This window comes from Pseudonocardia sp. DxW (assembly GCF_058448985.1).
Genome location: NZ_JBZFLK010000005.1, coordinates 56,530 through 113,612 on the forward strand (window position 1 = coordinate 56,530; position 57,083 = coordinate 113,612).

Annotated in this window: 53 protein-coding genes (2 of these 53 only partly in view); 33 read left to right on the forward strand and 20 right to left on the reverse strand. The window is 75.8% G+C overall.

What is annotated here, in order from left to right; all coding sequences use genetic code 11:
- The 3 genes in view from ACVJO7_RS09220 to ACVJO7_RS09230 are tightly spaced (at most 58 nt apart) and all read left to right on the forward strand, a layout consistent with a single transcriptional unit that may run on beyond the window.
- Positions 1–424: the 3' portion of a helix-turn-helix domain-containing protein gene (locus tag ACVJO7_RS09220; protein WP_491672508.1), read on the forward strand. The gene continues 542 nt to the left of window position 1, outside the view; the window shows 424 of its 966 coding nt (coding positions 543–966); its start codon lies beyond the left edge, outside the window; the stop codon is at positions 422–424.
- Between the two features lie 57 nt (positions 425–481).
- Positions 482–1,363, forward strand: coding sequence for a PaaI family thioesterase (locus ACVJO7_RS09225; protein ID WP_491672509.1), 882 nt, complete (start codon positions 482–484; stop codon positions 1,361–1,363).
- A gap of 58 nt (positions 1,364–1,421) precedes the next feature.
- Positions 1,422–2,807, forward strand: a complete 1,386-nt coding sequence (locus ACVJO7_RS09230; RefSeq protein ID WP_491672510.1) for an FAD-dependent oxidoreductase — start codon at positions 1,422–1,424, stop codon at positions 2,805–2,807.
- Between the two features lie 3 nt (positions 2,808–2,810).
- Here the strand turns inward: ACVJO7_RS09230 and ACVJO7_RS09235 are convergent, their stop codons facing one another.
- The 3 genes from ACVJO7_RS09235 to ACVJO7_RS09245 all read right to left on the reverse strand — a co-directional run bounded on the left by ACVJO7_RS09235 (position 2,811) and on the right by ACVJO7_RS09245 (position 4,217).
- A complete protein-coding gene (locus tag ACVJO7_RS09235; protein WP_491672511.1) occupies positions 2,811–3,299 on the reverse strand; it encodes a glycosyl-4,4'-diaponeurosporenoate acyltransferase CrtO family protein in 489 nt (162 codons plus the stop codon).
- 65 nt (positions 3,300–3,364) lie between these two features.
- Entirely contained in the window at positions 3,365–3,673 is a 309-nt protein-coding gene (locus ACVJO7_RS09240) for a hypothetical protein (protein ID WP_344018734.1), read from the reverse strand.
- 265 nt (positions 3,674–3,938) lie between these two features.
- Complete coding sequence (locus ACVJO7_RS09245; RefSeq protein ID WP_358481931.1) at positions 3,939–4,217, reverse strand: Lrp/AsnC family transcriptional regulator; 279 nt, start codon at positions 4,215–4,217, stop codon at positions 3,939–3,941.
- 121 nt (positions 4,218–4,338) lie between these two features.
- On the opposite strand from ACVJO7_RS09245, the gene ACVJO7_RS09250 reads away from it, so the two are divergent.
- Both ACVJO7_RS09250 and ACVJO7_RS09255 read left to right on the forward strand, forming a co-directional pair.
- Entirely contained in the window at positions 4,339–7,158 is a 2,820-nt protein-coding gene (locus ACVJO7_RS09250; protein WP_491672512.1) for an AAA family ATPase, read from the forward strand.
- Positions 7,159–7,211: 53 nt separating this feature from the next.
- Positions 7,212–8,069 (forward strand): alpha/beta fold hydrolase, encoded by an 858-nt coding sequence (locus ACVJO7_RS09255; RefSeq protein ID WP_491672513.1) that lies wholly within the window; start codon positions 7,212–7,214, stop codon positions 8,067–8,069.
- Positions 8,070–8,104: 35 nt separating this feature from the next.
- Here the strand turns inward: ACVJO7_RS09255 and trpD are convergent, their stop codons facing one another.
- Together trpD and ACVJO7_RS09265 are read right to left on the reverse strand one after the other, a co-directional pair.
- A complete protein-coding gene (gene trpD / locus ACVJO7_RS09260) occupies positions 8,105–9,148 on the reverse strand; it encodes an anthranilate phosphoribosyltransferase (protein ID WP_491672514.1) in 1,044 nt (347 codons plus the stop codon).
- 13 nt (positions 9,149–9,161) lie between these two features.
- Positions 9,162–9,557, reverse strand: a complete 396-nt coding sequence (locus ACVJO7_RS09265) for a response regulator transcription factor (protein WP_344019328.1) — start codon at positions 9,555–9,557, stop codon at positions 9,162–9,164.
- A gap of 278 nt (positions 9,558–9,835) precedes the next feature.
- On the opposite strand from ACVJO7_RS09265, the gene ctaE reads away from it, so the two are divergent.
- The 4 genes from ctaE to qcrB are packed head-to-tail and all read left to right on the forward strand — an operon-like array spanning position 9,836 to position 14,239.
- A complete protein-coding gene (gene ctaE, locus ACVJO7_RS09270; RefSeq protein WP_491672515.1) occupies positions 9,836–10,447 on the forward strand; it encodes an aa3-type cytochrome oxidase subunit III in 612 nt (203 codons plus the stop codon).
- Positions 10,448–10,503: 56 nt separating this feature from the next.
- Positions 10,504–11,394: a cytochrome bc1 complex diheme cytochrome c subunit gene (gene qcrC, locus ACVJO7_RS09275; protein ID WP_491672516.1), complete on the forward strand. Its 891-nt coding sequence runs from the start codon at positions 10,504–10,506 to the stop codon at positions 11,392–11,394.
- Positions 11,391–12,527 (forward strand): cytochrome bc1 complex Rieske iron-sulfur subunit, encoded by a 1,137-nt coding sequence (qcrA, locus tag ACVJO7_RS09280; protein WP_491672517.1) that lies wholly within the window; start codon positions 11,391–11,393, stop codon positions 12,525–12,527. Before qcrC ends, qcrA begins: the two co-directional genes overlap by 4 nt.
- Positions 12,524–14,239, forward strand: a complete 1,716-nt coding sequence (gene qcrB / locus ACVJO7_RS09285; RefSeq protein WP_491672518.1) for a cytochrome bc1 complex cytochrome b subunit — start codon at positions 12,524–12,526, stop codon at positions 14,237–14,239. Before qcrA ends, qcrB begins: the two co-directional genes overlap by 4 nt.
- 120 nt (positions 14,240–14,359) lie before the next feature.
- Here the strand turns inward: qcrB and ACVJO7_RS09290 are convergent, their stop codons facing one another.
- Positions 14,360–16,087, reverse strand: coding sequence for a DEDD exonuclease domain-containing protein (locus tag ACVJO7_RS09290; protein ID WP_491672519.1), 1,728 nt, complete (start codon positions 16,085–16,087; stop codon positions 14,360–14,362).
- A gap of 243 nt (positions 16,088–16,330) precedes the next feature.
- Between ACVJO7_RS09290 and ACVJO7_RS09295 the strand changes: the two genes are divergently transcribed.
- On the forward strand, positions 16,331–17,890 hold the full coding sequence (locus tag ACVJO7_RS09295) for an NYN domain-containing protein (RefSeq protein WP_491672520.1): 1,560 nt from the start codon (positions 16,331–16,333) through the stop codon (positions 17,888–17,890).
- Between the two features lie 45 nt (positions 17,891–17,935).
- Here the strand turns inward: ACVJO7_RS09295 and ACVJO7_RS09300 are convergent, their stop codons facing one another.
- Positions 17,936–18,283: a hypothetical protein gene (locus ACVJO7_RS09300; protein WP_344018758.1), complete on the reverse strand. Its 348-nt coding sequence runs from the start codon at positions 18,281–18,283 to the stop codon at positions 17,936–17,938.
- Positions 18,284–18,769: 486 nt separating this feature from the next.
- Between ACVJO7_RS09300 and ACVJO7_RS09305 the strand changes: the two genes are divergently transcribed.
- Entirely contained in the window at positions 18,770–19,939 is a 1,170-nt protein-coding gene (locus ACVJO7_RS09305; RefSeq protein WP_491672521.1) for a glycosyltransferase family 4 protein, read from the forward strand.
- On the opposite strand, the gene ACVJO7_RS09310 is transcribed toward ACVJO7_RS09305, so the two are convergent.
- The gene (locus tag ACVJO7_RS09310) at positions 19,909–21,753 is read right to left on the reverse strand and encodes an AMP-dependent synthetase/ligase (RefSeq protein WP_491672522.1); all 1,845 of its coding nucleotides are present in this window, start codon (positions 21,751–21,753) and stop codon (positions 19,909–19,911) included. The genes ACVJO7_RS09305 and ACVJO7_RS09310 overlap by 31 nt on opposite strands.
- Positions 21,754–21,958: 205 nt before the next feature.
- On the opposite strand from ACVJO7_RS09310, the gene ACVJO7_RS09315 reads away from it, so the two are divergent.
- The 6 genes from ACVJO7_RS09315 to ACVJO7_RS09340 all read left to right on the forward strand — a co-directional run bounded on the left by ACVJO7_RS09315 (position 21,959) and on the right by ACVJO7_RS09340 (position 26,424).
- On the forward strand, positions 21,959–22,387 hold the full coding sequence (locus ACVJO7_RS09315; RefSeq protein ID WP_491672523.1) for a polyketide cyclase / dehydrase and lipid transport: 429 nt from the start codon (positions 21,959–21,961) through the stop codon (positions 22,385–22,387).
- On the forward strand, positions 22,388–23,182 hold the full coding sequence (locus ACVJO7_RS09320) for a metallophosphoesterase family protein (protein WP_344018767.1): 795 nt from the start codon (positions 22,388–22,390) through the stop codon (positions 23,180–23,182).
- A 20-nt stretch (positions 23,183–23,202) separates the two neighbouring features.
- Positions 23,203–23,640 carry an SRPBCC family protein gene (locus tag ACVJO7_RS09325; RefSeq protein WP_344018769.1) on the forward strand — a complete coding sequence of 146 codons (438 nt, stop codon included), beginning with the start codon at positions 23,203–23,205 and terminating at the stop codon, positions 23,638–23,640.
- Positions 23,641–23,711: 71 nt separating this feature from the next.
- On the forward strand, positions 23,712–24,959 hold the full coding sequence (locus ACVJO7_RS09330; RefSeq protein ID WP_491672524.1) for an ArsA family ATPase: 1,248 nt from the start codon (positions 23,712–23,714) through the stop codon (positions 24,957–24,959).
- Complete coding sequence (locus ACVJO7_RS09335) at positions 24,956–25,453, forward strand: hypothetical protein (RefSeq protein WP_491672525.1); 498 nt, start codon at positions 24,956–24,958, stop codon at positions 25,451–25,453. The genes ACVJO7_RS09330 and ACVJO7_RS09335 overlap by 4 nt, the downstream gene beginning before the upstream one ends.
- A complete protein-coding gene (locus ACVJO7_RS09340) occupies positions 25,450–26,424 on the forward strand; it encodes an ROK family protein (RefSeq protein ID WP_491672526.1) in 975 nt (324 codons plus the stop codon). The genes ACVJO7_RS09335 and ACVJO7_RS09340 overlap by 4 nt, the downstream gene beginning before the upstream one ends.
- Here the strand turns inward: ACVJO7_RS09340 and ACVJO7_RS09345 are convergent.
- Positions 26,421–26,858, reverse strand: a complete 438-nt coding sequence (locus ACVJO7_RS09345; protein WP_491672527.1) for a DUF308 domain-containing protein — start codon at positions 26,856–26,858, stop codon at positions 26,421–26,423. The genes ACVJO7_RS09340 and ACVJO7_RS09345 overlap by 4 nt on opposite strands.
- Before the next feature lie 168 nt (positions 26,859–27,026).
- On the opposite strand from ACVJO7_RS09345, the gene ACVJO7_RS09350 reads away from it, so the two are divergent.
- The 4 genes from ACVJO7_RS09350 to ACVJO7_RS09365 are packed head-to-tail and all read left to right on the forward strand — an operon-like array spanning position 27,027 to position 30,529.
- On the forward strand, positions 27,027–27,782 hold the full coding sequence (locus ACVJO7_RS09350; RefSeq protein ID WP_491672528.1) for a lysophospholipid acyltransferase family protein: 756 nt from the start codon (positions 27,027–27,029) through the stop codon (positions 27,780–27,782).
- Between the two features lie 24 nt (positions 27,783–27,806).
- The gene (locus ACVJO7_RS09355; RefSeq protein ID WP_344018783.1) at positions 27,807–28,325 is read left to right on the forward strand and encodes a polyadenylate-specific 3'-exoribonuclease AS; all 519 of its coding nucleotides are present in this window, start codon (positions 27,807–27,809) and stop codon (positions 28,323–28,325) included.
- Positions 28,326–28,335: 10 nt separating this feature from the next.
- Positions 28,336–29,739 (forward strand): class II 3-deoxy-7-phosphoheptulonate synthase, encoded by a 1,404-nt coding sequence (locus tag ACVJO7_RS09360; RefSeq protein WP_344018786.1) that lies wholly within the window; start codon positions 28,336–28,338, stop codon positions 29,737–29,739.
- Positions 29,740–29,788: 49 nt separating this feature from the next.
- Positions 29,789–30,529: a GIDE domain-containing protein gene (locus tag ACVJO7_RS09365; protein WP_491672529.1), complete on the forward strand. Its 741-nt coding sequence runs from the start codon at positions 29,789–29,791 to the stop codon at positions 30,527–30,529.
- Positions 30,530–30,547: 18 nt separating this feature from the next.
- Here ACVJO7_RS09365 and pknB read toward each other — a convergent pair whose 3' ends face one another.
- Positions 30,548–32,407 (reverse strand): Stk1 family PASTA domain-containing Ser/Thr kinase, encoded by a 1,860-nt coding sequence (pknB, locus tag ACVJO7_RS09370; RefSeq protein WP_491672530.1) that lies wholly within the window; start codon positions 32,405–32,407, stop codon positions 30,548–30,550.
- 158 nt (positions 32,408–32,565) lie between these two features.
- On the opposite strand from pknB, the gene ACVJO7_RS09375 reads away from it, so the two are divergent.
- Positions 32,566–32,919 carry an Rv2175c family DNA-binding protein gene (locus ACVJO7_RS09375; RefSeq protein WP_344018791.1) on the forward strand — a complete coding sequence of 118 codons (354 nt, stop codon included), beginning with the start codon at positions 32,566–32,568 and terminating at the stop codon, positions 32,917–32,919.
- Here the strand turns inward: ACVJO7_RS09375 and ACVJO7_RS09380 are convergent.
- The 4 genes from ACVJO7_RS09380 to ACVJO7_RS09395 are packed head-to-tail and all read right to left on the reverse strand — an operon-like array spanning position 32,888 to position 38,191.
- Positions 32,888–33,910 carry a phytoene/squalene synthase family protein gene (locus tag ACVJO7_RS09380; protein WP_491672531.1) on the reverse strand — a complete coding sequence of 341 codons (1,023 nt, stop codon included), beginning with the start codon at positions 33,908–33,910 and terminating at the stop codon, positions 32,888–32,890. The genes ACVJO7_RS09375 and ACVJO7_RS09380 overlap by 32 nt on opposite strands.
- Positions 33,891–35,498: a polyprenol phosphomannose-dependent alpha 1,6 mannosyltransferase MptB gene (mptB, locus tag ACVJO7_RS09385; RefSeq protein WP_344018793.1), complete on the reverse strand. Its 1,608-nt coding sequence runs from the start codon at positions 35,496–35,498 to the stop codon at positions 33,891–33,893. The genes ACVJO7_RS09380 and mptB overlap by 20 nt, the downstream gene beginning before the upstream one ends.
- Positions 35,499–35,525: 27 nt before the next feature.
- The gene (crtI, locus tag ACVJO7_RS09390; RefSeq protein ID WP_491672702.1) at positions 35,526–37,085 is read right to left on the reverse strand and encodes a phytoene desaturase family protein; all 1,560 of its coding nucleotides are present in this window, start codon (positions 37,083–37,085) and stop codon (positions 35,526–35,528) included.
- A 5-nt stretch (positions 37,086–37,090) separates the two neighbouring features.
- Positions 37,091–38,191, reverse strand: coding sequence for a polyprenyl synthetase family protein (locus tag ACVJO7_RS09395; RefSeq protein ID WP_491672703.1), 1,101 nt, complete (start codon positions 38,189–38,191; stop codon positions 37,091–37,093).
- Positions 38,192–38,371: 180 nt separating this feature from the next.
- Here ACVJO7_RS09395 and ACVJO7_RS09400 point away from each other — a divergent pair, with 180 nt between their 5' ends.
- Positions 38,372–39,310 carry a methylenetetrahydrofolate reductase gene (locus ACVJO7_RS09400; protein ID WP_491672532.1) on the forward strand — a complete coding sequence of 313 codons (939 nt, stop codon included), beginning with the start codon at positions 38,372–38,374 and terminating at the stop codon, positions 39,308–39,310.
- A gap of 122 nt (positions 39,311–39,432) precedes the next feature.
- Here ACVJO7_RS09400 and ACVJO7_RS09405 read toward each other — a convergent pair whose 3' ends face one another.
- Complete coding sequence (locus ACVJO7_RS09405; RefSeq protein WP_344018797.1) at positions 39,433–40,098, reverse strand: LppM family (lipo)protein; 666 nt, start codon at positions 40,096–40,098, stop codon at positions 39,433–39,435.
- Positions 40,099–40,136: 38 nt separating this feature from the next.
- Complete coding sequence (locus ACVJO7_RS09410; RefSeq protein WP_358481895.1) at positions 40,137–40,760, reverse strand: GNAT family N-acetyltransferase; 624 nt, start codon at positions 40,758–40,760, stop codon at positions 40,137–40,139.
- Between the two features lie 348 nt (positions 40,761–41,108).
- Between ACVJO7_RS09410 and ACVJO7_RS09415 the strand changes: the two genes are divergently transcribed.
- On the forward strand, positions 41,109–41,408 hold the full coding sequence (locus tag ACVJO7_RS09415) for a hypothetical protein (protein ID WP_344018803.1): 300 nt from the start codon (positions 41,109–41,111) through the stop codon (positions 41,406–41,408).
- A 35-nt stretch (positions 41,409–41,443) separates the two neighbouring features.
- Positions 41,444–42,283, forward strand: coding sequence for an SAV_6107 family HEPN domain-containing protein (locus ACVJO7_RS09420; RefSeq protein WP_491672533.1), 840 nt, complete (start codon positions 41,444–41,446; stop codon positions 42,281–42,283).
- A gap of 136 nt (positions 42,284–42,419) precedes the next feature.
- On the opposite strand, the gene ACVJO7_RS09425 is transcribed toward ACVJO7_RS09420, so the two are convergent.
- Positions 42,420–43,259: a ParA family protein gene (locus tag ACVJO7_RS09425; protein ID WP_344018807.1), complete on the reverse strand. Its 840-nt coding sequence runs from the start codon at positions 43,257–43,259 to the stop codon at positions 42,420–42,422.
- 119 nt (positions 43,260–43,378) lie between these two features.
- Here ACVJO7_RS09425 and ACVJO7_RS09430 point away from each other — a divergent pair, with 119 nt between their 5' ends.
- Together ACVJO7_RS09430 and ACVJO7_RS09435 are read left to right on the forward strand one after the other, a co-directional pair.
- A complete protein-coding gene (locus ACVJO7_RS09430) occupies positions 43,379–44,137 on the forward strand; it encodes a class I SAM-dependent methyltransferase (protein ID WP_344018810.1) in 759 nt (252 codons plus the stop codon).
- 330 nt (positions 44,138–44,467) lie between these two features.
- Positions 44,468–44,875 (forward strand): SCO2097 family morphological protein, encoded by a 408-nt coding sequence (locus ACVJO7_RS09435; protein WP_344018813.1) that lies wholly within the window; start codon positions 44,468–44,470, stop codon positions 44,873–44,875.
- A 225-nt stretch (positions 44,876–45,100) separates the two neighbouring features.
- Here ACVJO7_RS09435 and ACVJO7_RS09440 read toward each other — a convergent pair whose 3' ends face one another.
- Genes ACVJO7_RS09440 through ACVJO7_RS09450 form a run of 3 tightly spaced genes read right to left on the reverse strand, consistent with a single transcriptional unit; the run spans position 45,101 to position 49,819 of the window.
- Positions 45,101–47,401: a transglutaminase TgpA family protein gene (locus ACVJO7_RS09440; protein WP_491672534.1), complete on the reverse strand. Its 2,301-nt coding sequence runs from the start codon at positions 47,399–47,401 to the stop codon at positions 45,101–45,103.
- Positions 47,398–48,807: a DUF58 domain-containing protein gene (locus ACVJO7_RS09445; protein ID WP_491672535.1), complete on the reverse strand. Its 1,410-nt coding sequence runs from the start codon at positions 48,805–48,807 to the stop codon at positions 47,398–47,400. The genes ACVJO7_RS09440 and ACVJO7_RS09445 overlap by 4 nt, the downstream gene beginning before the upstream one ends.
- A 1-nt stretch (position 48,808) precedes the next feature.
- Positions 48,809–49,819: an AAA family ATPase gene (locus tag ACVJO7_RS09450; RefSeq protein WP_491672536.1), complete on the reverse strand. Its 1,011-nt coding sequence runs from the start codon at positions 49,817–49,819 to the stop codon at positions 48,809–48,811.
- A gap of 605 nt (positions 49,820–50,424) precedes the next feature.
- Here ACVJO7_RS09450 and mraZ point away from each other — a divergent pair.
- The 6 genes from mraZ to ACVJO7_RS09480 all read left to right on the forward strand — a co-directional run.
- A complete protein-coding gene (gene mraZ, locus ACVJO7_RS09455) occupies positions 50,425–50,856 on the forward strand; it encodes a division/cell wall cluster transcriptional repressor MraZ (protein ID WP_344019334.1) in 432 nt (143 codons plus the stop codon).
- A 393-nt stretch (positions 50,857–51,249) separates the two neighbouring features.
- Positions 51,250–52,230 (forward strand): 16S rRNA (cytosine(1402)-N(4))-methyltransferase RsmH, encoded by a 981-nt coding sequence (gene rsmH / locus ACVJO7_RS09460; RefSeq protein WP_491672704.1) that lies wholly within the window; start codon positions 51,250–51,252, stop codon positions 52,228–52,230.
- A gap of 55 nt (positions 52,231–52,285) precedes the next feature.
- A complete protein-coding gene (gene ftsL / locus ACVJO7_RS09465) occupies positions 52,286–52,990 on the forward strand; it encodes a cell division protein FtsL (protein ID WP_491672537.1) in 705 nt (234 codons plus the stop codon).
- Positions 52,990–54,834, forward strand: coding sequence for a peptidoglycan D,D-transpeptidase FtsI family protein (locus ACVJO7_RS09470; RefSeq protein ID WP_491672538.1), 1,845 nt, complete (start codon positions 52,990–52,992; stop codon positions 54,832–54,834). Before ftsL ends, ACVJO7_RS09470 begins: the two co-directional genes overlap by 1 nt.
- A gap of 330 nt (positions 54,835–55,164) precedes the next feature.
- The gene (locus ACVJO7_RS09475; protein WP_491672705.1) at positions 55,165–56,775 is read left to right on the forward strand and encodes a UDP-N-acetylmuramoyl-L-alanyl-D-glutamate--2,6-diaminopimelate ligase; all 1,611 of its coding nucleotides are present in this window, start codon (positions 55,165–55,167) and stop codon (positions 56,773–56,775) included.
- 55 nt (positions 56,776–56,830) lie between these two features.
- Positions 56,831–57,083, forward strand: partial view of a UDP-N-acetylmuramoyl-tripeptide--D-alanyl-D-alanine ligase gene (locus tag ACVJO7_RS09480; RefSeq protein ID WP_491672539.1) — the start only. Its footprint extends 1,196 nt past the window's final position; the window shows 253 of its 1,449 coding nt (coding positions 1–253); the start codon lies at positions 56,831–56,833; its stop codon lies beyond the right edge, outside the window.

Below are 57,083 nucleotides of genomic sequence, written 5' to 3' on the forward strand. Positions count from 1 at the left end.
CATCGCCCGCCGGATGGTCGTCCCGCCGCAGCGCGAGGGCGGCCAGCGCCAGTTCGTCGAGCTGCCGGTGCCCGAGTGCACCGCGGACTCGCTCGCCCCGCTGCTCGCCTGGCTGCTCGAGCACCTCCACGCCGAGCACACCGTCGCCGCGCTCGCCCGGCGGGCGGCGATGTCCGAGCGGACCTTCGCCCGCCGCTTCGTCGAGGAGACCGGCACCACCCCGCACCGGTGGATCTCCGCGCAGCGGGTGCTGCACGCGCGCACCCTGCTGGAGGAGACCGAGCTCGGGATGGACGCGGTCGCCGCCCGCGCCGGATTCGGCACCGCGGCCCTGCTGCGGCACCACTTCCGGCGGGCGCTGGGCGTCTCACCCGCGGACTACCGGAGCACCTTCCGCTGCAACCGGGCCGTCGAGCCCGCGTGACCGACCGCACAGCCCTTCGCGGGCCTGCGAAACGTGTCCGTATCGCACGATGACGGGATGACCGGACCGGCACCGACGACCACCACCACCCGGGAGCGGATGCGCCGCGCCCCGGTCGAGACCGGCCTGGGGATGGCGCCCGATCCGGCGTCCACCCGGGAGGACGTACGGCTGCGGATCCCGCTGCACGACGGCGTCCTGGACGCCACCGGGCGGGTGCTGCCGCTGCTCCCGGCGCTGCTCGCCGACTCCGGCATCGGCTACCTGGTGTTCTCCACCGGGAAGCTGGCCGCCGGCGCGCCCACCGTGGACCTGCGGCTCGATCTCGCCGGGACGCCCGCACCGCAGGCGGCCTGGCTCACCGCCGAGCTGAGCCTGCTGCACCTCGACGACGAGATCGGCGTCGGCCGCGCCGAGATGCGCGACGACACCGGGGTCCTGGTCGCGCACGCCGTCGTCAGCATGGCGGTCACCGCCGTCCCGGACCGGCCCGGCGGCCTCGCCCGGCCCGGCGGCGCGATCGATCCCGCCGCCGGCGGGGCCCGGGACGGCGGATCCGGTCCCGGCACCGACTTCCGGTCCGCCATCCCGCCGTTCGACCCGCAGCGGCTGCGGCCCGAGCGGCTCGAGTTCGACGGCGCCGACGCGGTGCTCACCCCCGGCCCGTCCACGGTGAACCTCAACGGCACCACGCACGGCGCCGTGCTGAGCGGCTTCGCCGCCGCCGCGCAGGCCGCCCACCTCGGCGACCCCGCGGCCCGCCCGCTGTCGCTGGCCGTCGAGTTCCTCCGCCCGGCGCACGTCGACGTCGCACTGCGGGCGCGCACCACGACCGTCCGCGACGGCAGGCGGTTCTGGGCGATGCGCACCGAGCTGCTGCTGCCCGACGGCCGCGTCGCGGTCCGCGCGACCGGATCCGGACTGCGTCCCGCTGCGTGATCGCCCGGACGGGGGGCGGCTGTTAGCGTCGTCACCAACCGCTCACGGAGGTGCGATCGTGACGTCCGCGCAGGTGCCCACCCCCCGCCCGTACCGGGTCGCGGTGATCGGCTCCGGTCCGTCCGGGCTGTACACGGCCGAGGCCCTGCTGGAGGGGGATCCGGGCGTCCACGTCGACATCATCGACCGGCTGCCCGCGCCGTACGGCCTGGTCCGCTACGGCGTCGCACCGGACCACCTGAAGATGAAGTCGGTGATCCGCGCGCTGGTCACCACCTTCGACGACGCCGACCGGGTCCGCTTCCTCGGCAACGTGCACGTGGGGGAGGGCGGCATCCCCGGCGAGGCGCTGCGCGAGCACTACCACGCCGTCGTGCACGCCACCGGCAGCGCGGTGGACCGCGATCTCGGCGTCCCGGGGGAGGAGCTGACCGGGTCGGTCGGGTCCGGCGCGTTCGTGTCCTGGTACTGCGGTCACCCGGACGCGAGCGGCCCCGGCCCGGCGCTGGACCGGCCCGGCGCGGTGGTGGTCGGCGCCGGGAACGTCGCGATCGACGTCGCCCGGGTGCTCGCCCGCCCGGCCGAGGACCTGGCCGCCACCGACGCGCACGACGCGGTGCTCGACGCGCTGCGCGCCGGTTCGGTCACCGACGTGCACGTGCTCGTCCGGCGCGGCCCGCAGCACGTCCGGTTCACCCCGGCCGAGCTGCGCGCCCTCGCCACGCTCGACGACGTCGAGATCCGGGTGCACGACGACGGCGTGCTCGCCGCGGGCGTCCCGGAACCGGCCGAGCGGCGGATGCGCCAGGTCGTCGAGACCCTGACCGAGTGGGCGGCCGAGCCGCCCGGGCGGGGCGGCCGCCGGCGGCTGCACCTGCGTTTCCTGCGCTCCCCGGTGCGGCTGCTCGGCACCGGCGGCCGGGTCACCGGCGTCGAGGTCGAGCGCAACGAGATCACCGCGGACGACCGGATCCGCGGCACCGGGGAGACCGCGGTGCTCGCCGCGGGGCTGGTGGTGCGCGCGATCGGCTACCGCGGCGAGCGGATCGCCGGCCTGCCGTTCGACGCGGCGACCGGCACCGTGCCGCACGAGGCGGGCCGGGCCGTGCTCGGCGGGGAGCCGCTGCGCGGCAGCTACGTGGCGGGCTGGATCAAGCGCGGCCCGACCGGCGTGATCGGCACGAACAAGGCCGACGGCGCGGAGACCGCGGCGTCGGTGCTGGCGGACCTGCCCGATCTCGGCACGCCGCCCCGGCCGGGTGGCGACGCGGTGCTGGACCGGCTGCGCGACCACGGGATCGAGCCGGTGCTGTGGGACGACTGGCTGCGCCTGGACGCCGCCGAGATCGAGCTGGGTGCCCGGCGCGGCGGCACCGAGCGGGTGAAGATCGCCGACCGGGCACTGATGCTCGACGCGGCCCGGGGGACCGGCGCCCGGTCCTGAGCGTCAGCCGGTGCGCGGGAGCAGCGGCTGGAGCCGCAGGCGCAGCGACCGCTGCAGCAGCGCCGGCCAGGCGTGCACGGCCAGGCCGCCGAGCAGGAGCCACAGCGCGCCCCAGCCGTACCCGGCGGCCGCGGCGGCGACGGTGAGCCCGGCGTGCACCGCGAACCCCGCGGTGTGCGCGACGAGGCTCTCCCGGACGGCCCGGTCGAGGGCGGGGAGGGCGGCCCGGGTCCCGTCGTAGGAGCGCATCCGGGCGACGACGCGGTTCCAGCGGATCCGGTCGAGCAGCCGGTCGAACCGTGCGACGCCGAGCCTGCGGTGCCAGATCCGCTCCGCAGGCGGCACCCGGAACCGGCCGTCGGGGGTGCGCCGGGTGAGCGGCTCGCCCACCAGCGCGCCGAGCAGCAGGGTCCAGGTGGCGGCGACCACGGCGAACACCGGATGGCCGGGCCCGATCGCGATCCAGAACCCGCCGAGCACCGCCGCGACCACGACGGAGCCGCCGACCGCGAGCAGGTCCCGGGCGGTCGCCGAGGGGCCGCCGGGCGGTGCGGCGCTCAGTACGGGTCGACCGCCAGGACGCCGGGGATCGCGAGCATCCGGCTCTCGAACTCGTCGGCCTCGGCGGGCGTCATCGACATGGTGCAGGTGACCGAGCTGTAGGCGACGCCCTCGCGGACGTCGACCGAGAACTCCCGCAGCGGGCGGCCGCAGGTCTGCAGCGCGGTCGCGAGCTGCATGACGCCGTCCATCCCGTCGCCGGTGACGACGGTGTGCCGGCGGGGCATCCGGGCCGCGATGTCCGCGGGGCCACCGGAGGCGGCGGGGAAGCTGAAGGTGGTGGGGCGGTCGGCGGTGATGCTCATGATGGGAGGGCTCCGTGCGTTGCGCGAGTGAGGCTCAGAACGCGAGCCAGGTCTCGACCGTCGTGACAGTGGACGGGAGGGGTGCGCCTGGATGGGGCGCGGCGCGTCGGCGGCCTGGATCAGCCGACGCGCAGTGCTACTGCCGCGGTAAGTCGTGCTGCGGGCAGCGCTGCGGCCGGAGCAAGGATGTGCTCGACGGGGCGCATGACGATCACAGTAGCAAGCGGGTGCGGCCTGCGCCACACCGGCCCGGTGCCGCGGACGGTCAGTCCAGTCCGATCGCGAACGCGGCGTCGGTGTCGGCCCTGGAGTACGAGCGGAACGCGATGTGCGTGTCGGTGCCGATCACCCCGTCGACCCGGCCCAGCTTGCCGGCGATGATGTCGGCGAGCTGCTCGTGCTCGCGGACCTTGACGATCGCGATGAGATCGACGTCCCCGGCGCACGAGTACACCTCGGCGACCCCGTCCAGGTCCGCGATCGCCTGGGCGGTCTCCGGGATCCGGTCGGCAGCGGTGTGCACCAGGACGATCGCGGTGATCACGGGGACTCCCCCTCGGGTCGGGACCGGTGGTCGCGTCCAGGCTAGACGGTGCGGTGCCCGGCGCCGAGGCGACGGCCGTCCGGCCTGGTGCGCCGGTGCCTGCGCGCCCCATACTGCCCCGGTGCAACGGCCGGGCGGCACGGCGTCGTTCATCGGCCGGGAGGCCGAGCTGGCGGCCCTCACCCGGCAGGCGATCGGCGGTGCCGGCGGGCTGACGCTGCTGACCGGCGAGGCCGGATCGGGCAAGACCCGGCTGCTGTCCGAGCTCGGCGACCGGGCGGCTGCGGCCGGGGCGCGGGTGCTCCGCGGCCGGGCGGTCCCCGGCGGCGGCGCCTTCCGGCCGCTGGCCGAGGCGCTGGTGCGCGCCGCGCCGCCCGCACTCGCGGCGGACCGGCGCCTGGCGGCCTTCCGGTCGGTGCTCGCCTGGGTGCTGCCGTCGTGGCCGGCCGGGACGGCGCCGTCGACGCATCTCGTCGATCCGGCCCTGGTGCTGGGCGAGGCGGTCCTGGAGCTGCTCGACGTCGTCCGCGACGGTGGCCGGTGCCTGGTCCTGCTCGACGACCTGCACTGGGCGGACGAGGACACCCTCGCGTTGCTGCAGTACGTCGCGCCGTCGCTGCCCGGCTCCGGGGTGCGGGTCGTCGGCGCCGCCCGCAGCGACGAGCAACGACCGGACGGCCTCACCCGGCTGCTGAACGGCCGGGAGGCCGCCCACGTCGCCGTCCCCCCGATGGGGCGCGCCGAGCTGGCCGGGCTGGCGCGGATGTGCGCGGGCGGGGAGCTGGCCCCGGAGCTCGAGACCTACCTGGTGGACGCGGCGGGCGGGCTGCCGCTGCTCCTCGAGGAGCTCGTCGCGCACCTGCTGGGCAGCGGGGCGCCGGGCGACGGCCCCGGTGGACGGCCCGCCGTGCGGGACCTCGCCGGCACCGTCCCGCCCGGGTTCGCGGAGATCGTGCAGCACCGGACCGCCCTGCTGACCGACGGGCACCGGGAGGTGATCGTCGTCGCGGCGCTGCTCGGGCAGGACGTCCGCTGGGAGCTCCTGCCCGCCGCGACCGGGACCGGGCGTTCGCTCGTCGCCGCCGCGATCCGGGCCGGGGCCGATGGCGGGCTGCTGGCCCTCGATCCGGCCGGGACACCGCGGTGGCGGCACGCGCTCACCCGCGACGCCGTGCTCGCCCGGCTGTCCGCGCCGGAACGGGCCGATCTCGCCGCGACGGTCGCCGACCGGCTGGCCGGCGCCGGGACCGCCGAGCACGAACCCGCCCTGCTCGCCGACCTGCACGCCCGCGCGGGTCGCCCGCACCGCGCCGCCGCGCTGCTGCGCAGGCAGGCCGCCGACCACGTCCGCGCCGGTGCCCTCGCGGCCGGGATCGACGTCCTCGAACGCGCCGTCGTGCTGGCCGCGGGCGATCCCGCCCTGGCCGTCGCGGTCCGGGTCGACCACGTCCGGGCGCTCGCGCTCACCGCCCGGGTCGGCGACGCGCTGGCCGGCGGTGACCAGGAGCTGCGCCGGGCCACCGGGACCGGCCGGTCGGACCTCGCGGCGGCGCTCGCCGACGCCTGCCTCGCCGCGGAGCGGTTCGACGACGCCGAGCGCTACCTGCACGAGATCGCCGACCCGGCCGGTCCGCGCGCCCTCGGCCTGGCGGCGCAGCTCGCACTGGGCCGCGGCGATCCCGGCGCGGCGGCCGGGCTGGCCGACCGCGCCGCCGCCGCGGCCGGGCGGGCCGGCCGGCCGGACCTGCTCTGCACGGCGCTCGAGATCGCGGGTCGCGCCCGGCGCCGCTCCGACCCGCGCCGGGCGGGGGAGGCGCTGCGGGCCGCGCTGCGGACCGCCGAGCAGCACGGGCTCGTCCCGCAGCGGATCCGCGCGCTGTCCGAGCTCGGCGTCGAGGAGCTGTTCGAGGCGGGCGACGGCGCGGCGCTGCGGGAGGCCGAGGCGCTCGCCGTCGAGGCGGGGATGCTCGGCACCGCACTCGGGCTGGAGCTGCAGCAGACGGCGCTGGCCGCGGGCACCGAGGGCATGGTCGGCGCGGCGGCCCGCGCCCGGCGGTGCGCCGACCGGGCGGCCCGGCTGCGCCTGGACGGGGTGCGCGGGCACGCGCTGATGTGGGTGGCCCGGGGCCGGGTCCTCGCGGGCCACCCGGACGAGGCGGGCCCGATCCTCGACGAGGCCCTGCGCTACTCGGTCAGCCCGGTGCACATCCACGCCACCCGCCACCACCTGGCCGGCCTCGACGCCTGGCTGGACGGCGACACGGAGCGCGCGGTCACCGGGCTGGGCCGCGCCGTCGGCGTCCTGCGCGGGGCGCCCGGGGCCAACGCCACCCCGATCTGGGGGGAGTGGGCGCTGCTGACGACGATCGCCGATCCCGCCGACGGCCGGGCCCGCGCGGAGCTCCGGCGCTCCGACGTCGGCGTGCAGGTGATCAACCGGGCGGCCCTGCGGCTGGCCGACGCCGTCGCCGCGCACCACGGCGCAGACGCCGCCGGGGCCGCCCGGCTGCTGTCGCAGGGCCGCGACCTGCTGGTGCGCAGCCCGTTCCACCGGGCCCTGTTCGACTCCTTCCTCTGCACGGCGGACGGCCTCGTCGACCCGATCGCGACCCTGAACGCCGCGCTCGCCTGGCTGGCCGGCACCGGCGAGGTCCGGATGGTCCGCCGGTGCCGGGTGCTGCTGCGTCGCGCCGGGGGAGCGGTGCCCCGGCCCGCCCGCGACAACGGACCGGTCCCGGTGCACCTGCGCGCCCGCGGGGTGACCGGGCGCGAGTTCGAGGTGCTCGGCCTGGTCGCCGAGGGCCTGGACAATCCCGGCATCGCGCGCCGCCTGCACCTGTCGCGGCGCACCGTCGAGACGCACGTCAGCAGGCTGCTCGCCAAGACCGGCGAACCGGGCCGCGGCTCCCTCCCGCACTGGCTCGCGCCCCGGCCCGACTAGATCCGTGAGGCTCCCGGATCCGCGCGGGTGCCCCGACCGCGATCGTCGTGGCCATGACCAGCACATCGAACACCGCGATCTCCGGCCTCGCCGACGTCGGCGACGGCGTCCGCATCCACTACGAGGAGCGCGGCAGCGGCGACACCGTCCTGCTGGTGCACGCCGGCCTCTACGGCGACTGGTTCGCCCCGCTGCTGCGCGAGCCCGCCCTCGACGGCCACCGGATCGTCCGCACCCACCGGTCCGGCTACGGGGCGAGCCCGCGGGTGGACCGGCACCTGACGATCGCCGACCACGCCCGGCACTGCGCCGCCGTGCTCGACCGGCTGGGCGCCGGCCGGTCCTGGATCGTCGGGCACTCCTCGGGCGGCGCCATCGCGCTGCAGACCGCGCTCGACCGGCCGGACCTGGTCGCCGGGCTGATCCTGCTCGAACCGGCACCCAGCCCGTCCGGTCCGGCCGGGGCCGAACTCGGTGAACGGGTCGTCGGGCCGGCGATGGCCGCGCTCGGCGCCGGCGGGCCCGGCGCCGCCGCGAGGATCTTCCTGGACGGCGTCTGCGGTGCGCACTGGGCGCCGCTGCCGGTGCAGCGCAACGGCGACGGCGCCGACGCGCAGCTGCTGGCGGACGCGACCTACTTCTTCGACGACGAGATCCGGGCCGCGATCGAGTGGCACCTCGATCCGGGCGCCGCCGCCGGCCTGGACCGGCCGGTCCTGATCGTGCACGGGGCCCGCAGCCCGGAGCGCACCGGCGCCTACGCCGAGACCGCCGCCCTGCTGCAGGGGATGCTCCCGGACGCGCGCTGCGTCGAGCTCGCCGGTCTCGGTCACGCGATGCCGCTGGAGGACCCGGCCGCGGTCGCCGAGCTCGTCCGCACGACGGTCCGGGGCGGCGCCGGGGCGCACTGACCGGCCGGCGCGGGGCCGCAGTGACCGGCCGGGCGTCAGCCCGCGGCGAGCTCGGTGGACAGCGCCGCCCAGCGGGCCAGCAGATCGGCCCCGGCCCCGGAGTCGATCGCCCGGGCGACCGTCTCCAGCGCGTCGCCGATCGCGGCGGTGAGGTCGTCCCCGATCCCGCGGTGCGCGGCCAGCGCACCCGCCGCGTTGAGCAGCACCGCGTCCCGCACCGGGCCGGTCTTCCCGGCCAGCAGGTCGCGCACCACGGCGGCGTTCACCTCGGGGGTCCCGCCGCGCAGGTCGTCGGCGGTGGCCGGGCGCACGCCGAGATCGGCCGGATCCAGCCGGGCCCGGCGGACCTCGCCGCCGTCGGCGATCCAGACCGAGCTGGACGTCGTGGTGGTCAGCTCGTCGAGGCCGTCGTCGCCGCGGACGACCAGTACCGACTTGCCGCGCCGGGCGAACACCTCGGCCATCGTCGGGGCGTGCACCGGATCGGCGCAGCCGATCAGCCCGGTCGCCGGCTGGGCCGGGTTGGACAGCGGCCCCAGCAGGTTCATCGCGGTCGGCACGCCCAGCTCGCGGCGGACCCCGCCGGCGAAGCGCATCGCCGGGTGGAACGCCTGCGCGAAGCAGAACCCGATGCCCAGCTCGGCGACGCACCGCTCGACGGCGGCCGGGGTCAGCTCGATCGCGACGCCGAGCGTCTCCAGCACGTCCGCCGTGCCGGACCGGGACGACGCGGCCCGCCCACCGTGCTTGACCACCGGCGCACCGGCGGCGGCGACGACGATCGCCGACATCGTCGAGATGTTCACCGTGTGCGCCTGGTCGCCGCCGGTGCCGACGACGTCGAGGGCGCGGCCGGGCACGTCCACCCGCAGTGCGTGCGCCAGCATCGCGTCGGCCATGCCGGAGATCTCGGCGGGGGTCTCGCCCTTCGCGCGCAGCGCCACGAGGAACCCCGCGAGCTGGGCCGGGGTCGCCTCGCCGGCGAACACCTGACCCATCGCCCAGGTGGCCTCCTCGGCGCTGACGTCCCGGCCGCTCACCAGCCGGCCGATCACGGAGGGCCAGGTGGGTGCGCTCACGCGATGTGTCCTTCTACTTCTGTGCGGTCAGGGTTCCGGCGCGGTGCTCGCGCAGGACCTGGGCGACGACCTCGGCGGACTCGATCGGGTCGAGCGGGTGCACCAGCACGGCGTCGGCCTCCGACCAGGTGGCCAGCCACCGGTCGTCGCGGCGCCGGACGGTCAGCACGATCGGGGGACAGTCGACGATCTCGTGCCGCAGCTGCTTGGCGACGCCCATCCCGCCGGTCGGCTGCGCCTCGCCGTCGAGGACCAGCAGGTCCGCCGCGCCGGCGTCGCAGGCCGCGAGCACCTCGGCGATGCCGCTCGCCTCGAGGTAGGTCACCCGGCCGACGTCCGGGGCGGGCCGGCGCCCGACCGCGTTGATGATGCCCTCGCGCACCTCGGGACGGTGGCTGTAGACCAGCACGGTGCTGGTGCCGCCCGCCGTTCCGCCGGTCGCGCCGCCGATCTCTGCCGCTGCTCCGCTCGCCACCCGTCGGATAGTAGACGGTGCGGGCGTTCCGGCCGGGCGGCCGGGCGCCGGGAACCCGGCGGGGGTCGTCGTTCGTTCCACCGTTGCGGCACCGGGCGCGACACTCCTGCCGCCCGGGCCGGCCGAGGATCTGCTGATCACGGGCACCGTTCGCCGATCGTGATGCGCGGATGGGTATCCCGACAAGCCGTAGAAGTTCGGCTCGGGTCATAATGCCCGGCGTGACGACAGCGGCACCCAACATCAGCGCGCGGATCCATTCGCTGAACCGCCCGAACCTGGTCAGTATCGGCACCATCGTCTGGCTCGCCAGCGAGCTGATGTTCTTCGCCGGGCTGTTCGCGATGTACTTCACCGCGCGGGCGCAGAACGACGGACCGTGGCCCCCACCCCCGACGGAGCTCGACGTCCCGTACGCGCTGACGATCACGATCGTCCTCGTCGCGTCGTCGTTCACCTGCCAGTTCGGTGTGTTCGCCGCCGAGCGCGGCGATGTGTTCGGGCTCCGCCGCTGGTACGTCGTGACCCTGCTGATGGGCACCTTCTTCGTCATCGGCCAGTCCTACGAGTACTACGTGCTGGTCACCCACCACGCGACGACGATCTCGTCCAGCGCCTACGGGTCGGTCTTCTTCATGGCGACCGGCTTCCACGGCCTGCACGTCATCGGCGGTCTGGTCGCGTTCGTCTACCTGATCATCCGGACCAAGCTGAGCAAGTTCACCCCGGCACAGGCCACCGCTGCGATCGTCGTGTCCTACTACTGGCACTTCGTCGACGTGGTGTGGATCGCGCTGTTCGCCGTCATCTACTTCATCCGCTAGCCGGCTGACCCCCTGACCGCACCCGCCACGACGTCGAGGTTGGAAGACCCCCAGCGATGACCGAGAATCCCGAGGGCGCTGACAGCGCAGCCCAGAACCCACCACCGGGCGGCCGGCCCGAGCAGAAGGCCGGACGCCGCTCCCGCCCGCACGGCAAGACCCACCGCAGGATCGCGGGTGCTCTGGCCATCGGCCTCAGCCTGGTCACCGTCGGCTTCCTCTACACCGCCCTGGCGCCCCAGCCGCAGGTCGCCGAGGCGCAGCCGGACGCCGCTCTGATCGCGCAGGGCGAGCAGCTCTACAACAACACCTGCATTACCTGCCACGGTGCGAACCTGCAGGGCGAGCAGGACCGCGGGCCGAGCCTGATCGGCGTCGGCGACGCGGCGGTGTACTTCCAGGTCTCGTCGGGCCGGATGCCGATGGCCCGGCAGGAGGCGCAGGCCGCCCGCAAGCACCCGCTGCCGATCTTCGACCCGGACACCGCCGAGGGCCGCGCGAACCTGGAGGCGCTGGGCGCCTACATCCAGGTCAACGGCGGCGGGCCGATCACGCCGGCCGAGCGGGGCGAGGCGCTGCGCGGGGACGACCCGGGCCGCGGCGGCACGCTCTACCGGCTGAACTGCGCGTCCTGCCACAACTTCACCGGTGTCGGCGGCGCGCTGTCGTCCGGCAAGTACGCCCCGGCGCTGGCCCCGGCCAGCGAGTCGCAGATCTACACGGCGATGCAGACCGGTCCGCAGAACATGCCGCGGTTCTCCGACCAGCAGCTCACGCCGGAGGAGAAGCGCGACATCATCGCGTACATCAAGGCGGTCAACGAGACCAACGACCCGGGTGGTTACTCGCTGCTGGGCCTCGGCCCGACGGCGGAGGGCATCTTCGTGTTCGTGTTCGTCATGTCCGGGCTGGTCGGTTTCGCGATCTGGTTGGGGGCGAAGAGTTGAGCAGCGAGGTCAGCACCGGAGCGGACAGGCGTCCGACCCGTGAGGAGCTCGACGAGATGTCGCCCGAGCAGTTGGCCCGGTTGGCCGGCGAGCTCGACGAGGTCGAGGTCGTGCACAACACGCCGGCGTTCCCGATCCCGGGGACGCGGGCGGAGAAGAGGGCCGAGCGGTCGGTCGCCCTGTGGTTCGTGATCTCGGCGCTGTCCGGGCTCGCGTTCGTGGTCGCCTTCATCTGGTGGCCGTGGGAGTACGTGAACGTCGGCGAGCCCGGCTACACGATCTACTCGATGTACACGCCGGTGATCGGAGTCACCTTCGGGTTCTCCATCCTGGCGCTGGGCATCGCGGTGATCCAGGCGGTCAAGCAGCTGTTCCCGCACGAGGTGTCGGTCCAGCAGCGGCACGACGGGCCGTCCGACGAGCTGGACCGCCGGACCGTGATCGCCCAGCTGACCGACGCCGGGAAGGGCACCACCCTCGGGCGGCGGAAGCTGATCATCCGCAGCGCCGGGCTGGCCGCCACGGTTGTCGGGATCGGCACCGGCGTGGTCGCGCTCGGCGGGATCATCCGGAATCCGTGGGCCGAGGGTGACGAGGCCCCGCTGTGGCACACCGGATGGCGCCCGGAGAACGGCGAGACCGTGTACCTGCGCACCGATACCGGTATCCTCAGCGAGATCGCACGCGTGCGGCCCGAGGACATGGAGCCCGGATCGATGATGACCGTCTTCCCGTACCGGGAGAGCGAGCGCGGGAACGAGGAGGAGCTGCTGCACGCTCAGCGCGCCTCGGACGCGCCGGTCATGCTGATCCGCCTCCGCCCCGGCACCGTGGTGAACGCGCGCCCCGGTCAGGAGGACTTCAACTACGGCGACTACTACGCCTGGTCGAAGGTGTGCACGCACGTCGGCTGCCCGACGTCGCTTTACCAGGCCCAGGACAACCGCATCCTGTGCCCCTGCCACCAGTCGCAGTTCCTGGCGACGGAGGACGCCGTGCCCGTCTTCGGGCCGGCCGCCCGCCCGCTGCCCCAGCTGCCGATCACGGTGAACGATGAGGGCTACTTCGTCGCGGTGAGCGACTTCGTCGAGCCCGTCGGACCTGCGTTCTGGGAGAGGCCGAAGACGACATGAGTTCGATCACCACACCGACGTCCTCCCCGGGAGGAGGGTCGTCCAAGGCCGCCGACGCGCTGGACCAGCTCGACCAGCGCTTCCACCCGGCCGCGGGGCTGCGCAAGCAGTTCAACAAGGTCTTCCCGACCCACTGGTCGTTCATGCTCGGTGAGGTCGCGCTCTACAGCTTCATCATCCTGCTGCTGTCGGGCACCTACCTGGCGCTGTTCTTCGATCCCTCGATGGAGGAGATCGTCTACAACGGCCCGTACGACCCGCTGCGCGGCGTGCACATGTCGCGCGCCTACGAGTCGGCGCTGGAGATCTCGTTCGAGGTCCGCGGCGGCCTGTTCATGCGCCAGGTGCACCACTGGGCGGCGTTGCTCTTCGTCGCCTCGATGATCATCCACATGTTCCGGGTGTTCTTCACCGGCGCGTTCCGCAAGCCGCGTGAGACGAACTGGATCATCGGCATCGTCCTGATCCTGCTGGGCACCTTCGAGGGCTTCACCGGCTACTCGCTGCCGGACGACCTGCTCTCCGGGGTCGGCCTGCGGATCGCCTCGGGCATCACGCTGACCGTGCCGGTCATGGGCACATGGGTGCACTGGGCGCTGTTCGGGGGTGAGTTCCCTGGCACGGAGATCATCCCAAGGCTCTACATCATCCACGTGCTCGTGCTGCCCGGGATCATCCTGGCGCTGATCGCGGTGCACCTCGGGCTCGTCTGGTACCAGAAGCACACCCAGTTCCCGGGGCCGGGCCGGACCGAGAAGAACGTCGTCGGCGTGCGGATCATGCCGCAGTTCGCGGCCAAGGGCGGCGCCTTCTTCGCCGTCACCGCCGGTGTGATCTGCCTGGTCAGCGGCCTGTTCCAGATCAACGGCATCTGGCATATCGGCCCGTACGACGCCTCGCACATCTCCGCGGGTTCGCAGCCGGACTTCTACATGTTGTGGTCCGAGGGGATGGCCCGGATCTTCCCGCCGTGGGAGTTCTACCTCTTCGACACGTACACGATCCCGGCCGCGTTCATCCCGACGGCGGGCTTCCTCCCGGTGCTGTTCCTGGTGGCGGCCGCCTATCCGGCGATCGAACGCAGGTTCACCGGGGACGACGCGATCCACAACCTGCTGCAGCGCCCGCGGGACGTCCCGGTCCGCACGGCGCTCGGTGCGATGGCGATCTCGTTCTACCTGTGGCTCGTGATGTGCGGGTTCAACGACTGGATCGCGCTGTTCTTCCACATCTCGCTGAACGCGACGACGTGGGCGGGCCGGCTAGGACTGCTGATCGTGCCGCCGATCGTGTACTGGGTGACCTACCGCTGGTGCCTGGGCCTGCAGAAGTCGGACCGGGCCGTGCTCGAGCACGGCATCGAGACCGGCATCATCAAGCGGCTCCCGCACGGCGAGTTCATCGAGGTGCACCAGCCGCTGGCCGGTGTCGACTCGCACGGGCACCCGATCGAGCTGGAGTACCAGGGCACCTCGGTCCCGAAGCGGATGAACCAGCTGGGCTCGGCGGGCGAGCCGGTCCCCGGTTCGCTGCTCTCGCCGGACCCGGTGGAGGAGACCAGGGCGCTCGCCCAGGCCCGGCACGAGGTGCACGAGCGCGAGCTCGCCGAGCGCGACGAGCGCGCGGCGGCCCGGCGGGAGCTGGAGTCCCGCCGGGAGGAGCTGTCCGGCCGGCCGGACGACGGCGGCCGCCCGCAGCAGCCGGGCGACTGACCCCCGCGCACGACACGCACGACAGGAAGGGCCCCGTCACCGGCGGGGCCCTTCCGCGTGTGATCACCGCGGTGGTGCACGGGACCGCGATCCGCGCGGCCCTGCGCACCACCGCGGCGATCATCGCGGTTCCTCGCCGGTGCGGTGCGCCGCGTCCCTGGCCTGCTCCGCCCAGGACCGCCACGGCCCGCCGCCGTGTGCGGGCTCGGCCCACGGCGGATCGCTGCGCACCAGGCGGGTGCCGCCGTCGGTGAGCCAGCGGTGCAGCAGCCGCACCTCCTCGGCGTGCGCGCCGCGCAGTGGCCCCGGCCCGGGCAGCACGGTCTGCGCGCTCCGCCGCAGCGACTCCACCTCCGGCATCGGCCGCACCCCGCGCGGTGCGTTCCCGGCGGCGGCCAGCCGGCCGTGCCGGACGACGGCGAGCTGCCAGCCGCCCGCACCGTCCGGCCGGGCACCCACCACCTCGTCCAGACGGGCCAGCGCCGCGAGGGTGCCCGCGCGGTCGATCCCGGAGGCCAGGTGGGCCAGCCGGTCCCGGGCGCGGGCCGCGGCCTCGTAGCGCCCCTCGGCGGCCCGGGACACGACATCGGCGGCCAGCGCCCGCAGCGGCGCGTCGTCCCGGCCGGTGACCAGGTCGTGCCAGGCGTCCACCGCGGGCCGGTACTCCTCGGCGGGCTGCAGGCCGGCGCACGGGGCGGCGCACCGGCCCAGCTCGTGCAGCGCGCACGGGGTGGCCGCGGGGTTGCGGGCCGGGATCCGGATCGTGCACCGGCGCAGCGGCACCGCGTCGAGCGCGGCGTCGAGCACGTCGGTCGCGCCGCGCCGCGAGGTGAAGGGGCCGAGCGCACCGGGCCGCGGCGTCGCGACGACCGAGAGCCGCGGGAACGCCTCCGCGGTCGGCGCCACCCACCAGACCCGGCCGGGGTTGCGGGAACGCCGGTTGTAGCGGGGGCGGTGCGCCGCGATCAGCCGCAGCTCCCGCACCGACGCCTCCAGCGCGTGCGCGCAGACGACGGTGTCGACCCGCTCGGCCTGGGCGACCATGTCGCGCACCCGGCGCCGCCGCTCCCCGGCGGTGAAGTACGAGCGGACCCGGCGGTGCAGGTCGCCGCTGGTGCCGACGTAGAGGACCTCGCCGCGACCGTCCCGGAACAGGTACACGCCGGGGGCGGCGGGGACGTCCTTCGCGAGGTGCCTGCGCCGGCGCTGGGCGGTGGTCGGGCGGTGCGGCGCGCGGTCGCGCACCAGCTGGAGCAGCTCCTCGATGCTCTGCACGCCGAGGTTGCCGATCCGCTCCAGCAGGTGGTGCAGCACCTCGACGGTGGCCCGCGCGTCGGTGAGGGCGCGGTGGTCGGGCGTGGTGGCGCAGCCGAAGTGCGCCGCGAGCGCGCCGAGCCGGACGCTCGGGCACTCGGAGTGCGGCAGCACGGCGCGGGCCAGCCGGGCGGTGCACAGCACCGGAGGCGACGGCCACGGGCGCTCCTGGCGTTGGCAGGCGGCCCGCAGGAACCCGGTGTCGAACGGCGCGTTGTGCGCGACCAGGACCGATCCGCGCAGGTGGTCGAGCACGCCGGGCAGCACCGCGCCCAGCGGTGGCGCCCCGGCGAGCATCGCGTCGGTGATCCCGGTGAGCCGGGACACGTCCGGCGGGACGGGAGTGCCCGGCGCCACCAGGGTGGACAGCTCGGCGAGCCGCTCGCCGCCGCGCACCGAGACCAGGCCGACCTCGGTGATCGCATCCGTGCGGTGGCTGCCACCGGTCGTCTCGAGATCGACGACGCAGAACGTGACGTCGCGCAGGGGGGTGCCCAGCTCGTCGAAGGTGAGCTGCGGGGAGCAGGTGGTCACGGCCGGACGGTAGCGCCGGGGTCCGACAGTATGTTCGAGTGCGCCGGTCCCGGTGGCCGCGCGGCAGTATGGTCGACCCCGCGCCGGCGGAGAAAAATCCGATCGGGACGGGCGGAAGCGGCTCCGGCTTGATGTTCCGCGACGATTCTGCGGGCCGGGGCGTCGGTCACCGATCGGGCACGGCCGGCCACCGGCCCGGCGCGGGCGGCGGCGACCCGACACGGTCGGAGATAGCCTTGACCGATGGCGCACAACGACGGAGAGCAACCGGGGCCTGCGGTCCGCGGCGCCCCGTCGGGCCCGGAGCCCGCCGGGGCCCCGTGCGCGGGCCCGGAGCCCCGCGACGCCGCGGCCGCGCCGGACGCTGCTGCCCCCGCGGACGCTGCTGCCCCCGCGGACGCCGAGGACTGGCCGCCGCTGACGGCGCCGCTGCGCTCCCGGCTCGCGGAGATCGCCGGCACCGCCCTCGCCGGGATGCCGGCGGCGGACGTGCCCGGCCCGCTGCGCCGGTTCGCCCGGTTCACCCCGGCGAAGCGGGCCCGGCTCGGCGGCCAGGCGCTGGTCGCCCACCTCGAACAGGATCCGGCGTTCCGGGCGGCCGTGGTCGCCTGGTGGGCCGAGAACCGGGCGGGCGAGCTGGAGCTCCCGCCGGCCGGCGCCCCGGACGACGGCACAGCCACCGGACCGGGCCCGGCGGGATCCGGTGCGGGCTCCGCTGCGGGCGCCGACGGGGACCACCCGCCGCTACCCGCCCCGGTCGACAAGCTGGACGCCGCGGCGGTCGCCCTGCTCACCGGTGATCCGCTGGCCGCCCGGCGGGTCGCCGAGGCCGAGCAGACCGGTGACCTGTCCTCGCTGCGGGCCGAGCGCGACGAGGCCATCGCGAAGGTGGAGAAGGTCACCGCCGAGCTGGAACGCGCGCAGGCCGAGCTGGCTGAGGAGCGCGAGCGGGTCAGGTCGGTGGTGACCGAGCACCAGGCCGAGTACCAGCAGATGCGCCGCCGGGTCAGTGAGCAGGGGGCCCGGCTGCGGGCGGCGCTGGACGCGCGGGCCGAGCTGGAGGCCGAGGTGGCGACGCTGCGCGCGGGCGCCGACGACCGGCTGGCCGCGGCGCGCGCGGACGCCGAGCGGGAACGGGAGCGGGCCGCCGCCGAGCGCAGGCGGGCGGACGCCGCGGCGCGCGAGGTCGCGGCGGCGCGGCAGGCGGCGCGCGAGGCCCGGCGCGGCGACGAGGTGCGCCTCGAGCTGCTGCTCGACACGGTCGGCGGCGCGATCGCCGGGCTCCGCCGCGAGCTCGACGTCGGGGCGGGCGGCCCGCGACCGGCCGATCTCGTCGCGGGCACGGCGGACACCGCCGCCGGCGCGACCGGCGGCCGGGCCGGGCTGCCGGTCGACGGTCTCGCGGCCCTGGACACGCTGCTCGCGATGCCCTCGGTGCACCTGATCGTCGACGGCTACAACGTGAGCAAGACCGGGTACCCGGACCTGCCGCTGGCCGACCAGCGCACCCGCCTGGTCGGGCAGCTCGGCGCGCTGGGCGCGCGGACCGGCGCCGAGATCACCGTGGTGTTCGACGGCGCCGCGGTCAGCGCGGCCCCGCTGCGCGGCGCCCGCGGCGTGCGGGTGCTGTTCAGCGAGGCCGGGGTGATCGCCGACGACGTGATCCGCGATCTGGTCGCCGCCGAGCCGCGGGGCAGGCCGCTGCTCGTCGCGACCTCCGACCAGGAGGTCGTCCGCTCGGTCCGGCGCCGCGGCGCGCACTCGGTGCCCTCCGCGGTGCTGCTGCGCCGGCTCGGCGGCTGACCGGCACGCCCCGCCGGCGACGGGCCCGGGCCGGTCGCGCCGGGCTCAGCCGACATCGCGCTGCCGGGGCGGCACCACCGGCATCGGCAGCATCGGGCGGGCCGGCTGCTGCGCCCGCCCGGCGCCGGCCTCCACCAGCCGCAGGTGCGGGATCAGCCCCTGCTCGGCCAGCACCTGCAGCGCGCGCCGCTCCGGCTCGGAGAACTCCAGCGGCCCGCTCGCCGGGCCGCCTGCGTGCTCGGCCCGGACCGGTGTGCCGGGCAGCTCGCCCGGCACGTCGACGGGCAGGTAGGGGATCGGGCGGTCGATCTCGGGCACATCCATGAGGACCCCGATCACACAGTCGCCACAGGCGGTGTCGCGCACCTGGCAGCGGTCGCAGTCGACGATCATCACGCCTCCTTCTGGGTCGTACCGGTGGGTCGTCGATCGATCACCGCGGACGCTAGGGGAGGGGGCCGACAGAAACGGCCCACCGGACCGCTGCGGGGACCCGGCAGATCTTTTCGTTGCCGATCCGTAACCGGAGACGTTCCCGCTCGTTCACCTGGACAGCACGACCTCCTCACCGGCCGTGTCGACGGATGGTCCCCCGCCACCCGGACGGCCGAGTCGTGGAGCCCACCCCGAGGGCGACACGGCGGACCGGTGCGGAGCGCGGTTCGTCCGCTCCCCGAGAGCCGGACGGCGGCCCGCATCCCCGACGCGTCCCCCCGCGTGCGGCGCCGCCGTCCCGGCCGTCCCCGTCCCGGACCTGCCCGGCCCGGACGTGCCCGGCCCGGGCCTGCCCGTCCCGTGCCGTTCCCGGCCCGGGCACGCGCACCGGCCGTCGGACGCCGTGCGCACCGGCCGCCGACCACCCGGGATACCGTCGCGGACGTGCCCCGCACGCTGCTGGTGACCAACGACTTCCCGCCGCGCACCGGCGGGATCCAGAGCTACCTGCACGATCTCGCCCGCGCGCTGCCGCCCGGTGAGCTCGCCGTCTACGCGCCGGACTGGGCCGGCGCGGCGGAGTTCGACGCCCTCGCCCCGTTCCCGGTGCACCGCCATCCCGGCCCGCTGATGCTCCCCGTGCCGGACGTGGCCCGCCGCGCGGTCCGGCTCGCCCGCGGCCACGGCGCGGAGACGGTGTGGTTCGGCGCCGCCGCCCCGCTCGGCCTGCTCGGGCCGCACCTGCGCAGGCGGGCCGGGATCGGCCGGGTCGTCGCGAGCACGCACGGGCACGAGGTCGGCTGGTCGATGCTTCCCGTGGCCCGGCAGGCGCTGCGCCGGATCGGGACCGACGCCGACGTCGTCACCACCGTCTCCCGCTGGACCCGGGACCGGATCGCCGCCGCGTTCGGGCCGGACGCCGCGCTGGAGCCGCTGCCGCCACCGGTCGACACCGACCGGTTCGCACCCGATCCGGCGGCCCGCGCGGAGATCCGGGCGCGGTACCGGCTGGGTGAGGCGCCGGTCGTCAGCTGCGTGTCCCGGCTGATGCCCCGCAAGGGCCAGGACACCCTGGTCGCCGCGCTGCCGCTGCTGCGCCGCCGGGTCCCCGGCACCCGGCTGCTGCTGGTCGGCGGCGGCCCGTACCGGGACCGGTTGCACCGGCTCGCCGCCCGGCACGGAACGGAGGACGCGGTGGTCTTCACCGGCCGGGTGCCTGCGGCCGATCTCGCCGCGCACCACGCGGCGGGGGACGTGTTCGCGCTGCCCTGCCGGACCCACCTGGGCGGGCTGGACGTCGAGGGGCTGGGCATCGCGCTGCTGGAGGCCGCGGCCGCCGGGCTACCGGTGGTCGCCGGCGACTCCGGCGGCGCCCCGGAGACGGTCGCCGAGGGCGTCACCGGCCACGTCGTGCCGGGCCGGGACCTCGCGGCCCTGGTGGACCGGCTGGCCGGGCTGCTCACCGATCCCGCCCGGGCCCTGGCGATGGGCCGGGCCGGGCGGGACCGGGTGCGGCGGATCTGGGGTGGCCGGGCCGCGGCGGCCCGGCTGCACGCCCATCTGTCCGGACGGACGGCGGCGGATCAGCTCCGCTCGGCGGCCGCCCCGGAGTAGAGGGCCTCGATCTCGCCCGAGTAGGTGTCGACGACGACCTTGCGCTTCACCTTCATGGTCGGCGTCAGCTCGCCGCCGGCCTCGCTGAAGTCGGCGGGCAGGATCCGGAACTTGCGGATCTGCTCGGCCCGCGACACCGCCTGGTTGGCCTCCTCGACCGCGGCGGCGATCTCGCCGCGCAGCTCCGGGTCGTCGACCAGGTCGGACGCGGACCCGCCTGCGCCCTCCGGCTTGCCGTTGCGCTCGCGCCAGCCGGGCAGCGCCTCCGGGTCGATGGTGACCAGCGCCGAGATGAACGGCTTCTGGTCGCCGACCACGATGCACTGGCCGACCAGCGGGTGCGCCCGCAGCCGGTCCTCGAGCACGGCCGGGGCGACGTTCTTGCCGCCCGCGGTGACGATGATCTCCTTCTTCCGGCCGGTGATCGTCAGGAAGCCGGCGTCGTCGAGCTCGCCGATGTCGCCGGAGTGGAACCAGCCGTCGTCCTCCAGGGCCTCCTTCGAGGCGTCCTCGTTGTGCCAGTACCCCTGAAAGACGATGTCGCCGCGCAGCATGACCTCGCCGTCCTCGGCGATCCGGACCGCGCAGCCCGGCACCGGGCGCCCGACCGAGCCGACCCGCTGGGCGTCGAGGGTGTTCAGGGTGATGCCCGCGGTGGTCTCGGTCAGGCCGTAGCCCTCGAGCACCGGCAGCCCGATGCCGCGGAAGAAGTGGCCGAGCCGGGCGCCGAGCGGGGCCGAGCCGGACACGGCGGCGGTGACGTTCCCGCCGACCGCGGCGCGCAGCTTGCCGTAGACGAGCTTGTCGAACAGCGCGTGCTTGGCCTTGAGCACCAGACCGGGGCCGCCGGTGTCGATCGCCTCGGAGTAGGCGATCGCGGTGTCGGCGGCGGCGTCGAAGATCCGGCCCTTGCCGTCGTTGTGCGCCCGCAGCCGCGCGCCGTTGTAGACCTTCTCGAACACCCGCGGCACCGCGAGCAGGAAGGTCGGCTTGAACTCGGCCAGGTCGGGCAGCAGGTTCTTCACGTCCGGGCTGTGCCCGACCACGGTGCGGGTGGTCAGCGCGCCGCACTGGATGACCTTGCCGAACACGTGCGCGAGCGGCAGGAACAGCAGCACCGAACCGCCGTGGGCGAGCAGGTCCGGGATCGTCGAGGCGATCGTGCGGCACTCGCTGAGCAGGTTGCGGTGGGTCAGCTCGCAGCCCTTGGGCCGGCCGGTGGTGCCGGAGGTGTAGATCAGGGTGGCGAGGTCGTCGGCGCGCACCGCGTTGCGGCGCTCGTGCACGACGTCGTCGGCGGTGTCCGAGCCCAGCCCGGTGAGCTGCTCGACCGCGGACGGGCTGTCCGGCGCGGCACCCGAGGGCTCGATCTGCCAGACGTGCCGGAGCTCGGGCACGTCGGCCCGGATCTTCTCGACCGACGCGGTGTGCTCGGCCGTCTCGACGACGATCCCGACCGCGCCGGAGTCGGCGAGGATCCAGGAGATCTGGTCCGGCGAGGACGTCTCGTAGATCGGCACGGTCACCCCGCCCGCGGCGAGGATCGCGTAGTCGAACAGGGTCCACTCGTAGCGGGTCCGGGACAGCAGACCGATCCGGTCACCGGCCTGGACGCCGGCCGCGATCAGGCCGGCGGCGACCCGGGTGACCTGCTCGGCGAACTCGGCTGCGGTGATGTCGCTCCACACGCCGTCGGCGCCCTTGCGGCGGTAGAGGACGTCCGCGGCATGCTGCGCGGCGTTCTCGAAGACGGCATCGGAGACCGACTCGTCGGCACCCACGGACACCGTGGCGGGGACGCTGTACTCACGCACGGGGATCGACCTCCTGGCGGCCTCGACAGGCAAAATGCGGTCGGCGGCACGCATGCCGACCTGCTGGGACACGAACCTACCGTCAAGTAGGGTCCGAGTACATCGACTCGGGCATAACGGATACGGAACGGACCCGTCCGGCCGTATCGACGGCGGCACGGTACCCCTGTCGGCGGACCGTGGGCAGGGTGGCACGCTGACCGTCGTGCCGAGCGCGTCACCAGTGCAGCCGGGCCGGTCCGTGCCCCCGTCGGTGGACGTCGTCGACGAGACGTTCCTGGCCGTCCCCCGTGAGCGGGTGGCCGCCGAGTTCGCCGACCCGGCCCGCTGGCCGTCCTACTGGCCGGACCTGGAGCCGGAGGTCGCGCACGACCGCGGCCCCGCCGGGATCCGCTGGACCGTCACCGGCGCGCTCACCGGGACCATGGAGGTCTGGTGCGAGGAGGTGCTCGACGGCACCGTCCTGCACTGGTTCCTGCGCGCGTCGGCCGACCGGCCGGACGGCCGGCGCGCGGCTCGCAGCCGCGCCGAGTCCGACCGGCGGCACCGCGCGTTCAAGGCGCACGCGTTCGCGCTGAAGCGCCGGCTGGAGGCCGGGCGCCGGGCCGGCGTCGCACCGGACGGGGGTCGCTGAGTGCGGCTGCACGTCGTCTCCGACGTCCACGGCAACACCCGTGCCCTGGCCCGCGCCGCGGACGGCGCGGACGGCCTGCTCGTGCTCGGCGACCTGCTGGAGTTCGTCGACTACCGGGACCCGGACAACGGCATCATCTCCCGGCTGCTCGGCTCCGGGATCGCCGCCGAGTTCGGCCGGATGCGCCGGATCGGCGCGCCCCGCGCCCAGGTCCAGGGCCTGCTCGAACGGTCCTGGAGCCGGTTCGCCGATCCGGCCGCCGCCGTCGTCGAGGCGGTCACCGCGCAGTACGCCGAGATCTTCGGCGTGCTCGGCGGGCTGGACGTCCCGGTCTGGGCGATCCCCGGCAACGTCGACATGCCCGAGGTGTGGCCGGACGTCGACGGGGTGGTCCGCGCGGACGGCCGGGTGATCGAGATCGGCGGCCGCCGGATCGGTTTCCTCGGCGGGGTGCCGCTCCCGCCCGGCGTCGATCCGCGCCGGAGCGGACCGTGGCAGCCGCACTTCCTGCGGCACGAGGACTGGACCGCCCGGCTCGACGCGCTCGGCCCGGCCGACCTGCTGTGCACGCACGTCCCGCCGGACCTCCCGCTGCTGACCTACGACGTCGTCACCCGGCGGGGCGAGATCGCCAGCCTGCCGCTGGCCGCCCGGATCCGCGGCGAGCAGCCGTCGCACGCACTGTTCGGGCACGTCCACCAGCCGTTGCACCGGCGCACCCGGCTCGGCCGGACGGAGTGCGTCAACGTCGGCCACTTCCGCGCACTCGAGCGGCCCTGCGTGCTGCACCTGTGAGCACGGGATAGCCTCCCGCCATGGCCGACGCGACCACCTCCTCGATCCACATCGACGCCCCACCGGACCAGGTGATGGCGGTGATCGCGGACTTCGCGTCGTACCCGGAGTGGACCGACCAGATCACCGCGGTCGAGATCCTCGACCCGGGCAGCGGCGACCGTGCCTCCCAGGTGCGGTTCTCGATGGACGCCGGCGCGATCAAGGACTCGTACACACTGGACTACACCTGGGCCGACGACGACCTGTCCGTCTGGTGGACGCTGGTCAAGGGCGGCATCCAGCGCGCGCAGGACGGCGCCTACCGGCTGGAGGCGGACGGTTCCGGCACCACGGTCACCTACGAGCTGTCCGTCGAGGTCAACTTCCCGATGATCGGGATGCTCCGGCGCAAGGCCGAGAAGGTGATCATCGACGCCGCCCTGAAGGGACTGAAGCGGCGCGTCGAGAAGGGCTGAGGCCCGCCTCCGCGATCCGCTTCGGCGGGTCAGGCGGAGCCGGTGTCGCAGCGATCGTTACGCTCCGCGGCGTGCGCGTCGTGCTGTTCACCGGCAAGGGCGGGGTCGGCAAGACCACCCTCGCCGCGGCCACTGCCGCGCTGCTCGCCGGGTCCGGCCGGTCCGCGCTGGTGGTCTCGACCGATCCCGCGCACTCGCTGGGCGACGCGCTGGACGCCGAGCTGGGCGCCGATCCCACCCCGGTCGCGGAGAACCTGTGGGCCGCGCACATCGAGGCCCGGCACCTGCTCGAGGGTGCCTGGGGCGAGCTGCAGGGCCACCTGCGCACGATGCTGGCCGGCGCCGGGGTCGACGAGCTGGTGGCCGACGAGCTGACCGTGCTGCCCGGGGTGGAGGACCTGCTCGCGCTGGTCGAGGTGCAGCGGTTCGCCGACTCCGGTGAGTACGACGTGGTGGTCGTCGACTGCGGACCGACCGCGGAGACGCTGCGGCTGCTCACCCTGCCCGAGGCGCTGTCGGGCTACCTGGAGCGCCTGTTCCCGGCGCACCGCAGGGCGGTCCGCGGGCTGGTCGCGAACCTGGCGGGCGCGAAGAACGACGGCGCAGGCTGGGAGCGCACGGTCGCCGCGCTGGGTGCGCTGGCCGATCAGCTCGCCGGGCTGCGCGGGCTGCTCGCCGACCGCTCCCGGACCTCGGTCCGGCTGGTCCTCACCCCGGAGCGGGTGGTCGCCGCGGAGACCCGCCGCACGCTGACCGCGCTCGCCCTGCACGAGCTGCGGGTGGACGCGCTGATGGCGAACCGGGTGATGCCCGGCCCGCCGCCGTCGCTGCGCGGGCCGGCCGCCCGCTGGCTGCGCGAGCGGGCCACCGAGCAGCAGGCGGTGCTGGGCGAGCTGGAGCAGCTCGCCGCGGACGTGCCGGTCACCGCGGTCCGCTACACCGCCGCCGAGCCGACCGGCGTGGGGTCGCTGCGCGAGCTGGCCCGCTCGATCTACGGCGACCGGGACCCGGCCGGGGCGCCCGAGGAGCGCGCGCCGCGGCCGCTGATGGAGCTGCGCCGCACCGCGGGCCAGGGCGTCTCCGCCGACACCGAGTTCGAGCTGGACGTCGCGCTGCCCGGCGCCGAGGACGCCCCGCTGGACCTGGCCCGGGTCGGCGACGACATGGTCGTCGGGATCGGGTTCTCCCGGCGGATGGTGTCGCTGCCGTCGGTGCTGCGGCGCTGCGAGGCCACCGGCGCCCGGCTGGAGGGCACCGGCGCGCACGCCCGGCTGGTGATCACCTTCGTGCCCGATCCGGGCACCTGGATGACCTCGTGACGGCCGGTTCCTGCGGCACCCACGGCGGCTTCCCGGACGACCTGCGGGAGACCGCGCTGCACCTGCTCGAACGGCTGCGGGTCGCGCTGGAGCCGGTCGCCGGCGGCGCGGGCACCGAGCCGGCCCCCGGCGCCGCCGGCTCCTGCACCGCCTGCCCGGTGTGCGCGCTGCTCGCCGTGTTCCGCGGCGAGCGGTCGGAGCTGGCGGAGTCGCTGGCCGGGCACGCGACCGGGCTGCTCGCGGTGCTGGTGGCGGTGCTGGAGCAGGACGGCGCGCCCGCCCGGTCCGGCGGGCCCGGCCGGTCCGGTGAGCACGGCCGGCCCGGCGAGCACAGCCGGTCCGGCGAGTCCGGCCGGCCCGACGAGGGCGGCGCCCCGAACGGCAGGCCCGGCCAGAGCGGCCAGCACGGTCACACCCGCCCCGGGCACGGCCGCCCCGGCACCCGGACCCACGGCGGCCGGTCCGTGCAGCGGATCGTGGTGCACCGGACATGACCCGCGCCCTCACCGTCGGCGTCGACGTGGGAGGGACCAGCGTGCGGGCCGGGGTGGTCGGCGACGACGGCGAGGTCCTGGACACCGTCTCGGCCCCCACCCCCGGCACCGACGACGCGCTGGAGGCGGCCATCGCCGGCGCCGTCGACGAGCTGCGCGGCAGGCACCGGGTGTCCGCGGCCGGGCTCGCGCTGGCCGGGTTCGTCGACGCCGGCCGCGGGCTGGTCCGCTACGCCCCGCACCTGTCCTGGCGGGACGCCCCGGTCGCGCAGCGGATCTCGGAGCGCCTGGGCGGGCTGCCGGTCGTCGTCGAGCACGACGCGAACTCGGCCGCGCTGGCCGAGCGCCGGCACGGGGCCGCCGCGGGCGCGTCCGCCGCGGTGCTGATCGCGCTGGGCACCGGGATCGGCGTGGCGCTGCTGCTCGACGGCGAGCTGTACCGCGGGGCGCACGGCGTCGCACCCGAGTTGGGGCACCTGCGCGTCGTCCCGGACGGCCGGGCCTGCCCGTGCGGCAAGCGCGGCTGCTGGGAGCGCTACTGCAGCGGCACCGCGCTGGCCGCGACCGCGCTGGAGCTGATCTCCGGGCCGCACCCGCCCGGCCCATCGGCGCTGGCCAGGGAGGCCGCGCGGGACCCGGGCCGGATCACCGGAAGGCGGGTCGGCGCGGCGGCCCGGGAGGGCGACCCGATCGGCCGGGCCGCGATGGCCGAGCTGGGGCACTGGCTGGGGGAGGGGCTCTCGCTGGTCGCCGACGTGTTCGATCCGGACCTGGTGGTGATCGCGGGCGGGGTGTCGGCGTCCGCGCCGCAGTTCCTGGACGCGGCCCGCGAGCACTACGCACGGATCGCCACCGGCGCCGGGAACCGGCCGCTGGCCCGGATCCGCACCGCGCAGCTCGGCGCGGCCGCGGCCGTCGTGGGCGCGGCGACGCTGGCCAGGGAGGCCGTCGCCGGCCCGGGGGCCGGCTAGAGCCGGGAGCCGTCGTCGTGCGGGTCCGGGCCGTCGTCGCCCGGCTCGCCGGTCCACAGCCGCAGCACCAGCCAGGTCAGTCCGGCCGCCATCAGCACCAGCCCCAGCGGGAGCGGCCAGCTGCCGCCCGCACCGATCAGTCCCGGCGAGATGCACAGCACCAGGCCCAGCCCGATCAGCCCGCCGCCGACGACGGCGGGCGGGCCCGGCCGCGGCAGCGGCGGCGGCTCGGGCGGGTGGTAGTGGTCGTCGTCCTCGGTCTCGGCCGACGGGCCCGGCCGGTGCACCGGGCGCTCGCCGGGCTGCACCGTGGGCTCGGCCGGCTCGGCGCGCTCGCCGGGCCAGTCGGGCACCGAGCCCTCGTCGCGCCATCCCGCGACGATGGACTCGAAGTCGTCCTCCGGTCGGTCTCCCCGGCCGCGTGCTGGGTCCATGCCCGTCCTTCCCGGCCCCACCGGCGCATGCCGGGCCATCCTGTCACGCCCCGCCGCCGGGCCGCACCGGGCCGGGCAACGCCCGGCCGGGCGCGGGCACGGCCCCGTTGTGGGGAGCACCGAGGGCTCCGTAGGCTGTCGCCGGAAGTCGTAGGGAGGCAGCGCAGGGTGCTGTACTGGTGGTCCAAGTTCGTGCTGCTCGGCCCGCTGATGCGGGTCTTCTGCCGACCCGAGATCGTGGGCGCCGAGAACGTGCCCGAGCGCGGGGGTGCGATCCTCGCCAGCAACCACCTCGCGGTGGCCGACTCGTTCTTCCTGCCGCTGATGCTGCCGCGGCGGGTCACGTTCCTCGCCAAGCGCGAGTACTTCACCGAGCCCGGGATCCGCGGCTGGCTCAAGAAGCAGTTCTTCACCGGCGTCGGCCAGGTCCCGGTGGACCGCTCCGGCGGCTCGGCCGCGCGGGCCGCGATGGACACCGCGGTCCGGCTGCTCGGCGAGGGCAAGCTGCTCGGCATCTACCCCGAGGGCACCCGCTCGCCGGACGGGAAGCTCTACAAGGGCAAGACCGGCGTCGCCCGGATGGCCCTGGAGGGCGGCGTCCCGGTGATCCCGGTGGCGATGGTCGGCACCGACAAGGTCAACCCGATCGGCTCGAAGATGTGGCGGCCGCGCAAGGTCCGCATCGTGATCGGCGAGCCGATCGACTTCTCCCGCTACGAGGGCATGGCCGGCGACCGGTTCATCGAGCGCTCGATGACCGACGAGATCATGTACAACCTGATGGAGCTGTCCGGGCAGACCTACGTCGACCTCTACGCCGCCTCGGTCAAGGAGCGGGCCGCCACCGGCTCGCCGCCCCCCGCGCCGGCCCGGCCCGCCCCCCGTCGTCCGGACGCGAACGTGCCCGACTCCCGCGCCAGCTGAGCGGCCGGGTACACAGGTCCCACCATGCGCTTCTTCTACGACTGCGAGTTCATCGAGGACGGCACCACGATCGACCTGGTGTCGATCGGCGTCGTCGGCGAGGACGGCCGCGAGTTCTACGCCGTGTCCACCGAGTTCGACCCGGACCGCGCCGGCAGGTGGGTCCGCGCGAACGTGCTGCCCAAGCTCCCCTCGCCGGCCGACCGGGCGTGGATGTCGCGGGCCCGGATCCGCGACGAGCTGCTGGAGTTCTGCACCTCCGCGCCGGGCGACGTCGAGCTGTGGGCCTGGATCGCCGCCTACGACCACGTTGCGCTCTGCCAGCTGTGGGGCGCGATGCCCGCGCTGCCCCGGCCGATGCCCCGGTTCACCCGGGAGCTGCGCCAGCGCTGGGAGGACGCGGGCCGCCCCACGCTGCCCCCGCCGCCGCGGGACGCGCACGACGCGCTCGCCGACGCCCGGCACAACCTGCGCCGCTGGGAGGTCATCGCCGAGGCGCTCGGCACGGGGGCCGGGGCGCCGGCACCGATCGCACGGGCCTAGTCTGGGTGTCGTGAACTGGTCCGTCGACGCGCCGATCGACGTCCTCCCGGAGCTGCCGCCGCTGCCCGCGGACCTGCGCTCCGCGCTGGACGACGCCCTCTCCCGCCCCGCCCAGCAGCAGCCCGAGTGGCCCGAGCCGTCGCGGGTGGGTGACGTCCGGAAGGTGCTCGAGTCGGTCCCGCCGGTCGTGCTCCCGCCGGAGGTCGACCGGCTGCAGTCGCGGCTCGCCGACGTCGCCAACGGCGAGGCGTTCCTGCTGCAGGGCGGCGACTGCGCGGAGACCTTCGTCGACAACACCGAGCCGCACATCCGGGCGACCATCCGGACGCTGCTGCAGATGGCCGTCGTCCTCACCTACGGCGCGTCGATGCCGGTGGTCAAGGTCGGCCGGATCGCCGGCCAGTACGCCAAGCCGCGCAGCTCCCCGGTCGACTCGGCCGGGCTGCCGTCCTACCGGGGCGACATCGTCAACGGGCTCGCGCCGGACCCGGCCGGCCGCATCCCGGACCCGTCCCGGATGATCCGCGCCTACGCCAACGCCTCGGCCGCGATGAACCTGGTCCGCGGGCTCACCGCGACCGGCATGGCGGACCTGACTAAGGTGCACGACTGGAACAAGGACTTCGTCCGCACCTCCGCCGCGGGCGTCCGCTACGAGGCGGTCGCCGCCGAGATCGACCGCGCCGTCCGCTTCATGGACGCCTGCGGCGTGCGCGACCACAACCTGCACCAGGTCGAGTTCTACGCCAGCCACGAGGCGCTGCTGCTCGACTACGAGCGGGCGATGCTGCGGCTGGACCTGGAGCGGGACCAGACCGGCGGGGAAGCCCCGAAGCTCTACGACCTGTCCACCCATTTCCTCTGGATCGGCGAGCGCACCCGCCAGCTCGACGGCGCGCACGTCGCGTTCGCGGAGCTGCTGGCGAACCCGATCGGCATGAAGATCGGCCCGTCGACGACGCCCGACCAGGCTGTCGAGTACGTCGAGCGGCTGGACCCGCTGAACCGGCCCGGCCGGCTGTCGCTGATCTCGCGGATGGGCAACGACAAGGTCCGCGACGTGCTGCCGGCGATCGTCGAGAAGGTCACCGCGTCCGGGCACAAGGTCATCTGGCAGTGCGACCCGATGCACGGCAACACGCACGAGGCGTCCACCGGCTACAAGACCCGGCACTTCGACCGGATCGTCGACGAGGTGCAGGGCTTCTTCGAGGTGCACCGCTCGCTCGGCACCCACCCGGGCGGCATCCACGTCGAGGTGACCGGCGAGGACGTCACCGAGTGCCTGGGCGGCGCGCAGCGGATCTCCGACACCGACCTGGCCGGCCGCTACGAGACGGCGTGCGATCCGCGGCTCAACACCCAGCAGAGCCTGGAGCTGGCCTTCCTGGTCGCGGAGATGCTGCGCGGCTGAGTAGTCCTACCGGGCAGCGTGTCCGCTTCGTCCGGCTACTGTCGCCCGCGTGACGACCTTCCACATCGTTCTCCTGGGCATCGCGGGGATCATGGGTTACCTCGCGTACCAGCGGTTCCTGCTCGCCCGGGAGAACCACGAGCGGTGGACCCGCGGCCTCGGGGCCGCCGAGGTCGGTCTCGCCGATCTGGTCGAGATGGCCGGGGCCGCGTCGGCCCAGGTGGGCCCCGGGGCGTTCCGCCAGGTCGTCACGCTCACCGGAGTCGCCGAGGGGGAGACCCGCGCCGCCCCGCTCAGCGGCGCGGACTGCCTGTGGTTCCGGGAGCGGACGCTGCGCCGCTACCGCGGTGACAAGGGCACCGAGACCGAGGTCGTCGGCGACCGCCGCGGCGGCACCCGGTTCACCCTGCGCGACGGCGACGCCGTCGTCACCGTCGACCCGGTCGACGCCCGGGTGGACCTCCCGATCGCCGAGCGCCGCGAGGACGGCCCGGACCCGGACGAGGGGATCGACCTGGGCCTGCTGCGGATCGGCTCGGGAACCCAGGGCTACGAGCGCACCGAGTGGCGGATCGAGCCGGGCGAGCGGATCACCGTCATCGGGGAGGCCCGGTGCGCGGCCGGCGGGGTGCGGGTCGCGGCGGGCCCGGAGCAGCCGCTCACCCTCACCACCGCGGACCGCAGCGACCATCTCGACGCCGAACGCCGGCGCAGCCGGGACGCGATCCGCTCCGCGGCCGGGCTCGGTGCGGGCGCCGTCGTGCTCGCAGTGCTCGCGTTCCTGGTGTGACGGGCGGGCCGGCCGGGCTCAGAGCACGGTCAGGGTGATCGTGTCACCCGGCTCGGCGTCGCCGGCGGACGGATCCTGACCGACGACGCGGCCGTCCCGGCGGCCGAACGGGAAGCTCCGGTCGATGTCGACGTCGAAGCCCTGCGACTCGAGCAGCTCCTCGGCGTCGTCGGCGCGCATGCCGATCACGAACGGCACCGAGGTGGTGTCGGATTCCTCGTCGCTCGGCGGCGGCGGTGGCGGGGCGGGCTCCGGGCCGCGGCTGGTCACCAGGGTGACGGCGGAGCCGCCCGGCAGCCGGGTGCCCGCCGCCGGATCGGTCCGGATCACCGCGCCGCTGGGCACCTCGGCGCTGAACTCCTCGGCGGCCGTCGAACGCACCGGGGTCAGACCGGCCCGGCGCACCGCCTCCTCGGCGGTCTCCACGGCGCTGCCGGCCGGGACGTCCGGAACGGCGGGCCGGCCGGTGGAGACGACGAGGGTGACCGACGAGCCGCGCAGCACCCGGGTGTCCGGGGCCGGATCGACCGAGGCGACCAAGTCGGCCGCGACGTCGTCGTCGGCCTGCTCGGTGATCGACGGGGTCAGGTCGGCCTCCGCGACCAGCGCCGTCGCCCGGTCCCGGTCCAGCCCGGTGACCGCGGGCATCGTCGTCCAGCGGCCCGAGCCGAGCCACCACGCCCCGGTGCCGGCCAGCGCGGCGAGCACCACCAGCAGCACCATCCAGAGCGTGAAGACGCGGCGGCTGCGGCGCCGGTCCGCGCGCAGGTCGGCCGCCGACAGCGCCTCCGGCTCGCTCGCCGGGGTGACGGCGGTGCCGTGCGCGCCGACCAGGGCCTGCGCCCGGGTACCGCCGGGGCCGCGCGGCTCGGCACCGGTCGCCCGGTGCCGCCGGGGCCCGGCCGGGAGGGTCGCGCCGTCGTCGACCGGCGGCGGGCCGGGGGGCCGCGGCACGCCGGCCCGGGGCAGCCCCAGCCGGTCGGCGACCTCCAGCAGCTCGCGGCGGAAGTGCTCGGCGTCGACCGGCCGCTCCGCGGGATCGCGGGCGGTCGCCCGCGCGACGAGCGCGTCCACCGCGGGCGGCAGGCCGGGCACCGTCGCCGACGGCGGCGGGACGTCCTCGTTCACGTGCCGGTAGGCCACCGACAGCGGATTGTCGGCGGTGTAGGGCGGGTGGCCGGTGAGCATCTCGTAGAGCACGACACCGGCGGCGTAGACGTCGCTGCGGCCGTCCGCGCGGCCGGACACGACCTGCTCGGGGGAGAGGTAGGCCATCGTCCCGAGGATCATCCCGGCGTGGCTGATGCCGGCCTCGGCGGCCGCGGTGAGCAACCCGAAGTCGGCGACCTTCACCTCGCCGGACGAGGAGATCAGCACGTTCTCCGGCTTCACGTCGCGGTGCACCATGCCGAGCCGGTGCGCGCGGGCCAGACCGGCCAGCACCGGCTCCAGCACCCGCACCGCGGCGGACAGGCCGAGCGCGCCGCGGGCCCGCAGCACGTCGCGCAGCGTGCCGCCGTCGACCAGCTCCATCACGACGAACAGGCTCGGCTCGCCGAGCGGCCCGGCAGGCACCGTGCCGCGGTCGTACACCGCGACCACGGCCGGATGGTCGATCCGGGCGGCGAGCCGCGCCTCCCGGTCGAAGCGGGTGCGGAACGCGTGGTCCCCGGCCATCCGGGGGTCCATCACCTTGATCGCCACCGCACGCTCGAGCCGGGTGTCGGTGCCGTGGTAGACGGTGGACATGCCGCCGCGGGCGAGGACCGGCCCGACCCGGTACCGGCCGTCGAGCAGGGCGGGGCCGGGGCCGTCCGCCATCACCGGACCGGCCCCATCCGGCGTGCCGGGATCGACCGGTCCGGACGGTGCGCTCACGCCGGGAAGGCTACTTCAGCGACCCTTACCCGCCGTCCGGGTGGGTACGGCACGCCGAGCGTCCGCCCGCGGACGGTGCGTGCCCGGCCACCGCGCGCGACACGGCCCGGGTCCCGGAGTGTGGGGTGCGGGGAGCGGATGTGGAACAGTGTCCGTCTGTGAGCGAGACCCTCCCCGCGGCCGTCACGGAGGAGACGCTGACCGTCTCCGACGTCGCCTCCCGGCTGTCGATCCCCGCATCCCGCGTCCACCAGCTGGTCCGGGAAGGCCAGCTCCTGTCGTTGAAGCACGACGGCCAGGTGGTCGTCCCCGCCGTGTTCCTGGACGGGAACGACGTGGTGCGCGGCCTCAGCGGCACGATCAGCGTGCTGCGCGACGGCGGCTACGACGACCGCGCGATCCTGACCTGGTTGTTCACCGAGGACGACTCCCTGCCCGGTTCGCCGATCGGGGCGATCGGCGCCGGCCGGCACAAGGAGGTCAAGCGCCGCGCCCAGGCGATGGCGTTCTGACCGGCGCGGCCCGCCCGGTCCGTTCCCGGGCCAGCTCCCGGCCCCTGGCCAGCACCGCCCGGCCCAGGCCGGGCAGCGCGACGGCGGCGCGGCGCCGGTTCGGCACCGCGACCCGCCGCTGCAGGATGTCGTAACCGGCGTCGGCGATCTCGTCGAGGATCCCCGCGTACAGCGTGCGCGCGGTGCCCACGCAGGCCCGGGACACCGGCTCCAGCATCGGGATCCCCGGGTCCGCGCGCCGGTAGGTGGCCCGGGTGCGGGCCACCAGGTGGGCGAGCGCGCGCCGCACCCGCGGATCGGGCCGCCCGGTGCGCCGCGACCAGGCCAGCAGCTCCCGGTCCACGCCGAACGCGGCCAGCTCGTCCGCCGGGAGGTAGACGCGGCCGCGGTCCAGGTCCTCGCCGACGTCGCGCAGGAAGTTCGTCATCTGGAAGGCGACGCCGAGCAGCGTGGCGTGCGGCTCGGCCTCGGCCCGCGGGACCACGGTGCCGAGCACCGGCAGCGTCTGCAGCCCGATCACGGCGGCCGAGCCGTGCACGTAGACGGCCAGGTCGGCGTCGGTCGGGTAGCCCTCCACCGTGAGGTCCATCCGCATCGAGACCATGAAGTCGCGGAACAGCGACGGGTCCAGCGCGTGCCGGCGCGCGGTCTCGGCGACGGCCAGCACCTCGGGCCTGCTCCCCGGCTGCGGTGCCCCGTCGAGCGCGGCCGTCAGCTGCGCGTCCAGGGCGTCGAGCGCCGCCCGCGGACGGCCGCCGCCCGCACCGTCCGGGTCGTCAACGATCTCGTCGGCGTACCGGGCGAACCCGTAGAGGGCGTGGATGTCGACCCGCCGCTCCGGTGGCAGCAGCCGGGTCGCGAGGTAGTAGGTGCGGCCGTGTTCGGCGTGCAGGGCGCGGCAGGCGGTGTACGCGGCCCGCAGCGCCGGGTCGGTCACCCCGGCGGCGTCGAGCTCCGCGCGCCCCGCCCGCTCAGCCGCCGTCGCGGGCACCGTCGGTCACCGGGGAGGGGCCGGCCGGGCGACGGCCGGCACGCAGGCCGAGCGGATCCGGCCGGAGCAGCGCGACGGCGGCGAGCAGCCCGGCGGCGGCGCACAGCAGGAGATAGGGCGGCGCGTAGAGCGCGGTCTCGCCGTCCGGGAAGTAGACGATCATCAGCCAGATCGAGCCGAAGACCACCCACTGCAGCCCGCGAGCGCTCCACGCGGTCATCGCGAGCAGGCAGAAACCCCAGCTCAGGTACCACGGCAGCGTCGTCGGCGCGAGCACGGCGGCGAGTGCCAGCGCGATCGCCGCGTTGCGGATCGCGATCGTCCCGCCGTCGCGGGCCAGCCACCACAGCGCGACGATGAGCACGCCCAGCACGCCCGCGCCGATCGCCCGGAAGACCTCGACGAACGCCTGCTGGTTCAGGCCGTCCACGAACATCCCGGCGACGGCGTGCGCCACCTGCCCGGCGCCGGTCGACCAGGACAGCCAGTTGACGATCATCGACGGTGCGCTGAGCGCGGGCAGCCAGCCCAGCCCGTAGCCGGTGGCCCAGGTGCACGCCCCGAACACCGCGACGAACACGGCGACCGAGGGGAGCCCGGCCCGCACCAGCCGGGACCAGAACGGCCCGGTGAGCTTCGCGGCCCAGACCAGGACCAGGAACGGCAGGATCAGGCCGGCCGAGGCCTTGACCGCCATCGCGAGCGAGGCGACGACGATCGCCCAGAGGAACCGGTCGCGCAGCGCGAGCAGCGCCGCGAGCGGCAGCAGCCCGACGACCAGCAGGTCGTTGTGCACGCCGCCGACCATGTGCACGACCATCACCGGGTTCGCGACCGCGATCCACAGCGCGACCGCGGGCCGGCCGCCGAGCCGCCGGGTCAGCGCCGGGAGCACCGCCACCAGCAGCACCAGGCCGCTGACCAGCATCAGTCGCATCGCGATGACGCCGAGCAGGACGTTCTGGCCGACCAGCAGCACGATGCCCTGTGCCAGCAGGATGAACAGCGGGCCGTACGGCGCCGGGGTGTCCTGCCAGAAGAAGTGCACGTTGTCGGTGAAGATCCCGCCCATCGTGTCAGGCCCGAACCGGTACGGGTCGTACCCGGCCAGCGGCAGGGCGCCCTGGGCGAGGTAGCTGTACGGGTCCCGGGTGAACAGCGGCGGGGTGACCAGCATCGGGATCATCCAGACGCAGGCCGTGGTCAGCACCGCGCGCCCGCCGACCCGGTGGGCGAGGACGTCGCGGCCCAGCCGGACCCACGCCCAGACCATCAGGGCCAGCCCGGTGTAGACGACGATCCCGGCGATCATGGCCCCGTGGCCGTAGCGCCAGAACGACAGCGGCGAGTTGCCGAGGATCGGATCGCGCACCGGGATCCCGCCGGCGCCCGGCGCGCCGAGGAACATCAGCACCGTGCCGGCCAGGCCGAGCAGCAGGGTGCGCCGCGGCGGGTCGCCCAGCCGCGCGGTGAGCGTGCCCCAGCGGGACCTCGGGGACCCGCTGCGCGGGTCGCTCGGGTCACCGGCCGCGGTCACCGGCTCCGGTGCCGCGGGGCGGGGGATCGGGGGCGAGGGCTGGGCGGTCATCGTGGCCGGAATGATTCCACGCCCGGCTCAGCGGGCGACCCGCGACCCCGCACCGCGACCGGCCCGCTCGGGCGAGCGCGGCCCGGTGATCCGCTCCGCCGCCAGCCGCCCGGAGACCAGTACCGGGGGGATGCCGACGCCGGGGGTGGTGCCGCAGCCGGCCAGCACGGCGTTGGACACGCCGCGCACCAGGTTCCGCGGCCGGAACGGCCCGGTCTGGGCGAGCGTGTGCGACGCGGAGAACGGCGTCCCGGCGGCCATCCCGGCGGCGGCCCAGTCGCGCGGCGTCCACAGCCTGGTCCAGCTCGGGGTGGCCCCCGGATCGGCCAGGCCGCGCTCGACGAGCACGCCGAACAGCTCCTCGGCGTAGGCGGGGCCGATCCGGTCCCAGTCGATGCCGGGGGCGACGGCGGTGTTCGGGCACGGCGCGAGCACGCTCATCAGCTCCCGGCCGTCGGGCTGCAGCCCGGGATCGGTCAGGCCGGGCCGGGTGACCAGCAGCGACGGATCGCTCATCAGCTGGCCGCGGTCGATGATCTCGCGGAAGGTGCCCTCCCACGAGCCGCCGAACGAGATCGTGTGGTGGTGCCGGGCCACGCCGGGGGACGGGGTGGGCATCCCGGCGTGCACGACGACCGCGCTCGGCGACCAGCGCAGCCCCAGCGGACGGCGCGGCGCGCCGCCGAGCAGGTCGTAGGCCGCGGGCAGCTCCGGGGTGAGGACGACGGCGTCGCAGGCGGTCTCGATCTCCTCGCCGCCGCCGGCCGGGACCGACCGCACCGCGGTGACCCGGTCCCCGGACCGGACCAGCCGGGTCACCCGGCTGCCGTAGCGGACCTCGGCACCCGCGTCGGCCGCGGCGCCGGCCAGCGCGGTGCCCATCGCGCGCATGCCGCCGCGCGGGAACCACACCCCGGCGACGGTGTCCATGTAGGCGATCACGCCGTAGGCACCGAGCGCCCGCTGCGGGGCGACGCCGGCGTAGAGCGCCTGGAAGGAGAAGATCCGGCGGAGCCGCTCGTCGGGCAGGAACCGGTCGATCCGCCGGCCGAGCCGGCCGAACCCGCCGAGCGCGACCAGCCGGGCCAGGTCCGGCCCGAACAGGGAGAACGGCGAGTCCAGGTTGGCGTCGATGAAGGAGTCCATCTCGGCCCGGTAGAGGTCGGTCAGCCAGCGCCGCAGCCGCCGGTAGCCCTGCGCGGACTCCGGACCGCAGGTCTCGCGGACCTCGTGCTCCATCGCCGCGGCGTCGGTGTGCACCGCGATCGCCGAGCCGTCGGCGAACTCCGCCCGGTAGGCCGGATCGAGCCGCACCAGGTCGAGCCGGTCCGCGGTGCGCTCGCCGACCGCGGCGAACGCCGAGTCGAGCAGCTCCGGCATGGTCAGCACGGTCGGCCCGGTGTCGAGCCGGTACCCGCCGTGCTCGTCGGTGACGTCGAGCCGCCCGGCCCGCCCGCCGGGGAACTCCTCCCGCTCCAGGATCGTCACCCGGCGGCCGGCGCCGAGCAGGTGCAGCGCCGTGGACAGCCCGGCCAGCCCGGCGCCGACGACGACCACGTGATCGGTGCGGCCGGGCACCGTCCGCACGCCGCTCACCAGGCCCGCCGGGTGGCGCGCTCGGCCAGCTCGAACAGCTGGGCGCGAGCGGGCTCCAGCACCGGCGCGGCGTCCAGCGCGTCCAGCGCGGACCCGGTCAGCGCGGCGATCCGCTGCTCGACGACCTGCACCGCACCCAGCTCGGACAGCACCGAGCGGACCCGGTCGAGCGCCTCCCCGGCGAGCCCCGGATCGCCGAGCGCACCGGTGATCACCTCCTGCGCGGCCCGGTCCCCGCGCTGCTCGGCGCGCTGCAGCGCGGCGGCGACCAGCAGCGTGCGCTTGCCCTCGCGCAGGTCGTCGCCGGCCGGCTTGCCGGTCACCCGGGGGTCGCCGAAGACGCCGAGCAGGTCGTCGCGGAGCTGGAACGCGACGCCGATGTCGGCTCCGTAGCGGCGGTAGGCGCCCAGCAGCCGCGGCTCCGCGCCGGCGATCGCCGCCCCCAGGTGCAGCGGGCGCTCGACGGTGTAGGCGGCGGTCTTGAACCGGTCGATCTTCAGGGCGGTCGACTCGGCGGCGTCGCCGGAGGCCTGGGCGAGCACGTCCAGGTACTGGCCGGAGAGCACCTCGGTGCGCATCGCCCGCCACGCCTCGGCGGCCCTGGCGTGCGCGCCGTCGGGCAGCGACGCGGAGTGGAACATGTCGTCGGCCCACACCTGGGCCAGGTCGCCGACCAGGATCGCGACCGCGGCGCCGAACCGGGCGGGCGGCCCCGACCACTCGTTCGACGCGTGCGTGCGGGCGAACTCGACGTGCACCGTCGGGCGGCCGCGGCGGGTGGACGAGGCGTCCATCAGGTCGTCGTGCACGAGCGCGCACGCCTGTACGAGCTCCAGCGCGGCGATCGCGGTGAGCACGTCCTGGGCGTGCTCGTCCTGCGGGTCGCCGCCGGCGCCGCGCCAGCCCCACCAGGCGAAGGTGGGCCGCAGCCGCTTCCCGCCGCCGAGCACGAAGCCGGCCAGCGAGTCCGCCGCCTGCGCGACGGCCGGGTCGATGCCCAGCACGTCCGTGCGGCGCCGGTCCAGGTAGCCGGCCAGCACCCGTTCGACGTGCTGGGGCAACGCGTCGTCGAGCGGCGCCGGCCCGGCCGTCGTGATGTCGCCGGGGCCGAGCGGGGCGGAGGCGGGAGCAGCGGGATCGACCACGCAGCCAGGCTAACGGTGGTCACCGACACTCACCCGGCGACCGCAGGTGGGAGCGCGTGCGGGGGCCCGGCCGGGTGGCCCGGGGCGCTTCAGGGGCCCACAGCGGCACGTTCGCACCGTAAGGTCATCCGGGTGACGACGACCTCTGCATCCACGGTGACCGAACGGATCAGCGTCGACCGCCCCTTCTTCGCGGTGGAGTTCTTCCCGCCGAAGGACGACCAGGGCGAGGCGGACCTCTGGCGGGCGATCCGCAGACTCGAGGTCCTGGACCCGGCCTACGTGTCGGTGACCTACGGCGCGGGCGGCTCCAGCCGGGACCGCACGGTGCGCACCGTCGAGCGGATCGCCACCGACACCACGCTGTGCTCGATGGCGCACCTCACGGCGGTGTCGCACTCGGTGGACGAGCTGCGGCACGTGATCGGCTCGCTCGCGGCGGCCGGCGTCTGCAACATCATGGCGCTGCGCGGCGACCCGCCCGGCGACCCGCTCGGCGAGTGGGTGAGCCACCCGGAGGGACTGGAGTACGCCGACGAGCTGGTCTCGCTGATCAAGCGGTCCGGGCCGTTCTGCGTCGGTGTCGCGGCGTTCCCCTACGGCCACCCCCGCTCGGCCGACCTGGCCGCCGACACCGAGCGCCTGGTCGGCAAGTTCCGGGCCGGCGCGGAGTTCGCGGTGACCCAGCTGTTCCTCGAGCCCGACGGTTTCCTGCGGCTGCGCGACCGGGTCGCCGCGGCCGGGTTCGATCAGCCCATCATCCCCGGGATCATGCCGCTGACCTCGGAGAAGACCTTCCACAAGGGGCCGGAGCTGTCCGGCTCGCCGCTGCCGCCCGCGCTGGTCGAGCGGCTCGCCCCGTACTCCGGGGACGCGAAGGCGTTCCGCGCGGCGGGCATGGAGGTGACCGGCGAGCTCTGCGAGCGGCTGATCGCCGAGGGCGTGTCCGGGATCCACTTCTACTCGCTGAACCGGTCGACGGCGACCACCGAGCTGATCGACCGGCTCGGCCTGGCCGAGCCGCGGCGCTCGGCGGCCGGTCGGTCGGCCACCGCGTCGGCCACCGTCTGAGGTTCCCGGCCGTCTGAGGTTCCCGGCGGCGGATCCGGTCCGGGTCCGCCGCCGATCCTCGGGCCGCGCCGGACCGGCGGCCGGGCCGCCACCGGGCCGGACCGTCCGGGTGCCGGACGGTCTCAGCGGCGGATCGCCGGGTTCCGGTCGCGGTGGGCGAGGAACACCACGGCCCCCGCGGCGACCGCCACCAGCCCGGCCAGCAGCAGCGACCAGCCGACCACCGACGGCGCGTTCGGGTCGGTCGAGACCACCGACGCGTTGAGCTGGGAGACCTCGCCGGGGGCGAAGGTCCAGGTGACCGTCCCGCCGTCGGCCTCACCGTCGGTCTCCACCACCTCGCCCGGGAAGCTCATCGCCAGCCGGACGTCCGAGCGGTCCACCGGCATCGTCGTCAGGTCGGCCCGCCCGCGCACCGCGATCCGCTCGCCCACCCGGCGCATCTCCAGGTTCGCCCGGGCCGAGGCGGTGCCGCCGAGCGCGGCGAGCTCGGAGACCTCGGGGAAGGTCAGGCCCTCGAACGACGCCCTGGAGCCGACGAACCCGTCCTCGTCGTAGGGCGCGAGATCGACCTTGTCCTCCAGGGCCGGGGGCACGGTGACCTCCGGTCCGCTGCCGTCCGGGGTCGCGATGACGATCGTGCCGTCGACGGTGTCGTCGGGCTGGACGGCCAGCGCGACCTGCACCCGCGCGCAACCGGTCAGGGCGAGCAGGGTGAGCACCGCGAGCAGCACCGCGGCCTTCGTGCGCCGCCGGTGCGGAACGGTGGAGCTGCGGGGGAGCGGCATGCCGGACATCGTGCCACCCGGGGGCGGCCCGCCCGGCGTCACGCCGGGTCGTGTCCCGGGTGAGTCGCGGCCGGTGCGGGCGGGGCGAGCGGGAGCTCGCGGCCGAGCACCGCGAACGGGCGCGGGTCGCCGGTGAACAGGTGCTCGCGCAGCACGTCCCGGAAGCCGGCGCGGCGGTAGAGCCGCCACGCCCGGCCGGGGGGCTCCGGGCCGTACTCCGGGGTGGACAGCAGCATCCGGGACCGCCCGGCGTCCCGGGCCAGCGCGCGGAGCAGCGCCTCCCCGATGCCGGCGCCCTGCGTCCTGGGGTGCACGTGCAGCTCGGTCAGCTCGAAGTAGTCGGTCAGCCAGTCCGCGCCGACGCCGTCGGGATCGCCCCGGCGGGCGCGCAGGCCGCGCCGGACCTCCTCGAACCACCACTGGCCGGGCCCGCCCCAGTAGCCGTAGCCGATCCCGCCGAGCCGGTTCCGCTCGTCCACCCAGCCGACCGCGCGCCAGCCGGGCCGGTAGGAGTGCTCCAGCCAGAGCGAGCGGCGCTGCCGGGCGGTCGAGCGCGGGTAGCCCATCGCGGTCACGTACACGTCGATGGCGTCGGTCAGCCGGCCGGCGAAGTCGCTGCGGCTGAGCCCGACCAGACGTGGCCGTGCCGGCGCGGCGGTCACCGCGGGCCCCACGCGCCGCGGCGGGCCGCGGGGCCGGCGTCCGCAGCGGGACGGGTGGAGGCGCGCATGCACCCATCACATCACGCTCCGAACGGTCCCGCGGCCCGGGTGTGCCGGACCGTGGCCGGACCGTCACCACCGACGACCGGACCACCCGGCCGCCGGACTTGACTGCCGATCGAACACGCGTTCTACTGAAGTACGTCGAACGCGCGTTCGACATCCGGGCGTCCGGTGCGGGGTGGGGGAAGCATCCCGTCGCCGGGCGACCCGGAACCGATGCCGGGGAGCGGGGGCCGAGGCCGCTCCGCGGGAAGGGGCGTGGTGGGAGTGGGTGGCTTCTCGCGATTGTTCCGAGCGCGGCAGCCGGCGGCCGTCGACGTGCGCTGGCAGAACGGTGAGCCGGTCGAGTTCCAGCGGCGTCCGTCGCGGCGCGGCGAACGGTTCCTGGTCACCGGGGTGCGCGACCAGTGGGTCGAGGAGTCGCCGTGGCCGTTCCCGTCACCGATGCCGATCGGCGGCGACCGGCTCAGCTGCTGGCGGGTGCAGGCGCGGTCGGTGGAGGAGCCGCTCGAGCCGCCCCGCGAGGTGGTGCTCCGGATGCGGGCCGGGCCGGGTGTCTGGGACCTCGTGCAGGTGAACGACTGACGGATGCGGGTGGGACACGGGATGGAGGTGCCGCGATGAGCACGACGATGGAGCTGGATCTGTGGCCGCCGGCCGCGCCGGATGGTCACGACCCGGAGCAGGCGGGCCCGGCGGGGGAGCCGGTGACCCGGCCGGCCCGGTCGGACCGGTCGAGCCGGCCGGCCCGGTCGGACCTGCCGGCCCGGCCGGACCTGCCGGACCTGCCGGACCTGCCGGACCTGCCGGCCCGGTCGGCCAGGTCGGACCGGTCGGCCGGATCGGACGAGCCGGGCCCGCCGGTCGTTCCGGCGCCCCGGGGCGTCTGCCGCGGGGGCGAGCGCGGCACCGGCAGCCGGTCGTCGCGGTCCGGCGGGACCGCCGCCTCTCCGCGGTCCGGCGGGACCGTCGCGTCTCCGCGGTCCGGCGGCTCCACCGTTTCCCCGCGGGCCGCCGCCTCACGTGGCGGTGGTGCGGTCGCCCGCACCCCGCGGGCCGGCGGTGCGGGGTCGCACGGGGGAGCGGGGGCGCCCCCGTCGCGGGATGCGCTGGCGCTGCTCCGCCAGGCCGCCGACCAGCTGGCCGAGGCGCATCGCGATCCGGATCCGATGCGCCGCTATCCCGCCGCCTACCTGGCGGCGCTGCGGGCCGGGGCGGCGGTGCTCGCGATGCGGGCACGGCCGCGGCCGCGGCGGGGAGCGCCGCGGGACGTCTGGCGGCTGCTCGCCGAGGTCGCACCGGAGCTGGAGGAGTGGGCGTCGTTCTTCGCCTCCTGCTCGCGGGTGCGGGCAGCGGCCGAGGCCGGGATCGAACGGATGGTGGATCGGCGCGGGGCCGACGACCTGCTGCGGCAGGCCGAACAGTTCGTCGGGCGGGTGCAGCAGCTGCTGCCGCGCTGAGCGACGGCCGGGGCGCCGGGCGGCCGCCGGGCCGCGGGATCACAGCGGGCCGCCGGGATCACAGCGGGGCCGCGGGATCACGGCCGGGCCGCCGGACGGCCGGACGCGGGGTGACCGTCAGGCCGAGGCGTGACCGTCAGGCCGAGGCGGCGGGCCGGTCGCGGGAGGCGCTGCGCAGCACGCGCCCGAGCAGGGAGGTGAACACGGCGGAGATCTCGCGGGCGCCGGGGGTGTCCCAGGCCTGGATCGGCAGGCAGGCGCCCTGCGCCTGCTGCACGGCGGACCGGTCCGGCAGGACGCTGTTGAACACCAGGGGCCCGAACAGCTCGCGGAGCTCGGAGATGCGGAAGTCGTGCTCGGTGTTGCGGGGGCGGACCCGGTTCACCAGCACCCCGAGCGGCTGGAGCCGGTCGTTGGAGCGCTCGCGCTCGGTCTGCACCGCGTCGAAGGCGCGCTGCACCCCGGACACCGAGAACATCGTGGGATCGGTGACCAGGATCGCGCGGTCCGCCGCGGAGAGCGCGCTGCGGGTCAGCTGTCCGAGTGAGGGCGGGCAGTCCACGATCACCAGCCGGTAGCGCTCCTCGGCCAGGCCCCGGGCCTCGTCGGCCGGGTCGGTGATCAGCTCGCCGGCCAGCCGCTGCAGTGCCCGGTCCAGGCGGTGCAGCTGGGCGGCGCCCGGATCCGGATGGTTGTGCCGCTCGGTCTGCTCCGCGCCGACCAGCACGTCGAGTCCCTCACCCCAGGCCGACGGGGCGATCGCCCGCTCGACGACGGCGCGGCGCGGCTCGTCGAGGACGTCGGCGACCGTGGCGGTGGTGGGCTCGGGATCCAGCGCGGTGGTGGCGTTCGCCTGGGGATCGAGATCGACCACGAGGGTGGACACGCCGTGCCGCTGCGCCGCGCCGGCCAGACCGAGTGCCACCGTGGTCTTACCGACGCCGCCCTTGAGACTCAGAGTGGCGACGACCTGCACCGCTTCAACGTACCGTGTCGTTCCACCGTGGTGTGTCGCGGAGGGTGTCCGGTCCGGCCGCCGCCGGGCCCGGCGCATGCGCGGGTGGCCACCGGTCCGGTGACCACTAGGCTGCCGGCGTGGGATCGCCGACACGGGAGCAGGCCGGAGCAGCGCGCGGTGCCGCCGTGTTCCGGGTGTTGGACAGGGAGATCGAGCGCGTCCGCCGGGGGACCGGCGCCGCTCCCCGGGTGCTGGACGTCGGCGGGGGGAGTGGCACCTGGGCGGTGCCGCTGGCCGCCGCGGGCTGCACCGTCACCGTCGTGGACACCAGCCCGAACGCGCTGGCCACGCTGGCCCGCCGGGCCCGCGAGGCGGCCGTCACCGACCGGATCACCCCGGTGAACGGTGACGTGGACACGCTCGCCGACGTGGCGCCCGCCGACGGCGCGGACCTCGTGCTCGGGCACGGCCTGCTGGAGGTCGTCGACGACCCGGGCCGGGTGCTCACCGCGCTGGCATCGGCGGCGGCCCCCGGGGGCGGCGTGTCGGTGCTCACCGCAGGCCGCTACGGCGCCTTCATCGGCCGGGTCGCCGCCGGCCGGCTCGCCGAGGCCCGGCAGCTGCTGACCGACCCGGACGGCCGGACCGGCCCGGAGGACCGGTTGCTGCGCCGGTTCGACGCGGCCCTGCTGCGCGAGCTGGCCGCCGGCACCGGCCGGCTGGACGTCGAGGTGCTGCAGGGCGACGGGACCCTGGAGGCCTGGCTGCCCGGCCCCGGACAGGAAGGCGAACCGGCCGGTCGGGACGAGCGTGACGAACTGGACATGCTGGCGTCGGCCGTCCCGGCCCTGGGTGAGGTCGCTCCGCGGTTGCATCTGCTCGCCCGGCGGTTCTGAACCCGGGTCGCGCGGCGTCTGACGGCATCCTGACGCCCCCCGGACGGCCAGCGGACGGTCGCCCACGGTGACCGTGCCACCACCGTCGACCTGCGGATCCGCCGCCGTCCGGGTGGTCCGGCCGGCACCCGCGTGACCGGCGACACGCCGCGCCGTGCCGCCCGCTCGACGATCAGCCGAGCAGGTTGCCCGGTCCGGGTGGTCGCAGCACGATTCGCCTCGTACTCTTATGTCCAGACGCCCAGGTGGGGCGCCCGTCGTGCCGATCGGGGCCGGGAAGCCCGGATCGGGGCGACCTACCGTCCGATTTCGTGTTCCGGAGGTGAAGGCATGCCGCTCTCCGAGCACGAGCAGCGCCTGCTCGAACAGATCGAACGGGCCCTCTATCAGGAGGACCCGAAGTTCGCCTCTTCTGTGAGCGGCAACCGGATGAGCAAGCCTGCTCGTCGGCGCCGGATCCAGGGGGCCGTCGTCTTCGTGCTGGGCCTCGTCCTGCTCGTGGCCGGGATTCCGTTCCAGGCGCTGTACCTGGGCGACATCCCGGTGCTCAGCGTCGTCGGATTCCTCGCCATGCTGGGCGGTGCACTGCTCGCGGTGACCTCGATCGGCGCCCGCGGTAAGGACGCCGAGGCCGAGGGAGGTGCCGAAGCGCCCAAGGACCCGAAGTCCGGCGGCGAGAACGGCGGCTTCACCGGTCGGATGGAGGAGCGCTTCCGGCGTCGCTTCGAGCAGGAGTGACCCCACCTCCACGTCATCACGGCGGGGCGGGACATCAACGCGATGTCCCGCCCCGCCGTCGTCGTACAGGGCCGAGTCGTCTGAGGGGCCGAGTCGTACGCGGAGCCGAGTCGTACGCGGAGCCGAGTCGTACGCGGAGCCGAGTCGTACGCGGAGCCGAGTCGTACGCGGAGCCGAGTCGTACGCGGGCTGACCAGCGGCGCACGTCCCCCGGGGCGGCCCGGTTCAGTCCCGGGTGCTGGGCACCGGATCGTCCTGGTCGGCAGCGCCGGCCCGGCCCCGCCCGGCCGACGGCATCGAGGACACCGAGGGCACCACCGACGGCGGCAGCATCCGGGAGCGCAGCGAGCCGCCACCGGCGGCGATCGCGGCCCGCACCTCGTCGACCAGGCCGTCGAGGGTCTCCGGCCCGGGCAGCACGCCGCCGTACCAGCTCGCCTCCACCCGGCCGGCCAGCTCGGCCAGCGCCGCGGCCGGACGGCCGGTCAGACCGTGCCGCTCGGTGATCCGTGCGGCGGCCGCGCGGACGGTGTCCTCCGGCGGGACGGGCACCCCGTGGTCCCGGGACGCGGCCAGGATCTCCTCCCAGGCCGCCGCGGCCGCACCCGTCCCACCGGCGCGGGCCAGCCCGGCCCGGCGGACGTACTGCCGTCGCCGCCACAAGCCGGGGGTCAGCGCGAGCAGCACCAGACCGGCCACCAGCGCCGCGACGACGACCAGCGTGACCCACGGCGACCCGTCACCGGCGGTCGTCGCGGGCTGCCCCTCGGCGGGGGCCGGCGGCTCCGGCGCGGCGTCCCCGCCGTCCGCCGGGGGCGCCGGGGCGGGCTCCGGCGCCGGCTGCTCCTGCGCGGGCACCCCGCCGTCCTGCTCCTGGGCCTGCTGGACGTAGCCGGGTTCGATGGTCTGCCCGTCGGCCAGCGGTGTCGGGTCGAACGTCATCCAGCCGTAGCCGGGGAACCAGGCCTCGACCCAGGCGTGCGCGTTCTCGGTGGAGATCGTCCGGCCGTCCGGCCCGTCGGTGCCCGCGGTGAACCCGACCGCCACCCGGGCCGGCACGTCGACGGCCCGCAGCATCACCGCCATCGCCGAGGCGTACTGCTCGCAGTACCCGGTCCGTCCGACGGTCAGGAAGTCGACCAGGGCGTCGTCGCCGGCACCGGGCGCGGTCGCCAGGCTGTAGGTGAACGGGGAGTCCGGGCCGGTGAAGTGGTTCTCGATCGCCATCGCCCGGTCGAACGGGTTGGTGGCGCTCGCGGTCACGTCCCGCGCGATCTGCACCACCCGCGGATCGACGCCCTCGGTGTCGAGGTAGGCGCGGTCCACGGTGACCGGGCCGGACGCGCCGCGCAGCTGCTCGGCGGAGGGCTCGGGCAGCCGCATCGACTGCGACCAGCCCTCCTCCTCGCGCGGCCGTTCGCTGTAGGCGATGCCGCCCGAGGCGTCGTAGGCCCAGCCCTCCGGGCCGACGTCGATCGCCGTCGGGTCCCCGAACACCGGCAGCCAGTAGTCGCGGAACCCGAGGTTGTCCACCTGGACCGTCTGCTCGGCGGCGGGCCCCGAGGTGGACGGCGGGAGCGGCCCGGTCAGCGGGATGCCGGGCTGCGGCCGGCCGGCGGTCCAGCCCTCCTGCGGGACGTAGGTCTGCAGGGTCAGCGCGCGCAGGTAGGCCGGATCGTCCATGCCGCGGACCCGGAACAGCTCGCGCGGCTCGCTGCGGGTCAGCTGGCCGCGCAGCGAGGTGAACGGGCTCAGCCCGATCGACCCGTCGGCGCCGGCGCCCGCCCCGGCGCCCCCGGCCGCGTCGAACCGCCCGGCGGTGCCGACGGCGGTCGCCGCGGCACCGGCGAGCAGCGCCCCGGCGACCGCGACGGCGACCACCGCGGCACCGGCCGGCGCCTGCCGCAACCGCTCCGGCCGCAGGAGCAGCAGCATGCCGAACCCGGCGGCCGCGGCGACCAGCGACCACCACGGCAGCAGCTCGGACTGCAGCGCGACCGGCACCGCGAACACGACGAGCAGCGGCACCCCGGCCGCGGCGGGCGCGCCGATGGTCACCGCGAGCCCGAACACCGCGATCGTCAGCGCACCGAACCCGAGCGTGACCAGCAACAGGATCTCCGGCGTCGCGGCGACCGGCGGGAGCCCGGTGTCGATCTGGGCGCCCGCGCCGCCGAGCAGCGCGGCCAGCTCGCCCAGCGCGGCCGGGCCGGGCAGTACGCCGAGCACGCCGCTGCCGGTGAACAGGCCGGTGCCCAGCAGCACCAGCGCGAGGAGCTGACCCGGTGCGGCGAGGGCAGGCCGGACCGCGAGCAGCAGGCCACCGGTGGCGGCGGTCACCGCGACCGCGAGCGCCGCGTACCCGAGCCAGCCGAACCCCTGCACGACGGCGCCGGTGGCCGATCCGGCGAGCAGCACCGCCAGCGCGGACGCCACCGGCCCCAGCAGGGCGCTCCCGGGCGGGGTGGGCTGCCCGCCCGGCGCCGTGGCGGGCGCCGGCGGCGGGAGCGTCGCGGGGGCGCTCACCGGATCCCGCCGGGCGCGGTCTGCGTGCCGCAGGCGTCGGCCCAGGCACGCTGCACGGTCGTCCCGCCGGACACCACGGTGGACTGCCAGCCGGCCCGGCGCAGGGCGGCGGCGGCGAGCGCGGCGGGCCGGCCGGGGGAGGTGCCGGAGGACCAGTCGTCGACGTCGAGCAGGATCGCGTGGCCGCCCCGCGGCCAGGCCGCGACCAGCGCGGTGACGTCCTGTGGTGCGGTGGCACCGAGCACGGCGAGCACACCGTCCGGCTGCCCGGTGCCCGGATCGGGGGCGCCGCCCAGCGCGGCGGTCGCCGACGGCCGGAGCACGGCCAGCGTCTCGAGGCGCTGCGGGACGGCGTCCTCGCCGGAGACCGCGTCCAGGATGCCGCCGCCGTCGTCGAGCCGGGTGCCGGACTCGTCGACCAGGGTGACGGCCTCGCCCCGGCGCAGCAGGTGCACGGCGACGCTGGCGGTGAACTCGACCGCCCACTCCAGGCTGCACCGTGCGCCGTGCCCGCGGTGCGCGGCGTCGCGCCGGTCGAGCAGCAGCGTCACGCCGGTCGGGTCCGGCCGGTCGTCGAGCCGGACCATCAGCTCGTCGCGCCGGGCACTGGAGCGCCAGTGCACCCGTCGCAGCTCGTCGCCCTGCCGGTACGGCCGGATCAGCACGTCCGGGGTGCCCGCGCCCGGCCGGCTGCCGCCCTCGGCGCCCCGCCCGGCCGCGGTGGAGGTCAGCGCGGGCCGCCCGGTGAGCGGGGTGACCCGGGGCAGCACCAGCCAGCGGTCGGCGGCGAGCACGTCGTGCCGGAACTCGGCGAGGCCGAGCGCGTCGGTGCCGCGCCCGCGCAGCGGACCGATCCGGTAGGCGCCGCGGACCGCGGGCCGCAGCGGGTAGCCGACCCGGGCGCCGCGGCGGCCGAGCCGGTGCACGGTGAAGCGCGGGGGATAGCGGTCCGAGGGGCCCGCCGCGTCCGGCACGGTGTCGGCGATCCGGAGCGAGCCCAGCAGCGATCCGCCGGCGATCCGGAGCAGCGCGGTGCCCGCCTCGCCCGCCTGGATCCGGGACGGCTCCAGGGTGCGGGTGACCTGCAGCGTGCGCCGGGACCGGAGCGCGACGAGCAGCGCGAGCAGCGGCAGCAGCACGACGAACGCGCCGACCCGCACCAGGTCGCGCTCGTCGAGGACGACCGCGCAGACGACCATCGCCAGTCCGCCGGCGAGCAGGCTGCGGCCGCGCACCGTCAGCCCGGCGGGCCGCTCCCGGCGGGCGGTGCCGGGCCGGTCGGCGAGCGGGCCGGGGGTCGGGTCCGCGCGCTCGCCGGGGGCGGCGTCGCGGGCGGCGGGCACGGCGGCCTGCCCCACCGGCGGGCGGGCCGGGGCGGACCGGCCGGCCCCGGAGGACACCGTCACGTCAGCTCCGCGGCGGGGAGGGCACCGCGACCCGGCCCAGCGCGCCGCGCACCAGATCGGCGGTCGAACGGCGGGCGGCGACCCCCTCCGGGCCGAGGATCAGCCGGTGCGCCAGCACCGGCACGGCGACCGCCTGGACGTCGTCCGGGACGACGTAGCCGCGCCCGGCGGTGGCCGCCCACGCCCGGGCGGCGCGCAGCAGGTGCAGCGTCGCGCGCGGCGACGCGCCGAGCCGCACCTCGGGCAGCCGCCGGGTCGCGCCGACGATCTCCACGCAGTACCGGCGGACCTCGGCCGCGGTGTGCAGGGCGCGGGTGGTGGCGACCATCGACCGCAGCGTGTGCAGGTCGGTGACCGGCCGCATCCGCTCCAGCGGCTCGTCGGTGCCGTGCTCGTCGAGCATGGCGAGCTCCGCGGCCGGGTCCGGGTAGCCGACGCTGATCCGGATGGTGAACCGGTCGCGCTGGGCCTCGGGCAGCGGGTAGGTGCCGTCCATCTCGACCGGGTTCTGGGTGGCGACGACCAGGAACGGGTCGCCGAGCGGGTAGGTGCCGCCGTCGGCGGTGACCTGGTGCTCGGCCATGCACTCGAGCAGCGCGGACTGGGTCTTCGGCGAGGCCCGGTTGATCTCGTCGGCGATCACGACGTTCGCGAAGACCGGGCCGGGTCGGAACTCGAACTCCGAGGTCTGCCGGTTGTAGATCGAGGTGCCGGTGATGTCGCCGGGGAGCAGGTCCGGGGTGAACTGGATGCGGCTCACGGCGCCGTCGACGGAGCGGGCGAGCGCCTTCGCCAGCGAGGTCTTGCCGACGCCGGGCACGTCCTCGACGAGCAGGTGGCCCTCGGCGAGCATCGCGACCAGCGCGAGCCGGATCGCCTCGGGCTTGCCGACGATCACCCGGCCGACGGTTCCGGCGATCCGGCCCGCGACCTCGGCGACCGCGCCGACGTCGAGCTGGTCCGCGCCGTACCCGGGGGTGGCGCCCGTCGGTTCCGCGCGTCGGCCCGGCATCCCGGGCTGCGGGGACGGGACGGACGGCACGGACGGCGCAGAGGGTGCGCTCGAGGACAACGGGCCTCCTCAAGGGATGACGGGGCACGGCCAGTCTGTCAAACGTCGCCCGATCGTGATCGGCCGCCGCCGTCCGGCCGCCGTGCTGCGGCCGGACGGGCCATCGAATCCGGCGCGGTACTGCTCCGGACGGCGGTGCGGGCGGGGTCCGGTCGAACGCCGGGGCCGCCTCCCCACCGGCCTCCCGCCCGCCGCCCCACCCGCTCCCACCGGCCGCCCCACCACTCCCCACCGGCGTCCCCACCCGCTCCCACCGGCCGCCCCACCGTTCCCCACCGGCTGCCCGCACCGGACCCGCCGCAACCCCTCCGACCTGCGACGACGCCGGTGGGGGAGCGGAGTGCCCGATCCGGCTGCCCGGGGCCTCCACGGCCGCTCCGGGGTCGCGCTACCGGGTGGCTCCCCACCACCCCCCACCGACTCTCACCTGCGAAAACGGCCGATGAACAGGAGGTGCGGGAATCATCTCGGGTTGACGGTGGGTGGTTGTGGGGTAGTGTGGTGATCGCTGGGGCGAACAGGTGCCCCAGGTGGAGGTGGGGTCGGTGTTCCTCGGCACCTACACCCCGAAGCTGGACGACAAGGGGCGGCTCACGCTGCCCGCGAAATTCCGCGACGAGTTGCGAGGCGGCTGCATGATCACGAAAGGGCAGGACCACTGCCTCTACGTGTTCACCCGTGACGCCTTCACCGAGATGGCACGCAAGATCGCCGCGGCGCCGCTGACCAACGAGTCGGCGCGGGTCTTCCAGCGGAACCTCTTCTCGGGCACCGACGAGCAGAACCCCGACGGCCAGGGCCGGATCGCGATCACGTCCGAGCTGCGCCGGTACGCCGGACTGACCAAGGACTGCGTGGTGATCGGCGCGTTCACGCGCGCCGAGATCTGGGACGCGCAGGCCTGGCAGGAGTACCAGGAGCAGCACGAGAACGAGTTCGCGAAGGCGCAGGAGGAGGTTCTGCCCGGGCTGTTCTGACCCCCGCTGGCGGGCGGGGGAGAGGAACGGCATCGCATGCAACACGACGGACGGCATCACCGTCGCCGTCCCGACCCGGGTGCCGTGATCGGCGGCCCTGGCACACCTTCCCCGGTGCCAGGTCCTCACCGGCACGGCCCCCGGGTGGGGACGGCGCCGGCGCCCACCCCGACTGGGGAGTTCGGGTGGCGGGATGGCGGCCGTTGTCCACAGGCGCATCGCAGGCCGGTTGTGGGAACCGGCGCGAGCGGTGCACCCAGGGACTGGTCCGACCGGTTCCGGCCCGACCGGGCCGGGACCGGAACCGGCAGACCGGACGGCCACGGGGGACGAACGGCACGCACGACTCGGGGGTGGGACGTGGCAGGTACTCCCGACGACGGTGACGGCGCGATCCACGACGGCGCGAACGACCCTGATGGGCCCGCGCCCGGCGAGCGGCACGTCCCGGTCCTCCTCGACCGCGTCAGCGAGCTCCTCGGTCCCGCGCTCGCGGGATCCGGCGCCGTGCACGTGGACGCCACCCTCGGCATGGGCGGCCACGCCGCGGCCCTGCTCGCCGCGTACCCGCAGCTCACCCTGGTCGGCCTCGACCGGGACCCGCAGGCCCTGGAGATCGCGGGCAGGCGGCTCACCGCCTTCGCCGACCGGTTCCGCCCGGTGCACGCCGTGTACGACCGGATCGGCGAGGTGCTCGCCGAGCTCGGTATCGACGGCGTGCAGGGCATCCTGTTCGATCTCGGCGTCTCCTCGCTGCAGCTCGACGAGACCGCCCGCGGGTTCTCCTACTCCCGCGACGCCGATCTCGACATGCGGATGGACCCGACGACCGGGCCGACCGCCGCCGACGTCCTCAACAGCTACTCCGCGCCCGAGCTGCGCCGGATCCTGCGCGAGTACGGCGAGGAGCGGTTCGCCGGGCCGATCGCGAACGCGATCGTGCGCAACCGCGCGACCACCCCGTTCACCCGCAGCGCCGAGCTGGTCGAGCTGCTCTACGCGGTCGTCCCGGCCGCCTCCCGCCGGACCGGCGGGCATCCGGCGAAGCGGACCTTCCAGGCGTTGCGGATCGAGGTGAACGCCGAGCTGGACGCACTGCGCGGCGCGCTGCCCGCCGCCCTCGACGCGCTCGCGCCGGGCGGCCGGATCGTCGTGCTGTCCTACCACTCGCTGGAGGACCGGATGACCAAGCGGGCACTCGCCGAGCGCACCCGGTCGCGCACCCCGCTCGACCTGCCGGTCGAGCTGCCCGGGCACGAGCCGGAGTTCCGGCTGCTGACCCGCGGCTCGGAGACGGCGACCGACACCGAGATCGCGCGCAACCCGCGGGCCGCCCCGGTGCGGCTGCGGGCAGCGGAACGGGTGGCGTCATGACCACCGTCACGACGGGCACTACCAGCGGCAGGGCACGGCGGAGAGGCAGGAACCGATGAGCACACCCGTCATCGATCGCCCGGGGACACCCGGCACCCGGCCACGTCCGCAGACCCGCCGGGCGGCGGCGCCGCCCCGGATCCCGGCACAGCGCGGTCCGGGGGAGAACCGGCGGGCCCAGGAGCAGCGCCGCACCCGCGCCGTGGCCAGGGAGAACACCGGCCGCGCGAAGTTCGTGCTGGTCGTGATGGTGCTGCTGGCGGTCGGCCTGATCGCCACGCTGTGGCTGTCCACCGCGGCGGCCGCCGACTCCTACCGGCTGCAGGAGGCGCGGCAGCAGACCGCCGCGCTGACCGAGCGCTCCGAGGCCCTCCGCAAGGAGGTGACGGTGCTGCAGAGCCCCGGCTCGCTGGCCGAGCGCGCCGCCGCCCAGGGCATGGTCCCGGTGTCCGACCCGGCCCGGCTGGTCGTCGGGCCGGACGGGCAGGTCGAGGTGGTCGGCGAGCCCCGGGCCGCGGCGCCCGTCGCCCCGCCCGCCCCGCCTGCCCCGGACCCGGCCGCACCCGGCGACCCGGCCGCGCCCGCCGATCCGGCCGCACCGGAGGCGGCCCAGCCGCCGGCCGTGCCCGGCGGCGGCACCTCCGACCCGGAGGCCGAGGGCGGCGACGCGGCCGCCGCGGCCGGCGCCGACATCGACCGGCAGGAGGGAGCCGAGCGCGAGGTCCCGGCCGACGCCCGTGCGGCGGGCGGTCAGGACTGATGACCTACGCACCACCCCGGGGCCGCCGCCCCGGGTACGGCGGTGGGCCGCCCCGCGGCGGCCCGCCCCGGCGCAGGCGTTCGGCCGCCGACGACCCGCGTTTCCGGCTCCGGCTCGCCTGGGTGCTGCTCGCCGCGCTGCTGCTGGTCTCCGGCGCGAAGCTGGTGGTGGTGCAGACCGTCCAGGCCGGCTCGCTGACGGCCGACGCGGAGAAGCAGCGCGCCAGCCGGATCGTCATCCCGGCCGAGCGCGGCTCGATCACCGACCGGGACGGCAACGTCCTCGCGTTCTCCACCGAGTCGAAGGCACTCGTCACCAACCCGAGGCTGATCAACCGGACCCGGGGCGCCGAGGCCGTCGACTACAAGAACGCGATGGCCGACGCGGTCGCCGGGGTCACCGGCGGCGATCCCGAGGAGCTGCGGCGGGCGCTGGCCCGCGACCGCGGCTACATCGTGCTGGCCACCGCGGTCGACCCGGCCCCGGCCCGCGAGCTGCGCGAGCGGTTCCCGGAGATCGCCGAGGAGAGCCGGGAGGCCCGCCAGTACCCCGGCGGGAACCTCGCGTCGAACATCATCGGTGCGGCCACCTGGAGTGCCGACGCCCAGAAGCTGATCGGCCGGATCGGCCTGGAGTCCGCCGACGACGACCTGCTGGCCGGCCGGGACGGCTTCCAGATCGCCGACACCGCCGAGGGCAGCCGCACCGTCATCCCGGGCAGCGTGCGGTCCGAGCAGCCCGCCGTGTCCGGCTCCGACGTGCAGCTCACGATCGACTCGGACCTGCAGTTCCAGGTGCAGCGGATGCTGGCCGGCTACGCCGCCGAGTCCGGTGCCCGCAGCGGCTCGGCGGTCGTGCTGGACCGGGAGACCGGCGAGGTGCTGGCACTGGCCGACAACACCTCGTTCGACCCGGGGAACCTGCTGGAGGCCGACCCGGCGACGCTGGGCAACAAGGGCGTCACCACGCCGTTCGAACCCGGCTCGGTGAACAAGGTGGTCGCGATGGCGGCCGCGCTCGAGGCGGGCGTCGTGCGACCGGAGGACGTGCTGGAGGTACCCGGTCAGATCCAGGTCGCCGACCGCACCATCCGGGACGCCTGGGCGCACGGCGTCGAGCGCTACACGCTCACCGGCGTGCTGGCGAAGTCGTCGAACGTCGGCACCCTGATGACCGCCCAGAAGGTCGGCGAGGACGCGTTCTCCGACATGCTCACCCGGATGGGGGTCGGGCAGCGGACCGGCGTCGGGCTGCCCGGTGAGAGCGCGGGCTCGGTCCCGCCGCGCGCGACCTGGTCCGGCTCCACCTTCGGCAACCTGCCGATCGGGCAGGGCCTGTCGATGACCGTGCTGCAGATGGCCGGGATGTACCAGGCGATCGCGAACGACGGCCTCCGGGTGCCGCCGCGGGTGGTCGCGGCCACCGAGGGACCGGACGGCGTCCGGGTGCCCACCGAGGCGCCCGAGCCGGTGCGGGTGATGTCCCCGGAGAATGCGCAGACCCTGCGCACGATGCTCACCGCCGTCACCCAGAACGAGCGAGGGCAGGCCGGGACCGGCCCGGCAGCGGCCGTCGCCGGGTACGAGGTGGCAGGCAAGACCGGCACCGCGCAGCAGGTCGACCCGGAGACCGGCGCCTACTCGCGCTCCCAGTACTGGATCACCTTCGCCGGGATGCTCCCGGCGCAGGATCCGCGGTTCGTGGTCGGGATCATGCTCGACGCCCCCCGCGGCGGCACCAGCGCGGCACCGCTGTTCCACGACATCGCCTCCTACCTGGCCCAGCGGGACCGGATCCCGGTGCAGAGCGAGCCGCCGCGGGTGCAGACCCTGCAGCTGCCGTGAGCGCCGCCCGGGCGGCCGGGACCCGGCCGGCAGCGCCCGGCGGTCCCGGCGGCCGTCCGTCCGCCCGGCCGGCCGCGGCCGTCACGGGATGAGCGGGACGCTGCCCGTCGACCGGCCGGATGCCTGCGCCGGACGGGCGTATCCGGCCTGCCGTCCGGGCCCGCGACGGCGCTCGTCCCGCCGTCCGGCGCGGACCGGCCCGTGAGCGGTCGCGACCCCCGGATCCGGCCGGAGGGCGACCCCCGGCGGTCGGTAACCTCCCGCGCTGTGCCCGACGTCCACGCTGCGTACGCCTCCCCGGCCGGGAACGTCGACACCGGGATCCCGTCGATGAGCGGGCACCCCGGTTCGCTCCCGGACCGCCCGGCGACGGTGCGCCCGGTCGACGTCGCCCTGCTCGGGCGGCTGGCCGGAGCCGAGCTCAACCCGCGCACCGCCGGAGCTGGCCCCGGCCCGCTGCTCGACGCCGCGGCCGACCCGCACACTGTCACCGGGGTGACGCTGCGCGCCGCGTCGGTGCGGCCCGGCGACCTGTTCGCCGCGCTGCCGGGCGCGCGGGCGCACGGCGCCGACTTCGCCGCGCAGGCGATCGCGGCGGGCGCCGCCGCCGTCCTGACCGATCCGGCGGGCGCCGACCGGCCCGAGATCCGGCACTCCCGGCTGCCCGTCCTGGTGCACCCGGACCCGCGCGAGGTGCTCGGCCCGGTGTCGGCCGCCGTGTACGGCGAGCCGACCGCCCGGCTGCGGGTGCTGGGCGTCACCGGCACCTCGGGCAAGACCACCGTCGGGCACCTGCTGGAGGCCGGACTGGCCGCCGCCGGCCGGGCCAGCGGGCTGCTCGGCACCGTCCGCACCCGGGTGCGGGTGCCCGGGCACGAGCCGCGGGCGCTGCCCAGCGCCTTCACCACGCCGGAGGCCCCGGACCTGCAGGCCCTGTTCGCGGTGATGGTGGAGGCGGGCGTCACCGACGTCGCGATGGAGGTGTCCAGCCACGCGCTGGCGCTGGGCCGCGTCGGCGGCACCCGGTTCGCCGCCGGTGCCTTCACCAACCTCTCCCAGGACCACCTGGACTTCCACCCGACGATGGCCGACTACTTCGAGGCCAAGGCCCGGCTGCTCGTCGGCGGTGGAGCCGGTGTGGAGCCGGCCCGGCACGGCGTCGTCTGCATCGACGACGAGTGGGGCCGCCGGCTGGCCGCCCGACGGCCGGAGGCGGTCACCGTCAGCGCGGCCGACGACGGCCCGCACGCCACCTGGACAGTGCGCGATCTCGCCGCCCACCCGGACGGCACCCAGACCTTCACCGCGATCGGCCCCGGCGGCCTCGCCCAGCCGGTGACGCTCGCCCTGCCCGGCCGGTACAACGTGGCGAACGCGCTGGTCGCGCTGGCCTGCCTGGACGCCGACGGGATCCCGCCGCAGGTCACCGCGGAGGGCTTCGCGCAGCTGTCGGTGCCCGGCCGGATGCAGCGGGTGGACGCCGGGCAGCCGTGGCTGGCCGTGGTGGACTACGCGCACAAGCCGGCCGCCGTCGCCGCGCTGCTCGACGCGCTCCGCGCGCAGCTCAAGCCGCACGCCCGGGTGCTGACGGTGCTCGGCTGCGGCGGCGACCGGGACACCGGCAAGCGGCCGCTGATGGGGGCCGCCGCGGCGATCCGGTCCGATCTGCTGGTGATCACCGACGACAACCCGCGCAGCGAGGACCCGGCCGCGATCCGGCGGGCGATGCTCGACGGCGCGGCCCACGAGCCCGCCCGGGGGGACGTGATCGAGATCGGCGACCGGCGGAGTGCGATCGTCTACGCCGTGCGCTCGGCCCGCCCCGGCGACGCGGTGGTGATCGCCGGGAAGGGGCACGAGACGGGCCAGGAGGTGCACGGGGTCAAGTACCCGTTCGACGACGCCGACGAGCTGGTCGCCGCGATCCGGGCGGCCTCGTGACGACGTCGGGTGCCATGACAGGAGGACGGACCGAGCCGGTGGAGACGAGCGGGCGATGATCGAGATGACGCTGGCCGAGGTCGCCGCGGTGACCGGCGGCAGGCTGCACCGGCTGACCGAGGCGGATGCCGCGGCGACCACGGTGACCGCGGTCGAGTTCGACTCGCGGGTGGTCGGGCCGGGCGGGCTGTTCCTGGCGCTGCCCGGGGAGCGGGCCGACGGTCACGACTTCGCCGCCGCCGCGGCGGCCCGCGGCGCGAGCGTGCTCGCCGGCCGCGAGGTCGACGCGCCCGCCGTCGTCGTGCCGC

Coding starts and splice junctions, on each gene's coding strand:
- ACVJO7_RS09225 (WP_491672509.1), top strand. CDS start 482: ATGACCGGACCGGCACCGACGACCACCACCACCCGGGAGCGGATGCGC.
- ACVJO7_RS09240 (WP_344018734.1), bottom strand. CDS start 3,673: ATGAGCATCACCGCCGACCGCCCCACCACCTTCAGCTTCCCCGCCGCC.
- ACVJO7_RS09255 (WP_491672513.1), top strand. CDS start 7,212: ATGACCAGCACATCGAACACCGCGATCTCCGGCCTCGCCGACGTCGGC.
- ctaE (WP_491672515.1), top strand. CDS start 9,836: ATGCCCGGCGTGACGACAGCGGCACCCAACATCAGCGCGCGGATCCAT.
- qcrC (WP_491672516.1), top strand. CDS start 10,504: ATGACCGAGAATCCCGAGGGCGCTGACAGCGCAGCCCAGAACCCACCA.
- qcrB (WP_491672518.1), top strand. CDS start 12,524: ATGAGTTCGATCACCACACCGACGTCCTCCCCGGGAGGAGGGTCGTCC.
- ACVJO7_RS09295 (WP_491672520.1), top strand. CDS start 16,331: ATGGCGCACAACGACGGAGAGCAACCGGGGCCTGCGGTCCGCGGCGCC.
- ACVJO7_RS09300 (WP_344018758.1), bottom strand. CDS start 18,283: ATGATCGTCGACTGCGACCGCTGCCAGGTGCGCGACACCGCCTGTGGC.
- ACVJO7_RS09325 (WP_344018769.1), top strand. CDS start 23,203: ATGGCCGACGCGACCACCTCCTCGATCCACATCGACGCCCCACCGGAC.
- ACVJO7_RS09340 (WP_491672526.1), top strand. CDS start 25,450: ATGACCCGCGCCCTCACCGTCGGCGTCGACGTGGGAGGGACCAGCGTG.
- ACVJO7_RS09345 (WP_491672527.1), bottom strand. CDS start 26,858: ATGGACCCAGCACGCGGCCGGGGAGACCGACCGGAGGACGACTTCGAG.
- ACVJO7_RS09355 (WP_344018783.1), top strand. CDS start 27,807: ATGCGCTTCTTCTACGACTGCGAGTTCATCGAGGACGGCACCACGATC.
- mptB (WP_344018793.1), bottom strand. CDS start 35,498: ATGACCGCCCAGCCCTCGCCCCCGATCCCCCGCCCCGCGGCACCGGAG.
- ACVJO7_RS09405 (WP_344018797.1), bottom strand. CDS start 40,098: ATGCCGCTCCCCCGCAGCTCCACCGTTCCGCACCGGCGGCGCACGAAG.
- ACVJO7_RS09420 (WP_491672533.1), top strand. CDS start 41,444: ATGAGCACGACGATGGAGCTGGATCTGTGGCCGCCGGCCGCGCCGGAT.
- ACVJO7_RS09435 (WP_344018813.1), top strand. CDS start 44,468: ATGCCGCTCTCCGAGCACGAGCAGCGCCTGCTCGAACAGATCGAACGG.
- ACVJO7_RS09450 (WP_491672536.1), bottom strand. CDS start 49,819: ATGCCGGGCCGACGCGCGGAACCGACGGGCGCCACCCCCGGGTACGGC.
- ftsL (WP_491672537.1), top strand. CDS start 52,286: ATGAGCACACCCGTCATCGATCGCCCGGGGACACCCGGCACCCGGCCA.
- ACVJO7_RS09470 (WP_491672538.1), top strand. CDS start 52,990: ATGACCTACGCACCACCCCGGGGCCGCCGCCCCGGGTACGGCGGTGGG.
- ACVJO7_RS09475 (WP_491672705.1), top strand. CDS start 55,165: ATGAGCGGGCACCCCGGTTCGCTCCCGGACCGCCCGGCGACGGTGCGC.